The organism is Pedobacter sp., from assembly GCF_035317785.1.
GTDB lineage: Bacteria > Bacteroidota > Bacteroidia > Sphingobacteriales > Sphingobacteriaceae > Pedobacter.
In genome coordinates this window covers 1-48,834 of sequence record NZ_DATHGC010000287.1, presented here as the reverse complement: position 1 = coordinate 48,834, position 48,834 = coordinate 1, and the positions used below count along the sequence as shown (strand labels likewise).

Genomic DNA, 48,834 nt, shown 5'->3' with positions numbered 1-48,834 from the left:
GCGGGTCATTGCCAAAGCTGTAGTCTAAACTAGGGAGAGAAACTGTCATCACCAGGCTGGCTTCGGTGCTTCCGAAAACAGGATCTGTTTTTATGAATCCAAGGGGGTACGTGCTGAGTCTGGTGGTATTGGTTGCTTCCTCCTCAACCGTAGCTGAGCTTAGCGGAAGAACTTTTAGATCACCTGCTATTGCATAATCAGGATCCGGATCAATACCAACGGAGTTCGTGCTTTTACACGCGGAAAAAAGAAAAAGACCTATCAACAGGGTCAATAAGTCTTGTTTTATAAATTTCATATTTAAATACCTGAGTTTATGCTATTGTAACCAATTCTTCATTCGAAATCTCTTCATATAAAGCATAGAAATTGTCGAAATTTTCGGTTAAATTAAAAGCTAAAGTTGGCTTATTGGAATCTTTAACAAATTTTAACACATCAGCATCAATCTTTTCATCGGCCAAAACTACCGCATCCGAGTAGGTTATAGCTCCGATATGCAAAGCACTGCAGTTTGCTTTTTCAAACACTTTTGTGTCTTCCACGGTCATGGCATTCATCACTGCTTTTTTGTACAGATCAGGATTCAGGCTTTCGGAAAAACATTCCTCATATACTGAATAAACAACCTTTGAGTTTTTAAACGTAGGATCGTTCTTATAAGTCGTTTTGATATAGGCAGGAACAAGAGCAGTCATCCAGCCATGGCAATGCACGATATCAGGAGACCATCCTAATTTTTTAACGGTTTCAAGCGCTCCTTTACAAAAGAAAATCGTGCGCTCATCATTGTCCGCATAAAATTTGTTCTCTTTATCTCTGAATACATACTTGCGCTGGAAATAATCTTCATTGTCAAGGAAATAGACCTGCATGCGTGCAGCGGGGATAGAAGCAACTTTGATGATCAGCGGGTTGTCATTGTCATCTATAATGATGTTCATGCCCGAAAGGCGTATCACTTCATGCAATCTGTTCCTTCTTTCATTGATGTTCCCGAACCTCGGCATTAAGATGCGGATCTCAAATCCTTTATCCTGCATGGCCTGAGGTAACTGGCGGGTAATTTCAGAAATCTTTGTAAGTTCAAGGAAAGGCGACATCTCGTGTGTAACAATCAGTAGCTTCGTTTTTGCCATCTCCATATTCGTAAATAAAAATTTATGTTAAAGAAAAGATTATCAAGGGGCAAAGGTAAGCAAAATAATAACATTTATCAATATAATACGCAAGATGTTTTGTTGGGAATAGATAAATAACCAACTTTGCCCCCTAAAATTTTATAAGCTGGTTTGGAAGTTGTAAACACGATTGCGGCGTTAAGGTCGTTGCTTGGCCCAATTAAATTGGTCAAACAGAAAATTGCTTTAGTGCCGACAATGGGTGCCCTGCACAAGGGCCACCTGTCGCTCATTGACCTCGCAAAACAGCAGGCAGATTTTGTGGTCTGCAGTATTTTTGTCAACCCTACCCAGTTTACCGATCCTAAAGATCTCGAAAAATACCCCCGTCCGCTTGAACATGACCTGGATATGCTCAGGGTATCAGGATGCGACCTGGTCTTTATGCCCTCGGTGAAGGAAATGTATCCTGAGCCGGAAAACTGGCACATAGACCTGGGCCCGGCAGAATTCCTTCTGGAAGGAGAATTCCGTAAAGGACATTACCAGGGGGTAACCCAGATCGTAAAAAAGCTGTTTGATGCAGTAACACCCGATCTTGCCTTTTTTGGTCAGAAAGATTTTCAGCAGGTGCTGATGATCCAAAAAATGGTGAGCTATTTCAGCATGCCTGTCCGGATCATTACCTGTCCGATCATCAGAGAAGGGGACGGCCTGGCCATGAGTTCAAGAAATATCCATTTAAGCGCAGAAGACAGGCAGAATGCACTCGTTTTAAGTAAAGCACTCTGTTATGTAAGAGATAATTTTGCCAGGCTGAGCATACCCGAGCTGCTGCAGGGAGCGAGAGCAATGATACAATCCACGCCAGGTGTGGAGCTCGATTACTTTACGATTGCCGACGGAGCAACCCTGATACCGGCTCCTGATAAAGGACAGTCCAATATCGTTGCGCTGGCGGCCGCAAAGGTAGGACAGACCAGGCTTATTGACAATATGATCCTTAGCTGAAGATCAGAAGACCATTTCATTCACAAAATTAACTAACTTTGCAGCATGATTATCGAGATATTAAAATCGAAGATCCACCGTGTTAAAGTAACACAGGCAGAACTGAATTATGTTGGCAGCATCACCATAGATGAGGATCTGATGGATGCAGCCCAGATCATTGCAAACGAAAAGGTACAGATTGTGAACAACAATAACGGCGAACGCTTTGAAACCTATGTGATAAAAGGAGCCCGGGGTTCAGGTACCATTTGTTTAAACGGAGCTACGGCACGTAAAGTTCAGGTTGGCGACATTCTGATCATCATGTCCTATGGCTCATTGCCGGTTGAGGAAGCCAAAAAATACCACCCTGTACTCGTATTTCCTGACGACAACAACCATTTGCTGAAATAAAAATAATACCGTGCAGAAAAATACTATGGCAGCATAGTATTTCTGATTGGGAATTATATAAATTTGGCATAACTTATTATTTTATAATATTAATTATGCTATTTCAATTAAGTGAAGAACAATTGATGATCCGCCAGGCCGCCCGTGACTTTGCACAGAGCGAGCTGAAACCCGGTGTCATTGAAAGAGATGAGCACCAAAAATTTCCGGCCGAACAGGTAAAGAAACTAGGGGATCTCGGCTTTATGGGAATGATGGTGTCAGAAAAGTATAATGGCAGTGGTATGGATGCCATTTCCTATGTACTGGTCATGGAGGAGCTGTCCAAAATAGACGCATCAGCCTCAGTGGTGGTATCGGTAAACAACTCCCTGGTGTGCTTTGGCCTGGAGGCCTACGGCTCAGAATATCAAAAAGAGAAATACCTGAAACCCCTGGCCTCAGGTGAAAAGATCGGCGCATTCTGCCTCTCTGAACCAGAAGCCGGATCAGATGCAACCTCACAACAGACCACCGCTGAAGACAAAGGAGACCATTACCTGCTAAACGGCACTAAAAACTGGATCACCAACGGCGGTACCGCGTCCACTTATCTGGTCATAGCCCAGACAGACAAATCTTTGAAGCATAAAGGAATCAATGCCTTTATCGTGGAAAAGGGCACGGAAGGTTTTAGCATTGGCCCTAAGGAGAACAAGATGGGCATCAGGGGTTCGGATACACATTCACTGATGTTCAACGATGTTAAAGTTCCAAAAGAAAACAGGATTGGCGAAGAAGGCTTTGGATTTAAGTTTGCCATGAAAACGCTGGAAGGCGGCCGCATTGGCATCGCCGCCCAGGCACTGGGCATCGCCGCCGGCGCGTACGAGCTTGCGCTGGCCTATGCCAAAGAACGTAAATCTTTTGGCAAGCCAATAGCAGAGCATCAGGCGATAGCCTTTAAGCTGGCCGATATGGCGACACAGATTGAAGCCGCGCGCTTGCTGGTTTACAAGGCTGCATGGCTCAAAGACCAGGGGCTGTCTTATACGCTGGCCGGCTCAATGGCCAAGCTTTATGCCTCTAAAGTAGCAATGGACGTGACCATAGAGGCTGTTCAGGTCCATGGAGGCTATGGTTTTGTAAAAGAATACCACGTAGAACGTTTGATGCGAGATGCCAAGATCACCCAGATCTATGAAGGAACCTCAGAAATTCAAAAATTGGTGATTTCCAGGGAAATTATCAGGTAGCACATCATTAAATTATCAGGCAATATGCCATTACAGGAAAGCGATGTCCGGGAAACCGGGCGTCGTTTTCTATTTCAGCAACCGGGCTGATGTCTCTAGGCTTTGTCGTGCCTAATGCTTAATTTAGTGCGATGGTTAAACACAATGTGATCGTACTGTTTTTGTTTTTCATCCTGGCACTTTTGACGGAGTGTTCAGCGGATAAAGAACCACTCAAAATAAACTTTTCTCCTGACAGCACAGCCATTATCTTCAGCGGCATTGATCAGGCTGGTCTGACCCAGCTTAGAAATGCACAATATCCGGATTCCGTGCTTAGCGACCTGATCTCTGTTTTGCAAACCCCTTCCGAAAGAGCTACAAATTTAAAAGAAATGCCTGTTCAGGGCCATTTGGAACTGACCGACAGTACCATTGTTTTCTATCCTGATACCTCGTTTGTGAGCGGACGTGATTATTTAGTGATCACACATTTGAACACCAGTTTTGTTGATGCCAAACGTATCCTGACAAATGGCGTAAGTGTAAAATTAAGGCCGGTGCAAAAGGTGTTGTCAAGATAAGGGCAGGATTATACGAATCAGGGGTCTGGTTAAGGGCAAGGCCTCACATGAAACACACCTGATTCACACTTCCTTCACAAAAAGGTACCCTTTTGTGGTTTTGGTGTGAATCAGGTGTGAAGAAAGTGTGAACAGGCATGCCGGAATATAGCATGCTGACTCCTGCCTGTCTGGTCTTTATATTGATTGCGGTCTGAGCCTCAGCCAACCGTTAATGGTTTGTTCCTTCTGCATTTTTAATTTTTAAAAATAATTCTTATCTTTGCAAGATTAATGGATTAAGGAGGGGACAGGTGTCCCCTCTTTTCTATTATTGGCTAATTGGTTATGCAGGTAGAAAAAAGAGTAAAAGAACTGATTGAAGAGAAAATCGCGGACAGACCTGAATTGTTTTTGGTGGATATAAAAATGCTGCCAAACAACAAGCTCATCATCCATGTTGACGGCGATGAAGGGATCACTATCCAGGATTGTGCCGCCATCAGCAGACATGTAGGCTTTCACCTGGAAGAGGAGAATGTGCTGGAAAAGGCCTATAACCTGGAAGTTTCATCGCCAGGCATTGGGGAGCCGCTGAAGCTGAAAAGACAATATGATAAAAATATTGGACGGGAAGTAAGCATTAAGCTCGAAGGCGGGGATGTGAAAGAAGGTAAATTGCTGAATGTGGCCGAAAGCGGCATTACTATAGAAGCCAAAGTAAAAGAAAAAGGTAAAAAGGCGGAATTGGTGGAAACCAGTATCGACTTCAATAACATAACAGAAACAAAGGTGTTAATTTCATTTAAATAGAAAAATGAGCAATATTAATTTAATCGATTCATTTCAGGAGTTTAAAGACTTCAAGAACATCGACCGCCCTACAGTGATTAGTGTGCTGGAAGAGGTATTTCGCAGTATGCTGCGGAAAAAATATGGTACTGACGAGAATTGTGATGTGATCGTGAATCCGGATAACGGAGATTTGGAGATCTGGAGAACCAGAAAGGTGATGGAAGACGGATTTTCTGAGGATGATGATCTGGAAATTGAACTTGCAGAAGTTAAGGCGCTGGACGCTGATATGGAAGTCGGTGACGATTACATTGAGCAGATCACTTTGGAAAGTTTCGGAAGAAGGGCCATTTTAGCTGCCCGCCAAACACTGGTGTCTAAAGTACTGGAACTTGAAAAAGACGAGATCTTTAAAAAGTATAAAGACAGGGTTGGCGAGATCGTGACCGGTGAGGTTTATCAGGTTTGGAAAAAAGAAACTTTGGTGCTGGATGATGAAGGTAATGAGCTGATGATGCCCAAAACTGAACAGATCCCTGCTGATTATTTCAAAAAAGGCGATACTGTCCGTGCGGTTATTTTGAAAGTAGACATGGTAAATGCTACGCCGAAGATCATCATTTCAAGGATTGCCCCTGAGTTTTTACAGCGCTTGTTTGAAATCGAGGTTCCTGAAATTTTTGACGGGCTGATCACGATCAAGAAAATTGTTCGTGAACCCGGAGAAAGGGCTAAAGTTGCCGTTGAATCTTACGATGACAGGATTGATCCTGTAGGTGCCTGTGTAGGTATGAAAGGTTCACGTATCCATGGTATTGTGAGAGAGCTTAAAAATGAGAATATTGACGTAATTAACTTTACCAATAACATTTCATTATATATCACAAGGGCTTTGAGCCCTGCAAAGATCACTTCCATTAAACTGGACGATGAGACCAAGCATGCTTCAGTTTATTTAAAGCCGGATCAGGTTTCTCTGGCGATCGGACGTGGCGGTCATAACATCAAACTTGCAGGCAAGCTGACTGGCTATGAGATCGATGTATATCGTGAGGCAGGAGAGGAAGATGAGGATGTGGATATCGAGGAATTCTCAGATGAGATCGATAGCTGGATCATCGATGAACTGAAAGCCATCGGCTGTGATACCGCTAAGAGTGTGCTTGCACTTTCAGTAGATGAACTGGTAAAACGTACCGATCTGGAAGAAGAAACCATCAAAGAAGTGATGAGTATTTTAAAATCAGAATTTGAATAATACGTTGCCTGATTTATTTGAGCAAAATATGCAGTAATTAAAAACTAATGCCTGACGCATGAAATAAATAAGAATAAACGTTACTTTTGTATAAGAATTAAAGAAAAAAGAGGATATCAATGTCAGACGACAAACCAATAATTTTATTTAAAGCAGTTAAGGAACTTAACGTAGGGATTGCTACGGCCGTTGAGTTCCTGGAAAAGAAAGGCTTTTCTGTTGAGAATAAACCCACTACAAAGCTCTCGCGTGACATGTACAATGCACTGTTAAAAGAGTTTCAGGGCGATAAGATCGTAAAAGAAGAAGCCAATCAGATTGTTATTGGTAAAATCCGTCGTGATGAGCCGGAAGTGACTGAAAAAGTCGCTGAGGCACCTAGAAAAAATGTTGAATTTGAAAATGAGGGGATTTTAGTTAAAAACCTTCATTCCTATGCACCTCCGGTTGAAAAACCAAAAGAAGAAGTTCCCGCAAAACCGGCGGCTCCTGTTCAGGCCGAAAAACCTGAGGACAAAGCAGAAGAAGGTGCGTTGCCAGGTGTAAAGATAATAGGTAAGATCAACCTTGATGATCTGAATTCTAAAACAAGGCCAGTTAAAAAAGAGGAAGCTCCTGCGGCTCCGGCAGAACCTAAAGCTCCTGTTGCTGAAGAGGCACCAAAAGAAGTTAAGGAAGAAAAACCGGTAGCTGAACAACAGCCTGCGGCAGTTGCTGAGGTGAAGGCCGAAGCACCTAAACCTGCTGAAGAAGCGAAGCCTGCCGAAGCCGTTAAACCGGTTGAAGCTGCAAAACCAACTGAACCTGCTCCCGCTGCTAAAACAGAGCCCGTAACTGCACCCGAGCCTAAAGCGCCTGCGAAGGCTGATGATAACGAAGTGATCAAAGCACGTTCGGTAAAATTGTCAGGACCAAATATTATTGGCAAGATCACATTGCCTGTTACACCCGACCGTAAATCGCAGCCGGTGGCTTCGTCTGCCGATAGTGCAGATGCAAAAAGAAAACGTAAACGCAAAAAGACTCCGGGAGGACAGCCAGGTCAGGGCCAGCAAAGCCCGGGTGGTTTTCAACAAGGCGGACAGACCGGACAAGGCGCACAGCCTGGTCAGCAAAGACCTGCAGCTCCGGTTGGAAACAGACCAGATTTCAGGAACAATACAAACAATACAGCCAACAGGCCTAACTTCAGGAACAGCAAGCCGGGTGCACCGGCGGGCGGACCTAAGGAAGAACCTACGGAAAAAGAAATACAGGATCAGATCAAGGCAACACTTGCCCGTTTGAGCGGTGCCGGTAAATCCGGTAAATTTGCCCAGCGTGCAAAATTGCGCCGTCAGAAGCGTGATGATGTGGCCCTTTCTGCTGATGAAGCAGCAATGGAGCAGGAACTGCAATCCAAAGTTTTAAAGGTCACGGAATTTGTTACGGCAAATGAACTGGCATCCATGATGGATGAGCCGGTGACAAAGATCATCGCAACTTGTATGAGTTTAGGAATGTTTGTGTCGATCAACCAGCGTCTGGATGCAGAAACTTTAACAATTGTTGCTGATGAGTTTGGTTACGAAATTCAATTCGTTAAGCCGGACGATGAAAGCGATGTGATCATTGAAGAGGAAGATTCAGACGAAGACTTGTTGCCGAGAGCTCCGGTGGTAACCATTATGGGTCACGTCGATCATGGTAAGACCTCATTGCTGGATTACATCCGTAAAGCAAATGTGGTAGCTGGTGAGGCCGGTGGTATTACCCAGCACATTGGTGCCTATATGGTAACCACACCAACCGGTAAAAAAGTTACTTTCCTGGATACTCCGGGTCACGAGGCCTTTACGGCCATGCGTGCACGTGGTGCCAAGGTAGCGGATATTGCGATCATTGTGATCGCAGCGGATGATGCGGTGATGCCTCAAACGAAAGAGGCGATCAACCACGCACAGGCTGCGGGCGTGCCTTTGGTATTCGCATTTACAAAAATAGATAAACCGGGAGCAAATTCGGATAAGATCCGTGAACAGCTTTCCATAATGAATATCCTGGTAGAGGATTGGGGTGGTAAATTCCAGTCTCAGGAAATATCAGGTAAGAGCGGCTTGAACGTAGACCTGCTTTTGGAAAAAGTATTACTGGAAGCAGAATTGCTGGAACTAACCGCAAATCCTGATAAACGTGCTACAGGTAGTGTAATTGAAGCTACCCTGGATAAAGGACGTGGTATTGTAACTACAGTTCTTGTTCAGGCAGGAACACTGAAGATCGGTGATCCTATCTTAGCGGGAAGTTATAGCGGACGTGTAAAAGCGCTGTTTAACGAACGGGGACAAAAAGTTGATAAAGCAGGTCCTTCTGTACCGGTACAGGTACTGGGTATGCAGGGTGCACCTACTGCGGGCGATAAGTTTAATGCGATGGAAAGTGAGGTTGAAGCAAGAGAGATTGCGAACAAGCGTTTGCAATTGATGCGTGAGCAGGGTCTTCGTACTCAGAAACACATTACACTGGATGAGATCGGCCGCCGTTTGGCTATCGGTAACTTTAAAGAGCTCAACCTGATCATCAAAGGTGATGTGGATGGTTCTATTGAAGCGTTATCGGATTCATTGCTGAAACTTTCTACTGAAGAGATCCAGATCAATGTAATCAGTAAGGCTGTGGGACAGATCTCCGAATCGGATGTATTGCTGGCTTCAGCATCGGATGCGATCATTGTCGGTTTCCAGGTCCGTCCTTCGCCGGGAGCGCGTAAACTGGCTGAGGCTGAACAAATCGATATCCGTTTGTACTCGATCATCTACGATGCAATCAATGAGATCAAGGCGGCGATGGAAGGTATGCTTGCTCCTGAATTCGAAGAGAAGATCACTGCCAATGTGGAGATCAGGGACACATTCAAGATTACCAAAGTGGGTACTATTGCCGGCTGTATGGTGCTCGATGGAACGATCACCCGTAACAGTAAGATCCGTATCGTAAGAGATGGTGTGGTAATTTATACCGGTGAGCTGGCTTCACTGAAACGTTATAAAGATGATGTGAAAGAGGTAGCAAGAGGTTATGAATGCGGATTGAATATCCAAAACTTTAATAATATTGAAGTAGGGGATATCGTGGAAGCTTATGAACAAGTAGAGGTGAAACGTAAGTTATAATCAATATTATAATATTAAATGAAAGGCTGTCTATAATTGACAGCCTTTTTTGTTACACAATCCTATAGCTTTGTAAACCAGAAACAGCCACAACCGTAAAATTGAGAATCCAGTAGTTCCCGGTCAGGATTGACGATCAGTCCTCCATCTTTTTCATTTTCCGGAATAAGGGCAAATTCTTTTAATTCCAGACCGGCAAAAAGGTCTACGACCTGTCCTTTTGTGTATATCCGGTGTGCATTGAAACAGATGATGTCCCTTGCGCCCAGAGGAACTACAAACAGCAAATTTCCGTTTGGAGCCAGGACCCTTTTTAATTCATTTATAGCTCTGACGTCACCATTATAATCCATAGGATCACCATACCTGCCAAGGCCCACATGTTCGACGGTATGCATACAAGACAGGGACTCCACGGATCCGGATGGGAATGGTAAATTCATAAGGTCCCCGGCCAGGGAATTGAAATTGTCTAAATGTAGATTTGCTGGCCTGTAATCGTAAAAATCCACAGGAATGAATGCCGACAAAATGGAACAAAAATGCAGGGTGGAGGAGATGTCAATATGCCTGGCCGGATTGGTGGCTTTTAATATCCTCGCTGCCCAGGCAGGGTGGTACACATAGTGCCTGTCAAAGCCTGTTTCTGCGGTGTTGTCATCTAAACAGGGATAGAAATCACGCTCTTCGAGTGTAAAACGCTTTTTTGTTTCCTTTTCCAGTTCACGCAGCTGGATATACTGATCTTGAAACCGTGATTTTTTTTTTGAACTTCTCTTAAATATTTTCAGCATAATAACATATTTTTTTTGTTTGATACTTAATGAAGGAATCAGAAGCTGATCCAGTTTTGAGGAAATGACATACTGACATTCGGATCATTGTCATTTACCCATTTTTTAGGACCGATGACAATCTTGGTTGGGTTCGGGTTAAGCCAGGCTGCCCACCAGCTGAAGCTGCTGTTCGCAATAATGTTATGCTTGCAGGCGCTCATTAATTGCATGTCAATGTAGCTGGAGGGTCCTTTATTCCAGGAGATAAAGGTACAGTCATCAAGGTTTAAATTTTCTGTACACCAGAGGATATCATCAGAGAAAATAAAGAAACTGGGAGACGCTAAATTGGATTGGATGTGGCTGATCGCTTGTTTATAATACTCAGGGCCACATAATCCCCCAAGAAGCGGGTCTTTGAGGTAGTCTCCTCTTCTGATATGAAGGGAAACACTATTTTTGAGTTTAATCTGTTCCAAAATTTGCTGATTTTCCTTAGATAGAGGGGATTTAAACTGAAAATCGTTTTTTATTTCGTTGGCAATATCTTTAAAATAATCAAAATTTTGCCAATAGCCCCAATAGTATGCTGTTCTCTGGTTATTCAGAATAGCCGCGTCGAACGAAAAGAGGGTTTTTTCTTCGATGTAAGTATTCTTGAGACCAAACAGTCTCCGAAGTTTTCTGTAAATCCATTTTCTGCTGCAATATAAATTACTTGTAAATGAGGAGATCTTGTTTATTTTTAGATCAAAGATATTCTCCAGCTCAAACCCATTGTGTAACGGGTAGTCATTATAACCCTGCAAATCGGCCTTAACATTAGGGAATTTGTCTTGCAAAGCTTTATACAATGTATATTGAAACATTTGATTGCCTAAACCACCCAGAAATCTGATAATTTTCATTGAATCGATCGTACTATTTTAAATTATGTGCAGATATTGTTTAGCAACCATCTTTTATGTAGATAATTGACCTATCCCTCTGATTGAAAGCTTAAATGCTTTTCTAAACTGACGAAAATTTACGTAAGACCATTTAAAAATATTCTTATTCAATAGTAACGAAAGTGCATTCATTTTAGCTTTTTTTACGCAAATTATTTCAAACCAGCGGTTAAACAACATTATTTCAAATGGTATTTCAGGGTATTTATTCAAAGATTTGTTTGCCGCCTTTAATTTAGTGAATAAAGAAAGATAGTCTGTGAAATCAGACGCACTGTAGTCCCATTCTAATAAACTAAAAAATGTATCGGTTAATTTTTTGTCAGCGGTTATTTGAAGATTGGTCAGTTGTTTTTCTTTGATTGAATGAACTTTTGCCCGGCCGGTTTCAGATTGTACCAGGGAAGTATTGCTGCTATGGAGTCTGTATTTTACCAGAATGGAATCCAGATTGGCTACAGGGTATTTATCCGAAATACGTATAAACAGTTCATAATCCTCAGCCGGGGCATAGTCATTATAGCCGTTTAATTCTTTTAAGACCGCAGCTTTATACATTACCGTTGAATTGATAAATGTATTGTAAAAGAGCAGTGTCATTTTTATTTTGTCTGAGCCGACAGGAACAGTAAAGCGGTTGTCAGCGACAGGGTTACCCGCTTCGTCGATAACTGTGCCATGTCCGCCGCATAATGCGAAATCCGGGTGTTCCTGAAAGAAATTATATTGAAGTTCCAGGCGATTATGGATAGCGACATCATCACTGTCTAATATGGCAATGTACTCAGCCCTGGCCTCATTTACAACGATATTCCTGGTATAGGTTAAACCCCGGTTTTTATCATTGTGAAGCAGCCTGATCCTGGAATCTTTAAAATTATTTATGATGTCAACTGTTTCGTCTGTGGAACCGTCATTCACGATCAATAATTCAAAGTCTTCAAAAGTTTGATCTAAAATACTTTGAATTGACTCATTTATATAGTTTGCTGCATTGTAAGCAGCCATAAAAACTGTTATTTTCGGGTTCATGCTGATATTATTTAATCTCTACAGACAATTCCCTTCTGTAGGCGGCGTCAAAATCACACTCATTGGAGAGTTGCTTTATGGTATTAAAAGCATTGTTGCTAAATTTCGATAACAGCGGTCTATTTTTGATAAAAAATTCCAGCTTTTCAACAAATAACATTGCAAGATCCTCTGCGTTACTGAGATTTTCAACGAGAATTCCATTTTCTTTTTCGATGGAAATGTAATTTGAAAGCTCGCCGACATTGGTTGATATCGGTACAACGCCCATATTCATCCCTTCAAAAACAACGAGCCCCCAACTTTCCCTGTGTGAGGTGAGCAATAATAAATGTCCGTCTTTGTAATAGTTATTTAAAGTAGTCTTATCGTGAACCTCCCCAATAAGGACAGCGTTCGGTGGAATAGCCGTTTCTTCTGGTTTAAAATCTCCTATAATTTTAAATTCAACAGGGAGATTTAGCTGATGACAGATTTCAGCAATCCTGATCAGTACATCAGGCCTTTTTTCGGGACTATTCCGGGCGATGAAAAGGATTTGCAATATGCCATCATAATTCTTCACAGGAAAGTGATTGTCAAATGCAATTTTATTTTGAATGACCGTTAATCTGTTGAGGTATTCATTCGGGATGTGATTGATCTCATATAATTTTTGAAATTGTTGAACTAACCCTTTCCCAACCAAAATCCTTTTATCTAACCTGGGAATGTGCGGGATACTATACCATTCTATTCCCTTATCGTCGTCCATAAAATTATGAATGATATCAATTACTTTAACATGAGGTGCAAGGAGCGGAATTAAATCATACATGAACTTGCTGCACCACCCGGACACTATAGGGTGTTCTTGTGAGTTTATTGCTTCTGCCAGCTTTTTAAAAAGATGCCGCTTAAATTGTTTTTTTTCGGACCAGCGGCCCAGATTGATCGTGTCAGCCGCAGCTTCAAACTCTTTTTTGAATCCATTTGATATAGACCTGTCTGTAATAAAGCAAAGTGGTTTTGGGTCACTGAAGATATTCATAATATCTACATGAACTCTTTCTGCACCTCCAAACGACCATGATGGAAAGAAAAAATAAAGGTCTCTTTTTTTGGAGAGTTCCTTATGAATGGTGGGATACTTCAGCAGGTCCCTGATGTTTTCCGCAATTTTCTTAATCTTTTTAAGCATAGTGTTCTTTAAATTATTGAGACCGGGCTCAACAACTAATCGTTCATGATAAAGGTTCTGATTTTAGCGGTTATGGGGTCTGCTTTAAACATAGCGGGGAGCAGGTAGCTGAGTATGACCCTTTGTTTTGTCCGCTTTTCCTTCGAAGAAGCAAATGCAAATCTAAAAGGCGTGACCACAGTCAGTCTTATTTTGTCAGCAATGTTCAGTTTGTTGTTTCTGCCGAATTTTATGGAAAGATAGTACCGCTCCAGCAAGCTATGCGCATTGGCGAAATTTTTATAAAGACCATCCTTATAAGCTAAGGTCAGTCTTGCTTTCGGAATGAAATGCTTTAATGTGAGCCGCGAATCATAGTATAACTGATAACCCTTTAATACCAGACGCAAGCAGTATTCAGTATCCTCTGTTGATAGAATTTTTTGATCTTTACTGGTCAGCAATATGGAGGGAAGTTCATGATAGGCTTCAAGATACAATGATGTCCTGGAGGTTAGCCCTGCTCCCCAAAGGTGGCCCCTGGAACTGATATCGCCAGTTTTCGCTGCCTGCTCGCCTACTGCATAGCCCTCTTTAAATGTTTCAAACCAGTCAGGTAAAGGAATGTTGTCTTCTGTAACAGCGATGGTTTGCCCCCCAACAGCACCAATGTCAGGATTTTTTTCAAGAATTTCCGATGCAATGTTCAAATAATCCGGGTTTAGCCAGTTGTCGTCGTCGCAGATAATAAAATGTTCATATTTAGCGAGATTTATTCCTTTCTGAAAAGCAAACAGCTTGCCCGGAGTGCTTTCAGTAACTATTTTAAAACCAACGCCCTCTACCTTGTGTTTTTCCCATTCTGCAAAAGCTACAGCTGCGCTATTGTCTGAAGAAGCATTGTCGATGAAGATGACCTCCCATTTAACGCCGGGGCGCACAACCTGAGCGGCAAGGTGTGCAATGGTTTCAGGAAGTCTTTGTGCACCATTATAAGTACATAGTATTACAGAGACGCCTTTTTCTAATTCGTTATTCCTCATTGAAGGTTTGCATATCGATAAGACGTTTATATAACCCGTTATGTTTGATCAGCTGCGAATGACTTCCGGTTTCTTTGATCTCACCCTGATCAATCACCACGATTTGGTCAGCATGCTGAATGGTGCTCAGTCTGTGGGCAATGATGATCGAAGTCCGGTTTTTCATCAGGCTGTAAAGTGCTTCCTGCACCAGCTTTTCGGATTCGGTATCCAGTGCAGACGTTGCTTCGTCCAGCAGCATGATTGGCGGATTGGCAAGCACCGCCCTGGCAATGCAGATCCGCTGTTTTTGTCCGCCGGACAGCCTGTTGCCCCGATCCCCTATATTGGTATCATATCCATTTTCCGTGCTGATGATAAAGTCGTGGGCGTTTGCTATTTTGGCGGCCTCAATGACTTCTTCCTTAATAGCATCTGGTTTAGCAAACGAGATATTATTGTATATGGTATCGTTAAAAAGAATTGATTCCTGGTTGACGATTCCCATTTGTGCCCTTATGCTATCCGTTTTAAGGTCTTTGAAATTAATGTTATCAATAAAGATGTTTCCGGATTTAGGATCATAAAACCTGGGGATCAGGTCCATCATCGTGCTTTTTCCTCCACCTGAGGGGCCTACCAGCGCAACTGTCTGCCCTTTCCTTATGGTCAGGTTCACATTCTTCAAAACCTCTTTTTCACCGTAATTAAAGTAAACATTTTCAAAGCGGAGGGAATCGTTAAATTCCTGGATCCCGACGGCATCTTTGTTGTCGGCCAGATCTGGTTTTGTATCAATCAGCTCGAGAACACGTACACCGGCAGCAATACCGGAATGGATTCCGCTGAAGGAATCGGTAAGCGCTTTTATGGGTTGCATGACTTGGGAAAATGCCGCGATATAAACTACAAATGCTGCAGGACTAAGGGCTGATTTGTCTCCTTCGGTGAGAATCATTTTACCTGCATAAAGCACAATGAATACCATCACAAGTACGCCCAGTGTTTGAGAGACAGGTGATGCCAGCTGCTGCCTGCGTGCCATTTTTCTGTTTATGTTAGAATAAAAAACGTTTTCACTGTGGAATTTGTCTTTTATTCTCTGTGTGGAATTGAAGGCCTTGATGATCCTTATTCCTCCCAGGGCTTCATCCAGAAAGCCAATCATTTTTGCAAAGCTCTCGTGTGCTTCTCTGGCCTGGTGCTTAAGCCGTTTCACTATTTTGCTAATGATGTATCCGGAGATCGGGATGACTAAAAGTGAAAATAAGGTCAGTTTTACTGATATTCCAAGCAAGACGACGATATAAAATATAAGCTGAAGGGGTTCTTTAAATACCACCTGAAGCGTGTTAGTAACTGTGAATTGAACTACCTGTACATCAGACGCTACTTTGGAAATGATGTCTCCCTTACGTTCGTTGCTGAAATAACCCAGATGAAGGTTCATTACATTATTGAACACACTTTTGCGAAAATTCAACAGGGTGTGTACCCGGAGGTCTTCCATATAGCGTTGTGCGATGTACTTGAAGAGGTTGGATAATAATACTGAACAAAGAATAATTCCGCAGATCGCCTGAAGTGTGTACCAGTCACCATATTTGGCGATAGTGGTATGCACATATTCATCATATGTTGCCATCAGATCCCAGGAAGATGCGGCATCATTTGTTTGAGAAGGATCTTTTACAGGCTGGTCCTTTTGCAGGAAAATGGTGTTGAGCAGCGGTGAAAGCAATGTAAAATTAAAGGTATTGAAAAAGGTGGCAATGATGGTAGCTATTACATATGGGATAGCATATTTCTCTATTGGTTTAGCAAAAGAAAGTAATCTGAAGTATGTTTTCATCAAAAAAATTAAACCGCTAAGTTACGCATAGTTAATTTATTGACCTATTTTGCTTTAAAATAGAATTGTCGTAACAAAATGACACGGTATCAAAATTAAAAAAGTAGATTTGAATAGGGAGCTTGCCAGAACAGTACTGGCAATAATATAAATGTTAAACGAACCAAACCGACGCTGTTTGATCAGCATCATTATAGCGACAAACAATGCCGGAAAAGACATCGCAGGGTGTTTGAAGTCAATCGAACCACATATTTTCTTACCACTTGAAGTAATCGTGATAGACGGCGGGAGCCAGGATGAAACACTGTCTGTGTTGTCTGATTTTTCTGCCTGTAAGATCAAGTGGGTCAGCGAACCCGATAAGGGAATTTATGATGCTTTCAATAAGGGTGTGTCTATGGCTTCCGGAAAATGGCTCTATTTTTTAGGATCCGACGACAGACTGCTGCCCGGGTTTTCTGAACTGGGGTCTAAATTGGTCGAAGAGGATACGGTTTATTATGGCAACAGCAAGCCTTTTTTCGGGGACAGACCTCCCGATCCTTATGGGTTGTTGCAGGGAGAATTCAGCCCTTACAGACTGGCAAAGTATTGTATGAACCATCAGTCGATCTTGTATCCTGCGAAAACATTTGAAAACTACAGATATAAGCTGAAATATAAGGTCCTTGCTGATTATGCGCTTAATATCAGGTTGTGGGGAGACGCAGGCTACAAAAGAGAGTTTCACCCGATTGAGATTGTGAGTTACAATATGGGTGGGTTTTCATCCCTGCATGAGGACCTTGCCTTCGCCCGGGATAAATCCAGGCTGATCCGAAAGGGAATGGGATTGAAATTATTTGTACGCTATTTGTTCAGAAGATTTAAAGACAGGTTAAAAAACAGGGACTAACCGTCTAAGTTTCCTGGTATCCATTGCTGGCATAAGTACGCTTTTCTGCAAGTGTTTTCTGGTAGATCAGATCATTAGGAACTGTATTGGCCCTTGAATTTATTTTATGGTAGATGTGAAATGCCAAAGCAGCCATCTTTAACCGTCTTCTTTTTATACCCAGGTGCAGTAATCGGGCAGCAAATTCATAGTCTTCGCCCCCCCATCCTTCAAACCCATTAAAATAACCGTTTACCGAGATATAATCTTTTTTCCAGAAAGCAAGATTGCAGCCCTTCACATGAAAGGGATTGGATGGGTCTAAAATAAAAACAGGGGTCAGAATTGGTACTCTTAAAGCATTGAACCGGCTGTACAGACCGGAAGAGAAAACAGAAAAACTGATTTCTTTTGTATTCAGGATCTCTTTGCTTTTTTCTTCTGTGATCATTGCCCGGCTTCCCTGTACAAAATATCCTGGCTGCGCTGCTTTTATGTGGTCTTCAATAAATTTAGGATGAACAATGATATCACCATCGATCTCCACAATATAATCAGAGGCAATTTCTTTAACGGCTTTATTTAAGATCAGGCTTTTTCTAAAACCCTTGTCTTCGTGCCAGATGTGCTTGATGGGAAGCTTGTGTTCAGATCTGAACCTTTCAATAAGTTGTTTTGTCACGTCTTTTGAGCCATCATCTGCAATGATGATCTCATCCGGCATCTTTGTTTGTCGGGAAAGGCTAAGCAATACCAGTTCCAGGGCCTGAGGCCAGTTATACGTCGAAATTAATAAAGCAACAGTTAAACTTTTTTTTTGCATTATTGGGGGTATTGTCGAATAATCTGCAAATTTACATCATTTAATTTTTGTTAAGGAATATATATTCTGCTTCTTTGCAAGTAAAAATGCACAATGAAAAGGGCCGGACAACTCACAGCTGAAATCAGAAAAGGGGATTTTCTGTCGCTGGCCAGGGCACTGACTTTGGTAGAAAATGAGCTGGAAGGGGGTAAGGAAATCCTGATCAGTTTACCGGCAAACTCAAAGACTCCGATAATCGGTGTGACTGGTCCGCCCGGAGCAGGTAAAAGTACACTTGTCAATGCCCTGATTACAAAGCTTGCTGAGAAAGGAAAGCGGATTGCTATACTGGCTGTTGATCCTACCTCTCCGTTTAATTTAGGTTCATTGCTTGGAGACCGGATCAGGATGTCTGCTCACTTTAATAATTCCAATGTATTTATCCGTTCTGTTGCCACCAGGGGATCGGTAGGCGGCCTGTCGGCAAAGATCATTGAAATGACAGATGTTCTGAAAGCAGGGAGCTTTGATCACATCATTGTGGAAACAGTAGGAGTTGGACAATCTGAAATTGAGATTGCCGGTCTGGCTGATCTAACAATGGTCGTGCTCGTGCCTGAAGCAGGGGATGAAATACAGCACATCAAATCGGGATTAATGGAAATCGGAGACGCTTTTGTCGTAAATAAGGCAGACCGGGAGGGGGCATCAGCATTCGCTGGAAACCTCACGAAGATGCTTCATCAGCGCAAAGTGGCCATTCCGGTATTTAAAACAGTCGCAGACAAAAATGAAGGGATAGATGATCTGCTGAAATGGGTAGAAAGTTTTGTGCCCGCAAAGAACAATCTGAAACCGCATCTTTATGCTGAAAAAGCCTTCAGGTTAATCCAGAATTTCAGGATGAAAGATATGCGAAAGGAAGAATTGCAGCTGCTGATCTCTCGGGAAATGGCATCAGCTGATTTCAACCTGTATAAGTTTGTACAGGGGCTTGAAAAAAAGTAGCTATCTGACTATCCTGTAATTTTTATATTCACCGATCCTTATCCCTGTGAGCTGGTATATTTTTTCTAAAAGACGTCTTCTGAAATTTAATTTTCTGGCGGCCCTGGTAGGATCAAAGTCAAATTTCCAGTTGACCGACTTGATACGCTCCAGCATTACTGAAGGATGCGTGCCTTTGAAATGAATAAGAAGGTCGGCATTTCCGTAGTCAAAAGATGCAGTTTCGGGTATAGTTTCTGTAGTTGCATTTTCATCGTAAAATAAATTGAAGTTTTGTTTTTTTCTAAGTAGTCCATGCGGGGGTTTTACCCAGCCATAGTGATTGATGTATGCATCGATAAGTTTGACTTTTATCTTGCGGTCATCAATTCTGAATCCCTGCGCATCCTTGTAAGAATGGACATTTAGATTTCTTTTAACGACCCGGATCTCTCTTCTGTACCATCTCCTGGATTCCGCGATATAGTCGTAAGATCCGTAAAAATGATTGTATTTGAACAGTAAGCCTTCAATTTCAGGGTCATGAAGTGCTTCTTCCATTTCTTGGCGGATCAGGGGCAAATCATTTTCATGAACGCATTCATCGCCCTGGATATAAAATGCCCAGTCTGCATCTTCGGAAATATTTGAAAATGCTTTGTCTGTCTCCTCGGCAAATGCCGCGCCTCCCAGTCTCAGGGTTTCGTCCCACACCGTGTCAATGATCCTGATCTTGGGGGAATTTATGTTTTCAATGAGTGCCCTGGTGCCATCGTCAGAATTGCCAACGGCAACTACAAATTCATCACAGACCGGCAGGATGGAGTTGATGGCCTCGACGATAGAATAGTCGTTGATTACTGCGTTTCTGATAAATGTGAAGCCTGCAACTTTCATGTTTTTTAGATCGGGTTAGTTGAGTTTATGGATTGCCCTGTTTAAGCACAGGTCTGGTCAATTGCATTTTTTTCCAGTGCTCACCTCTTTGGTAGAGCAGCTTGCTGAAAAGATACTTAAATCTTAAGTGCCCGTTATAATCAATACCTAACCTGCGGTATGCAATGTCCGGATTGGCGGCGATACACTGGTTCACAGCTTCGGTATAAACACTTGGACCGGTCATTTTGTGCACGTCATGTGGATAGGCGTTTTGACGGATGTTTTCCAGTACAAGCTGGAGTGTTTTTTCTAAAAATGGATGATTGGGTTCAAATATAAGAGCCCACTGGACCAGCAAACCGGGGTTTTTTTCTGAAGAAATGATGGCAGAATCACCGGGAAGGATAAAATCATCGAGTTTTCCGTTTATTGTGCTGTCAATATCAATATACACCCCTCCCTTTTTCAGCAGTACTGCATACCTGAAGAAGTCGGCCTTGGCTGCACCGATGTTCAGTTTTTGGTAGAGATTTAAGGTATCCTGGTCAAATTCCTGTGAGATAAAACGCTCAATACGCTGATCATTGTAAAATTCATACTGATAATTTAAATTTTTTTTTCGCAATCTGGAGATCTGCCATCTGGTTAAAAAGGGTAAATTCGAAGACTTGAAAGTCTGATGTATGATCTTTGGTATGGGCATATCCTGATTCGTAGAATTGGTAAAAGTATTGTTTTTTAAGCTGTATAGCAATAATTGACAGGAATGTCTTAAAAAAAGGACTCCTGAAAAAAAGACTTCTTGTTACGCTGCGGGTTTAAAGCCGATTTTGGATAAAATTGATTAATTATCGGTGATTTGTAAGTTTGGAACGGAGTTTGCATAAGTGTTTTGAGAAATTAAAAATTTGTTTAATTTTGCTACACAAAAAAATTATACAATTTAAAATTTGTTTAACCTTAAAAAAGAAAATTATGAATTATTCTACTTTAAAAAAGGGTCTGGCAGTTTCTTTTGTTGCATTGATGGGAGCTACTTCCATCGCTAGCGCACAGGATTCTACTATGACTTCCTCTTCTGCCAAGGTATTTGGTGGTAGCGGGCAGTACAGAACATGGTCACTAGGTGTAAATGGTGGTGTTTTATCTCCATTTGTCATCGTAGGCGGATCGAATGACTTTACCAACTGGAAACCAGAATTGGGTTACGGTATCTCTTTGAGAAAACAATTAAGCCATGCATTTGGATTAGAAGGTAACTTATTCCGCGGAAAAGTTTCTGGAGATAACGAAGATGCTAACGCTTCTGGATCTGTAAACGGAATCAAAAATTTCGAAACTGAAATCGGTTATGCTGTTGACTTAAGAGGTGTTGTGAACATCGGTTCTGTTGATTTCTTACACCGTGAGAACGCAATGAACTTTTTCGTAACTGCGGGTTATGGTGCGGTTGTTTACAATCCTAAATTGGACGGCGTTGACAAAAAAGGAACTTGGGGTGATGATGGCGACAAAGATTACATCAAAGAGCAATACATTCCTGTAGGAGCTGGTGTTAAATTTAAAGTTTCTGATCGTGTATCATTTAACTTGGGTTATACCATGCACTTCGTTGATGCTGATAACTTTGATGGTCTTTATGCTAAAGGAACTTCTAAAGATAAATTCTCTTACGGCTACGCTGGTTTAGAATTCTCTTTAGGTTCTAGTTCTAAACCAAACCTGGATTGGGCTAACCCACTTGCTTTGATGTATGATGAATTGAAAGATCCTACATTGCGTCAGGAAGTTGAGGCTTTGAAAAACCGTGTTGCTAACGTTGAGAAATCAATTGAAGATCTGAAAAAAGATTCTGATGGTGACGGTGTTTCTGATCAGTTTGACAAATGCCCGGGTACTCCTGCAGGTACTGCTGTTGATGGTTCAGGATGTCCTCTACCTAAAGCTCCAGAGCCTACAACTGCCGTTAGTGGTGTAACTGGTTTTGAAACTATCCAATTTGAGTTTAACTCATCAGTTTTAAAAACTGAAGCTTATCCAACTCTAGATAAATTATCTTCAGTATTGCGTGAAAACGGTGGTAAGGTAGCTGTAAATGGTTACGCTTCAAGCGAAGGTACTGCTGCATACAATCTGAAATTGTCTAAAGACAGAGCTAATTCAGTTAAAACTTACTTAGTTAACACTGGTGTTAACGCTAGTCAGGTTGCTACTAAAGGTAATGGTGAAGCTAACCCAATTGCTTCTAACGATACTGAAGAAGGTCGTATCCAAAACCGTCGTGTTGAGACTGCTAGAAACTAAGCGTTTTTAATCGATAAAAAAAGGGGGCTTCAGATTTGAAGCCCCCTTTTTTTTATATAAGTTTGTGGTACATATGTATCTGTTTAGAAAAAGAGACCCCAACAGGCCGACCAATACCAATATTAAAATAATGCATTTTATTAATGCACTGGCGATAACTGTGTTTCTGGCGGGAGTAATATGGAAACTAATTGACATGATCCTGTTAAAATGAATGAAATAGTAAATACTACAAATGCACCCGCCCCCATTGGGCCTTATAGTCAGGCAGTGATCGCCAATGGCTTTTTATTTATGTCGGGACAGGTAGCCATTAACCCATCTAATGGCGAGGTAATCTCCTCTTCGATCCATGAAGAAACGCACCAGGTGATGAGAAATATCAAAGCCGTTTTGCTGGAGGCTTCGTATGGTTTTGAGGATGTAGTGAAGACCACTATTTTCTTGTCTGACATGAATCTTTTTGCTGAAGTCAACGAGATATACGGATCATACTTTGAAAGTAATTTTCCGGCAAGGGAAACTGTTGCTGTTAAGGGCTTGCCTAAAGGGGTAAATGTGGAGATTTCTATGACAGCTTATAAAGCGTAGGTTTTGCGGGGATCTAACCTCAGGTATTTTTTTGCAGGAATATTGTCGTTTGCCATCTGGGGTTTTTTTTCAATCCCGTTGCGAAATCTTAAAGCATTTCCCTCTGAGGAGATCCTGTATTACCGCATATTTACCTCTGTGGTATTTATCTGGATATCGATTCTGCTTTTTAGAAGGGAAGCGCTTAAGAAAGACCTGACCTACTTTAAAGGCATCTCAAAAAAAGACCGGCATGCTATCCTCATCCAAATTCTGGCTTCTACTGTTTTCCTGACATTAAACTGGTATACTTATATCTATGCAGTCAACAATGTGAGTTTGCAATCGGCCGCTTTTGCCTATATGGTATGTCCCCTGCTTACTGCTTTTGGGGGTTTTGTGCTATTAAAGGAAGAGCTGTCCAGGTTGAAGCTCATTTCATTGGGTATCGCATTGCTCAGTATCGTTCTTCTTGGATCGGGATCTTTTGTTGAAGTGACCTGGTCGGTAGTGATCGCGCTGTTGTATGCGCTTTATCTCATTCTTCAGCGGAGAATGAAGCATCTGGATAAGCTGAATGTATTGGCAGTCCAGATCGGCCTGGCAGTTTTAATCATGCTGCCCTTTTATTTAATCGGGCATGGGGCAGTTCCGTCGACGATGTGGTTTTGGGGAAATATTGTTGTGGTGGCGGTTGTTTTTACAATCATACCGCTATTCCTGAGTCTTTATGCATTAATCGGGATCCCTTCTTCGACGCTTGGCATCATAATTTACATCAATCCCATTATAGCCTTTACTGTTGCTATTTTTTATTTTAATGAGCATATTGATTCCTATAAACTGGTGGCATATGGCTTACTGCTGGCTTCAGTTCTCGTATTTAACTGGGGCATAATAAAAGATATCACTACATTTAAAAGATCATTGAAAAATAACTAAAGTTTTGTTTGCCTCCAGCTTAGATACTGCCATAGAATTTCTTAAAGGGGTCGGTCCTAAACGGGCTGAACTTCTTCAAAAGGAGCTCGGTATTTTTACCTGCGAAAATTTACTGAGTCACTTTCCATTCCGCTACATAGACAGAACCAGGTTTTACAAGATTAATGAACTGGATCCGGACCTTCCTTATGTCCAGATATTAGGAAGGATCACCAGCAAGGAATTGATCGGAGAGAAACATAAAAGACGAATAGTTGCCCGGCTGACAGATGATACCGGCAGCATTGAACTGGTTTGGTTTCAAAGTTTAAAATGGGTTGATGAAAACGTGATCAGGGGCAAGGTCTATATTGTCTTTGGTAAACCGGCGGTATTTAACGGTGCCTACAGCATTTCACATCCCGAACTCGAGAATTACCCGCGACCTGCTACTATCACAGGTAATTTAACGCTTCAGCCGGTTTACCATTCTACGGATAAACTGAAGAAATCCTTTCTGGATAGCAAGGGAATACAAAAGTTACAAGCCGCAGTGATCGAACAATTTCTTCGGGAAATAAGAGAAACCATTCCATCGCATGTTCTTGAAAAATATAAGATGCCGGTTAGGAATGAGGCGCTGCTGAACATACATTTTCCAAAGAATCTCAGCGCATTAAAACATGCAGAACGCAGGTTGAAATTTGAGGAGTTGTTTTTTATCCAGCTGCAGATGCTCCACAATAAACAGCAAAGGGAACTTCGGTTTAAAGGGCATTTGTTTAGTGTGGTGGGTGAAAGGATAATCACTTTTTATAAGGACATACTTCCATTTGAATTGACGAATGCACAAAAAAGGGTGATCAAAGAAATCAGGCTGGACACCCAGCGTGGAATTCAGATGAACAGACTGGTGCAGGGTGACGTAGGAAGCGGCAAAACAGCTGTCGCCTTAATGAGTATGCTCCTTGCTAATGATAATGGCTACCAGGCCTGCATGATGGCCCCTACGGAGATCCTTGCACGTCAGCACTACGAGTCTTTGACGTCTTTGCTGAAAGGTCGCCTGGTCAGCGTGGCAATACTCACCGGAAGTACGACAAAGAAACAGCGAACGCAACTCCACAAAGAGCTGGAGTCTGGCGAAATTGATATCCTGGTGGGTACTCATGCTTTGATAGAAGATAAAGTTATATTCAAAAATCTGGGTTTTGTGGTCATTGATGAGCAGCATCGTTTCGGTGTGGAGCAACGGGCCCGGCTATGGAGAAAAAATATAATTCCGCCGCATATTCTGGTCATGACTGCCACTCCGATACCACGTACGCTGGCCATGACTTTATATGGAGATCTGGATGTGTCTGTGATTGATGAACTGCCTGCCGGCAGGAAACCCATTGAAACAAAACATCTTTATGAGGGCCAGAGACTAAGGATGTTTGGCTTTATGAAGGAAGAGATCGCAAAAGGCCGGCAGATCTATGTTGTTTATCCGCTGATCAAAGAAAGCGAAAAACTGGATCTTCTGCATTTGGAGGCGGGAATAGAACAGATGAGCTACCAGTTTCCCAGGCCTCGATACCAGATCAGCATTGTGCATGGCAAAATGAGCAATACCGATAAACAATTTGAAATGCAGCAATTTATTGACGGTAAAAGTCAGATCATGGTGGCTACTACAGTAATAGAAGTTGGTGTAAATGTTCCAAACGCTTCCGTTATGGTCATAGAAAATGCGGAGCGGTTTGGTTTATCTCAATTGCATCAGCTTCGCGGGCGTGTAGGCAGGGGAGCTGAACAATCTTTTTGCATATTGATGTCGGGCAGCAAACTAAGTAAAGAAGGCAAATTAAGGTTGGAAACGATGGTAAGGACCAATAATGGTTTTGAGATCTCCGAAATTGACCTTCAATTGCGGGGACCGGGCGATATTGCGGGCACACAGCAAAGCGGCGTGCTGGAACTGAAGCTTGCAGACCTGGCAAAAGATCAGCTGATCTTGCAGGAAGCCCGGAATACGGTAATAGAGATATTGAGGGAAGATCCCCAACTGGAGCTCCCTAAAAACAGCCTGCTAAAAACCTACCTTTCAAAAAGGAGCAGAGGGATAGCCTTTGATAAAATATCTTAGTCTTCGTCGCTTCCTGGCAGTGATCCTGAACCCGAATAAGCGCCTTTGCGAATAATCGGCGTTTTAAGGTATTTATAGAGTTCGTCCAAATGCAGCAGGCTGCCATTTGTCAGATTTCCCAAAAATATAATTACAATATTTTTCTGCACATCGCGCACATAGATGTGTCTGAATCCATGCCACCATCCGGTATGATATACTACCTTACGGGCATTGTCTCCATCAAATATGCGCCAGCCATAGCCGTAGTTAAAATGACCGTTTATCGCTTTATTGTGACCAGTATAGGCGGAGTCCAGACTCTGTTTTTTTAATAACCTGCCATTTTTCAATGATTTGTCGAATAAGATAAGATCATGAAGGGTGCTGTAAATGCCTTTATCCCCGACAGGGCCATCCAGGAAATTTTGTGCCACAGAATACCTCCAGGTACGGTCATGGCCTACCACATCAACCGGGATCTTAGGGTAGACTGTTGTGGAATACACATGTGTATGCTTCATTCCTGCAGGCTTAAAAATATTTTCCATCATATAATCTGCATAAGATTTGCCGGTTACTTTTTCGATGATGGCAGCCAGTACCATATAGTTGGAGTTATTGTAGTGAAAACGGGTATCAGGCCGGGCGTAAGGATTCGGTTTTTTGTCTGCTATAACCTGCATGACATCCTGGTTGGATACCCCTTTTTTCATATCGCGTCTCTCTTTGCGCCAGATGTCATCGATAAAATACACATAATTCATCATGCCGCTGCGGTGCGTCAGAAGCAGCTTAACGTTAATCCCCTCGTAAGGAAAATTTGGGTAAAACTTTTTAACATCATCTGTCAGTGAGAGCTTTCCTTGCTCTATCAGCTGTAATATTGCCGTACCTGTAAATGTTTTGGTGACGGATGCCAGTTCAAATTCAGAATTGATCCTGAGACTGTCCCTGTGCAGATAGTCTGCCCAGCCAATTGCTTTTTCATAGAGGATCTTGCCGTCCCTGGCAACCAGCATATTTCCGTTAAAGCCATATTTTTTGTGCAGGTTGTAAACAAAGTCAGCAATCCATTTGTCGCCCTTGGCCGGATCATATCTTAAAAGCAGGCTGTCGGCCTTATCGTCATCAACTGTTCGCTCTTTGGACGGGGTTTTTAAAGTGTCTCCCTTTTTGGAATTTGAACAAGCTATAAATAAAAAAGTGGCCAATGCAGCCACGGCTAATGTATTGCGATAAGTCATGAATTATACAAACAGTTTGAAGCCGGAAAATTAAGGATTATAACCCTTTTAACGCAAAAGAGTTTTAAACATTGCCTGCTTTGTCACGATAAAAACTGATTTATGTAACGAATCCAAATATCTGATATAAATCCAGTGCTTTAAATCCAAAAAAACTAAATTTGTCAGTAAAGATAGCGTTCAGCTTTGGAATATTTCAGATGAGGCCGGGCAGGATTATATAAAATAAATTAGGTGCAAAAATTACAACAAAGAAATACTATGAGTTTTAGAATAGAACACGATACAATGGGTGAGGTACAAGTACCGGCAGACAAATATTGGGGTGCTCAAACTGAACGTTCAAGAAATAACTTTAAAATTGGTCCGGAGGCCTCGATGCCAAAAGAAATTATCCATGCTTTCGGTTATTTAAAAAAGGCAGCTGCACTTGCAAATAATGAGCTTGGTGTTTTATCAAAAGAAAAATCGGATTTGATCGCAAAGGCTTGTGATGAAGTAATTGCCGGAAGTCTTGATGACCAGTTCCCATTAGTGATCTGGCAGACAGGTTCAGGAACCCAAAGTAATATGAATGGAAATGAGGTAATTGCCAATCGTGCCCATGTATTAAACGGCGGCCAGCTCAGCGATGACAAAAAAATATTGCACCCGAATGATGATGTTAACAAATCACAGTCGTCAAATGACACCTATCCTACAGCGATGCATATTGCTGCATATAAACAGGCAGTAGAAGTCACTATTCCTGGTCTTGAAAAGTTACGTAACACGTTGCATAAAAAGGCAGTGGAATTTAACGATATCGTAAAGACGGGCCGCACTCATTTTATGGATGCTACTCCATTAACGCTGGGTCAGGAATTTTCGGGATATGTACAACAAATCGACAATGGTATCCGTGCAGTTAAAAACGCACTGGTGATGGTCTGTGAGCTCGCTTTGGGCGGTACTGCTGTTGGAACAGGACTAAATACTCCTAAAGGATATGACATTTTGGTTGCGCAAAAGATAGCAGAGCTGACAGGCCTTCCTTTTGTAACTGCCCCAAATAAATTTGAGGCTTTGGCCGCACATGATGCTATGGTCGAACTAAGTGCCGCATATAAACGTGCTGCAGTTTCACTGATGAAAATTGCTAACGATATAAGGATACTGAGTTCAGGCCCCCGTTGCGGAATAGGAGAGCTTATTATTCCGGATAATGAACCTGGATCATCAATTATGCCAGGTAAGGTAAATCCTACTCAGCCGGAAGCAATGACTATGGTTTGTGCCCAGGTAATGGGTAATGATGTTACCGTCGGCATAGGAGGCTGTAGCGGACATTTTGAATTGAATGTTTTTAAACCGGTTATTGCAGCTAATGTATTGCAGTCTGGAAGATTGATTGGAGATGCTTGCGTATCATTTAATGATAAATGCGCAGAAGGTATTTTGCCAAACCTGCCTGAGATTAAAAAACATCTGCAGAATTCCCTCATGCTTGTTACCGCCCTCAACCCGCATGTGGGTTATGAGAATGCAGCTAAAATTGCAAAAAAAGCCCATAAGGAAAATAAAACTTTAAAAGAGGCTGCTGTGGAACTTGGCCTGCTGACACCGGACCAGTTTGATGAATGGGTGCGTCCGGAAGATATGGTTGGAAGTTTGAAATAGGCAAAGCACGCTATGCGCATTCTATTCTTTTCCTTTTTAATTCTGTGCAGCCTGACTGCATGCACGAGGCTGCCGGATATACAGGGCAAAGGCACAGAATTTCTACAGGGTGTGTGGAATCAGGACAGTGTCGCGAACTCAGACAAATTATTGAATTATACACAGCATAAATTCAAATTTACCTGTGATTCATTCTATGTTGATCTTACTACCCGATCCAGTGTTAATTATTACGAGGATTCCTGTTACAATAAGGGTATTTGGAGGGAATATGCAAAAGGAACTTACCTGGTCAGGGCAGATACGCTTTTTTTAGCGGGAACTTATACCAAGGCTAACTATAAGCAAAAGATTTCAGGCTGCTATCAAATCGGGCAGTACATTAAAAGCTTTAAGATTGATCACAATGAGCAAGCGAAACTGATGCTTGAGAATACCGGGAACCAAAGAGAGATCAGCCTGAAGCTAGAACAAAAGATAATGTGTATACCACAGCCACTATAGGGTTAAATTAAATGATATGAAGAAAATTAACAGCATATTTAAAATTGTGATCATTGCCATTGTGTTCAGTTACGTTCCGGTGACAGCGGGCGCCTGGGGAATGCTCGGGCACCGGATAGTCGGACAAATAGCAGAGAATCATTTAAGTGCTAAAGCCCGGAAGGCGCTCAGGGCAATTTTGGGTGATGAAAGTACGGCAATGGCAAGTAACTGGGGAGATTTTATAAAGTCAGACCCTGCTTACAATTATCTCTATAACTGGCATTTTGTAAACCTGCCTGAAGGACTGGACAAACGGGGAGTTGATGCTTTTTTAGATGAAGAAAAGGCGGCTAACGTTTATAACAAGATACCGGAGATGATCGCCGTACTAAAAGACACTAAAAGTACTGCTGATCAAAAAAAACTGGCGCTTCGGTTATTGATCCATTTGGTCGGTGACCTGAACCAGCCAATGCATACTGCCAGAAAGGACGATCTTGGGGGAAATAAAGTATATGTAACCTGGTTTGGTGAAAAATCCAATTTACATAGAGTTTGGGATGAGTCGCTGATCGGGTACCAGGAACTTAGTTATACCGAGTATGCTGCCGCAATCGACCATCCGACAAAAGACCAGCTGAACGCCTGGAAAAGCGCTTCTCTTAAGGATTTTGTTTATGGTTCATATGTGGCCTGCAACAAAATCTACGCAAATACTAAGGCCGAAGATAAATTGAGCTATAAATACAATTTTGACTTTGTCGGGCTTTTAAATGAACAGTTGTTAAAAGGGGGGATTTGCCTGGCTAATATCCTAAACGACACTTATAAATAATGAAAAATGTTAATGATTGACCTAACATTAATGAGGTAAATTTTTATCTTTTCCGGCATTGATCAGGTAAATAAAGTTGAACATACAAAATGAGGCGACCGCGCCAAAGGTATGCCACAAGAAATGTGTTCCAAAATTAAACAGATGCCATTTATCTGCAATTCTAAAAGTCAGTGCAATCATAAAGGCGACGAGGGCCAGCCCAACCCACTTTCCATGTAGCCAGTCGGTACGGTTTAAATAGCCCGCTACCGGGAGTAATACTACGAGTGCCATAACCGCATAGTTAATATTGATGAAAAGGTGTGGATTGGCTTTCATGGTACTCCTAAAAAAAAATTGTATGACTATATAAACCAGTGCCAGCAATAATGCATATTTCCATTTTATCAACTTGGATAAAAAATATACGCCTGCAGATATGCATAATAACAGAATGGGCAGCCAATCCATTAGGATAAACAAGCTCCATTGGCGCAGTCCATGATACAGTGTGCCGCCTATTCCGCCGATGTACAAAAACCCAAGTGCTACGCTTAAAAATAGATGTGATTTGTACCTGCCCTTTAATTTTAGTGTCCAGAATACAGCGATTCCCAGAAAGAAAAAGGAGGTGATCGCATTTAACGGTTCAGGGAAAAACCGGCTAAGATTTGTTTCTGCATATAAGGAGCCGCCGTCGGAAGGAATTTGTATTAATGATAACATACTGCAATTCATTTTGATATTAACAAATCAGGTTTTTTAAATGTTTTGCTCTATTTTTACAAAGCGTTAAACATAAAGTAATCGTATGACAACATCTCCTAAATTATTTATGATCATGTTAGGCTGTACACCCAAGGACCGGCACACAGAGCAGCATGATATATACTTTAGCATAGGCACTTCAATCAATGATTTGAAACAGGAGATCATTGATTTTTGGCCGGAGGCAAATGGGAAGATCCACTTGGATGCCTGGCGTTGTGTAACAGCAGCTGACGGATATCAAATACAAGTCGTTGAGGTAAACGAGCAAGCTGAAGTGCAACCGTTTAAACTTTTCTTTTTCAATCTTGGCGGTTATAAACTGAATGAATTTGATGAGTTTCATTACAAAATGCTGGTAGTTGCCGAAAGTAAAGCCATTGCCATTCAGAAGGCAAAGGAATCCGCTTTTTACAAGCATACAGGATTCACCGGGGCTTCTTCGCATATTGACGACAAATTTGGTGTTGACATAGATGATTTCTTTGAGATACCGGACATGCTGCCGGCTGATTTGAAAAATAAATATAAACTGCAAATCAGTCCTGCGACTGGTTTAATTGAAGATCAAATACACCTGGGTTATATGAAGCTGGATCAGTCTTTTGTGTAACAGATAAGTTAGTTTTGAATAGATTGATGGTTATAACCCTATCTTGACTCATAAATTTAAACACCAAATATCATTGTATGGAAAAGCGCCGGGACTTTATTAAAAAAGTGGGCATCACAACTGCTGCATTGACAGTAGGGCAAAAGCTTTTTGGCAGCAGCTCAACGGGTTTTACTGCAAAAAGTTATAAACGCATCATCGGTGCAAATGACCGGATTCATGTTGCCGCCATAGGCCTGAACGGACGTGGAAACGGAATGGCAGGGGTTTTTGCAGGTCAGAAGAACACAGAAATCTCCTGTGTTTGTGATGTTGATTCCAGAACGATACCAAAAGCTATTAAAACTGTACTGGACGCCAAACAGGAAAGCACACCGCGTTCAGAAAAAGATTGCAGAAAAGTTTTGGCAGATAAATCCATAGATGCAATTTATATAGCTACACCGGATCACTGGCATGCCCCGCTTACGATTATGGGTTGCCAGGCAGGAAAACACGTTTATGTAGAGAAGCCCTTAAGTCATAATCCGAATGAAGGCGAAATTGCGGTTGCTGCTGCCCGTAAATACAACAGGGTTGTACAAATGGGTGCACAAAGGCGTTCAGCTCCGGTACTTACTCAGGGTATACAACAATTGCATAAAGGAATAATAGGCAGGGTATACATGGCCAAGACCTGGTATACCAATGCGAGAAAGCCAAACTTTCTGAAGGCAGCTGAAGTTCCTGACTGGCTGGATTATGACCTTTGGCAAGGCCCGGCACCCCGCATGGCTTATAAAGACGGATTAATACATTACAACTGGCATTGGTTTTGGCATTGGGGAACAGGCGAAGCCTTAAATAACGGGACACACGAGGTTGATGTGGCCAGGTGGGGACTGGGAGCAGATTTTCCGGTACGCGTTTCTTCAATGGGAGGCAGATACAACTATAAGGATGATTGGGAGACTCCGGATACACAGATCACCAATATAGAATATCCCGGAGGCGTTACACTGGTATGGGAAGGACGCAGTTCAAATGCAAGAAAGGTTGAAGAACAGGACCGGGGAATTATTTTTTATGGTGAGAAAGGCAGCCTGGATACTGGTGGAGACAGCTATAAAATCTATGATCTTAATGGCAAGCTCATCAATGAGGTAAAATCCTTAATGAAGGAAGATGCTATTGACGGGCGTAATACTGCAAGTCCAAGTGTTGGCCTGGACAATTACCATGTTATGGATTTTCTGGATGCGATACGAAATAACCGCAAACCAAACTGCGATGTAGAAATTGGTCACAAAAGTGTGGTTGCAATGCAATTGGGAAATATATCCCTTCGTGTTGGACGGGATCTGAAAATAGATCCGAAAAACGGGCACATTATAGGTGACTCTGGTGCTCAAAAGCTTTGGTCACGCAGTTATGAAAAAGGCTGGGAACCTAAAATATAATTTGGTAAATTGCTTGTTTGCAATAGAATAGTGTTTGTTTAACAGTTTTGTTATATCTTTACACTATGAATAAGAGTTTGTTAGCTATTATTTTTATTATCCTGGCGAGTACTGCAGTAGCGCAAACCAGTCACAGTCTTTCAGACGCTGATGTTGCCGGTGGTGGCGCTATAAATATCGTTGTGTCCAGTTTAGATGAAAATGCAGGCAATACCTATTTTTCAGAGGCTGAAAAAAATGAACGCAGCGGTGATTATAATGAGGCTTTAAATTTATTTGGAAAGGCTGCTTTTGAGTACAACAGCTCCAGGCAATTTTCAAGATACGGATCTGCTTTAATGCGGCTGAGCAATGTTCATTATTTGCTTACACATTATACAGAGGCTGAACAGGTGGTCCTGAATGTCGCATTGAAAAATTATTCTAAAATAGGGAGCAGGGCAGGACAAATGGATTCTTATGGCCAGCTCGGCAGAATATACCTTGCTTCAAATAAACTTACGCAGTCACTTTGGTTTTATACCCAACAGGGAATCCTGGCCAGACAAATAGGCAGTAGTGCTGCCAATATTGAATCTGTATTGGGCATAGCCAATGTAAAGATTAGAAAAAAAGAATATGTAATGGCTTCAAAGGATATTAATAAAGCGGAAACCATGGCCAAATCTGCTAACACCAATCAGTTTAAGGGCCAGATCAGGGAAGCCAGAGCCTTGATTCCGGTAAAAAAGAGTAAATCCTGATACAGTAGCTAATCGGTTGTAAATAAGGTTTTTTTGGCACATGTATTTGTTTAGGAATTTAATTAACTTTGGTAAGTTTACAGAAAAGAGACAGTATTATTACTGTCTCTTTTCTGTTTATTTGTGAAATTGGTATCATATTAGTGTGGATTATAAAAATGGATTTTAAAATAGTAAAAGAGATGTTGAAGAAAATATTATTGGTAACCTTTACCGCTGCTGTACTTGCCTGTCAAGCTTCTCCTAAGGTTCAGCCGCTGGTTAAAGGCGTAAACAATATTGTGCCGGATGAAAAGCAAGCCCTTGTTTGCAAGGAGATAGTGACACTAATCGAGAACTATAATTATAAGAAATCAAAGATCAATGATTCTATATCATCGCTGGTCCTGGACAAATATATCAAGGACCTTGACCCTTATAAGTATTATTTTCTGGCTTCTGATATAAAAGAGTTTGAGAAATTTAGGTTTGAACTGGATGATGATTTCAGAAATGGAGACCTGAGTGCCCCATTCTATATATTTAATGTGTATCTGAAACGCTATAATGAGTTTATCAATTTTGCGTTGACACAGGCAAAGTCCAAATTTAATTTCAATCAGGAAGACTCTTACACCTTTGATCGTGAAAAAATGCCATGGGCGAGTTCCACTGTATCCCTTAACAACATTTGGAAAAAAAGGGTAAAATATGAGCTGGTAAATTTGAAAATTGCTGGTACCCCGGAAGAAAAGAATGCGGAAACACTGACCAAGAGATACACTAATTTGAAATCTCAATCAGCAAAGGTTAATAACCAGGATGTATTTCAAACAGTGATGGATGCATTTACTGAAACTATTGATCCCCATACGAATTATTTTAATCCTGTTAATGCACAAGCGTTTAATGAAGATATGGCTCGTTCTTTTGAAGGAATAGGTGCAAGGTTACAGCTGGAGAACGAAGTGTTGAAGATTGGTGAGATCATACCCGGCGGACCTGCTTTCAAAAGTAAGCTGCTGAGTGCGGGTGACAGGATAATTGGTGTAGCCCAGGGAGACGCAGAGTTTGAAGATATCATTGGCTGGAGAATAGAGAGTTCCGTTGCTAAAATCAAGGGACCCAAAGGCACAAGGGTAAGATTGAAAATCATTCCCGCTGGTCAGGAGATGTCTGCCAAGCCAGTCATCATAGAACTGGTGAGGGAACGTATCGTGATGGAAGACCAGTCTGCTAAGAAAAAAGTTAAAACCATACAGTCCAACGGTAAACCGTATAAAATAGGTGTGATCACTGTCCCTGGCTTTTACGCTGACTTTAAAGCTGCGAGAGCAGGTGATCCCAATTATAAAAGTACCACAAGGGATGTGCGGTTATTGATTGATACTTTAAAGAACCGGGATAAGGTTGATGCGATTGTCATGGACCTTAGGGCGAATGGCGGGGGCTCCCTGGTGGAAGCCATAGATCTTACCGGTTTGTTCATTGATAAGGGGCCTGTAGTTCAGGTGAAAGACCTTAAAAGCAGTATAGACGTACAGGAAGACACAAATGCAGGAGTTGCATGGAGTGGCCCTTTTGGAGTTATGGTGGATAGATTGAGCGCCTCTGCATCTGAGATTTTTGCGGGAGCTATACAGGACTATGGTCGCGGGATTATTATGGGAACTCAAACTTATGGTAAAGGAACGGTCCAGTCTTCTATAGACATGACCCAGCTGGTAAGTCCTAATATTATGCAGAGATTGGCTGCTTTGGTGAATAAGAATGGTTCGGTTGCCCCTGGCAAAGATGCTGCGCCTCAATTGGGCCAGATCAATTTAACTATGGCTAAGTTTTATCGTGTTACAGGAAGTAGTACGCAGCATAAAGGGGTGATGCCTGATATCCAGTTCCCGTCACTTTACCCTTTAGATAAAATAGGTGAAGATACCGAGAAATCAGCTCTGCCATGGGATGAAGTTAAAAGATCCAACTTTACACCAGTTGCTAATCTTGGGAATGCCAGGAACGAATTGCTGAAACTTCACGAACAAAGGATGGCCAAGTCATTGGATTATAAAATGCTGCAGCAAGATATTGCGGAACTCAAAAAACGTGAGGTAGAAACGGCCGTAACACTGAATGAGATTAAACTGAAAGCAGAGCGAGATAGCTTGGAGGCAAAGAATTTGGCAAGAACCAATCAGCTTAGGGCCTCAAGAGGATTGCCTGCTGTTAAAAAGGGCGACAAGATCACCAAAGAAGAGAGCTTTGATTTTGTAGAAGACGAAAGCTTACAGGTCATGGGCGACTTTATGAATCTGGCAAATCCGAATAGCAAGAGTTTGGTTAAGACGAGCCCGCGCTTCACTAATTAATTACCTTACTAAAAAGGGCTTCCAATTCGGAGGCCCTTTTTAGTAAGGTAAATTTTATCGTTATTTTTTTACATTGTCTTTTTGTACCTGCATGGCCATCATCTCTTTTAAGGTACGGTTCATGCCCTCGGTAGATCCATCAAGGAAAATCACATTGCCGTCACTGGTCTCGGCAAACTGTTTAATGGATTCAGTCCACATCGTAAATAAAATAACGGAAATATCAAGATTTGCTTCTTCCATTTCCTGTGCCGCTTTAGTCATACCATGAGCCACTTCAGCGCGAAATAAGGCGATACCCTGACCTCTGAGCTGAGCGGCTTCGCGCTCCGCTGCAGCGGCGATCTTGATGGCATTACCATCAGCCTCTGCCCCTTTTGTTTTTGTGATCAATAGTGCTTGGCCTTCGTTTTCAGCTGCCGCTTTTAGGTTATTTGAAGCAACAACCCTGCTCATTGAGCGCATGATTTCTTCATCAAACGTGATGTCGTTCAACTGAAGATCCTGCAGGTGATACCCCCAGCTTTCAAGGACCTGGTCGATCTGATGCTTTACATGTTCAACAATTTCATTTCTTTGAGCGAGTACGTTAGCCTGTTTCTGTGTGGCTACGTATGCGCGGATCGAACCTTCAATAGTTCTGATCAGGGCCTGCATCAAATTGGTTGCATCAACAAATTTAAAGGCTACATTTTTAATGGTTTCTTCATCATGATTGATCACTGAATAGAGCAGCATGGCTTTAAAATAGACATTGGCCTGATCCTGGGTCACGGCTTGAAAAGAAAGTTCTACCGATCTGTTCTGTATTGAAATTCTGGAATGAATTCTTTCTATAAGAGGTATTTTCAAGCTAAGACCGGGGCTTAGCAATCTTCTGTACTTTCCAAAAACAGTGATTACAGCGATTGTGCCTTGTTTTACTGTGACGAATGAACTGATTAAAATAATGAAAGCAATGAATAAGAAAATGTAGAGAGGGTAATCCATAATGATTTGATTTTAATGTAGTTCAATATACAAACAAATAGAACGTATCTGCAAAACTAAATATACACGACAAGGCACAGATATTGTATTGGTTAGACGATTTAACTTTAAAATCTAAACTATGAATGTAAAGCGAACCTTTGGAACTATTCTTACAATTTTAGGAATAATCGGGCTTATTTATGCCGGCTACAGCTTTGTGAACCACTCCACAGGAACCCGGGGACTTATTGTTACTGCGGTGATAGGGGTTATATTCTTTTTCGCTGGTATAGGACTGGTGAGAAATACTAAAGATGAAGCTTAATTAGTTTTTAATTCAATACGGCCTTTCCCAGAGAATCGAAGCTGATGTTTTGGAAAGTCTGTATTGGTCAGAAACTGGATTTTTTTAAAGGCCCCATACTTCGTGTCTAGTGTCAACCCGTTTAACCTGGTTTGTTTGACTGAGATAACGTCTGCATACAGGAAATCTCCACTGCTGTTTATTTTGAGCTGCAGCAACGGAGCAATCCCGCTTGGACCACTTAGATTGAACATTCCGTAGGTGCAGAAGTTGCCCAAACTATATGCAATAAATTTATTTTTATATACTTCTACCGCTCTGGTTACGTGTGGTCCGTGACCGAGTACCACATCTGCTCCCGCATCGATTACACCATGAGCAAATTTGTAAACATTACCCCTGTTTTCTTTATAGAAGATCTCCGGCTTTCTGGGCACATGCTCAAATTTTGAACCCTCTGCTCCGCCGTGGAAAGAGACAATCACAATATTTACCCGGGACTTTAAACTTGAAATGAGCGCTTTTGCACTGTCCAGCTGATTGATCGAAACGGTATTTTCATTAGGTGCAAAGGCGCAGAAAGCATATCTGACACTATCTTTTTCAAAAATTACTGAGGGGCAGGTCTGCAAGCCGGCATACTTAATATTTAGAGAATCCAGCAGGGTAACAGTTCTGTTTCTTCCTTTAAATCCGAAATCTCCAACGTGATTGTTTGCAATGCTCATCAGGTTAAACCCGGCTTTTTTAATGATACCGGCATAGCGTTCCGGCATTCTAAATGCAAAGCAGCTATTGCCAGTTGTGTCTTTACATTTTGTTGATTTGCCACTGTCTAAAAAACACCCCTCCAGATTTCCAAAAATGATGTCGCCTTTTAAGAAGGTGTCAACGTTTTTGAAGCTTTTTATTCCATCATGTTTTGGCAAGGTATTCTTTGCTGGGTATGCAGACCCAATCATAACATCACCAACTGCGGTAATGGAAATGGTATCTGCCGGAAATGCAAGGGTGTCTTGTGCCATGACCTGCTGGAAGCTTACCATAACATTGTTTGCCGTGGACACACAGCTGATCAGGATCAAAAGTAAATAAGTGCTGAAGATGTTGATTCTAAAAAGGTTCATAGGAGGAGTTATTCCTCCATAAGATCGTTTTTAACGCCTTCCAGGATTCTTCCGCCCTTGTAAAAGTAACGGGAGTAGTAAGGTTCATTTAAATTGCTGATCACCACACCACGGGTTGAAGAGGCATGAGCAAAGCGGTTATCACCGAGATAGATTCCGATATGCGTGATGCTTCTGCTTTTAATCTTAAAGAAAACAAGGTCGCCTTCTTTAAGTTCATCCTTTGGCAAAGGATTGACCATGCTAAAAATATCACGCGAATTGCGGAGTATGGTAGTGTTGAAAACTTTGTCGTAAATGGCTTTTGTAAAGGCTGAACAATCAATACCTTTTTCAGTATTACCTCCAAACCTGTAAGGAGTACCTATCCACTCGTAGATGAATTTGTACAGTTTGATATTAGATGTCGCATCGACTGCAACTCCCATCACCTGGGAAAAATATTGTGAGGCTAAGTTATCAGGATCTTCCAGTTTACTCGTTTCTTTTGTTTTAGTTTGTGCGTTTAATGCCAACACAGCGAACAATACAATTGTAGAAGACAACAAAAACTTTTTTATCATGTTATACTGTTAAGTTTGGGTAAATAGCACTTACACTTAAACGTACGCCACTGTGGCTTATTGTTTGAGTAGCAAACTTATGCATTTTACAAATGTTATCCAAATGTCATGAAGTATTTACTGAAAGTTATCCACATTTTTCTGGCCTTAGTGTTGTTTTTACAATCAATTACTTCGATATGTTGCAATAAAAAAGTAGATTTGCTCTCGTAAAAAAAATCAACACCCCAAAATGAGTGCAGTAGAAATAAATAAAGATACCTATCTGAAGTGGTTTGAGTCGATGTTGCTGATGCGCAAGTTCGAAGAAAAAACCGGTCAACTTTACGGACAACAAAAAATTCGTGGTTTTTGCCATTTATATATTGGTCAGGAAGCTGTGGTAGCAGGAGCTATATCTGCTATGCAGCAAGGCGATTCCATGATTACTACCTACCGTGATCATGCGCATGCACTGGCCTTGGGGGTAAGTGCAGACAGCATTATGGCGGAGATGTACGGTAAAGCGACCGGTGTCTCTAAAGGTAAAGGGGGTTCTATGCACATGTTTAGCAAAGAACATCATTTTTATGGCGGACATGCAATTGTTGGCGGACAAATTCCATTGGGTGCAGGCATTGCATTTGCTGAAAAATATAAAGGAACCAGCAACGTTAACATTTGCTATATGGGTGACGGCGCAGTTCGTCAGGGTGCCTTAAATGAGACCTTCAATATGGCTATGCTTTGGAAACTCCCTGTAATATTTGTTTGTGAGAACAACTTTTACGCGATGGGAACTTCTGTGGAGCGTACCACAAATATGACTGATATTTACAAAATAGGTTTAGGATTTGATATGCCATGCGCTCCGGTTGACGGTATGGATCCGGTTGCAGTTCACAATGCAATGGATGAAGCCATTCAGCGTGCAAGAGCTGGTGAAGGTCCGGCTTTTCTGGAAATGAGGACATACAGATACCGTGGTCACTCGATGTCTGACCCTGCTAAATACCGTACCAAAGACGAATTAGAGGAATATAAAGCTAAGGATCCTATTGAGCAGGTGAGAGAGGTTATCCTGAAAGAAAAATATGCTGATGGAGCATGGATAGAAGAAATTGAAAATAAAGTAAAGCAGATCGTTGATGAATCTGTGAAGTTTGCTGAGGAGTCTCCATGGCCTGAAGCGTCAGAACTGTATACTGATGTCTATGTTCAGCAAGATTACCCATACGTAACAGATTAATTAAGAACGCATTTCAATAGAAATATAATGGCTGAAATAGTTAGAATGCCCAAAATGAGCGATACCATGACCGAAGGGGTCATGGCAAAGTGGCATAAAAAAGTTGGGGATAAAGTAAAAAGCGGCGATGTTATGGCCGAAGTGGAAACTGATAAGGCGACCATGGACCTGGAATCCTATTGGGATGGCACCGTATTGTACATTGGGGTAGAAGAAGGAAAGGCCGTTCCTGTTGATGCGGTTATCGCAGTGGTGGGCAAGGAGGGTGAAGATTATAAAGCTGCACTTGATGCAGAAGGAGACGCTGCTGCTCCTGCCGCGGCAGAAAAACCTGCCGAAGAAAATAAACCTGCTGAAGATAAAAAAGATGTTCCTGCTGAATCAGCGGCAGGTCTTTCAGAAGCTGAACTGGAGAAAAAAGGCGTTACGGTTATTCGTATGCCTTTGCTCAGTGATACCATGACTGAAGGCGTGATTGCTGAATGGCATAAAAAAGTTGGAGATAAAGTTAAAGATGATGATATCCTTGCTGATGTGGAAACCGATAAGGCAACTATGGAGGTGATGGGCTATGCGACAGGAACCTTATTACATATAGGTGTTGAAAAAGGTCAGGCAGCCAAAGTAAATGGCATTATTGCTATTGTTGGCCCTGAAGGGACTGATGTAAGCGGCATTCTAAGCCAGGGTAATGCTCCTGCTAAATCAGCAGCAGATAAAAAATCTGATGCGCCTGTTGCCGAAAAAGTTTCATCTGAGGTAAAAGAAGAAGCCCCGGCTTCGTCTGGAAGCGGCGACCGGGTAAAGGCATCCCCGCTGGCCAAAAGAATTGCAAAAGATAAAGGAATTGACCTTGCGCAGGTTTCCGGCAGTGCTGACGGTGGCCGTATCATTAAAAAAGATATAGAAAACTTTAAACCAGCGGCTGCTGGCGAAAGCAGTTCTGCTAAAGCAGCATCTGCGCCAGCGGAAAAAGCGGCCCCGGTACTTACACAGTATATAGGTGAAGAGAAATTTACAGAGAAACCGGTTTCTCAAATGCGTAAAGTGATCGCTAAGCGTTTAAGCGAAAGTTTGTTCACCGCACCGCATTTCTACCTGACTATGGTCATTGATATGGATGCTGCCATTGCTGCGCGTACCAAGATGAACGAGTTCTCCCCGGTTAAATTATCATTCAATGACCTGGTATTAAAAGCAGTTGCTGTTGCCTTAAAGCAGCATCCAAATGTGAACTCTTCATGGAGAGGCGATACGATCCGTTACAATGAGCATGTTAACATTGGTGTTGCGATCGCCGTAGAAGATGGATTATTGGTTCCTGTTGTGCGTTTCGCTGATGGAAAATCACTCTCCCGTATTTCTGCTGAGGTTAAAGATTTTGCACAGCGTGCAAAAGCTAAAAAGTTACAGCCTGCAGATTGGGAAGGTTCAACCTTTACCGTGTCTAACCTGGGTATGTTTGGTATAGATGAATTTACAGCTATTATTAACACGCCTGATTCTTGTATCCTGGCCATCGGCGGAATCTCACAAGTACCTGTGGTTAAAAATGGTGCTGTTGTTCCCGGAAATATTATGAAGGTTACTTTAAGCTGTGATCACCGTACGGTTGATGGCGCTACAGGGGCCGCGTTCCTGCAAACATTTAAAGCATTGATGGAAGAACCGGTTAGGTTATTGGTTTAACCTTTAATCCTTAAAAATATGAAAAGCTGGAAGCGTAAAAGCTTCCAGCTTTTTTTTATGCCTTTTAGTTTTTGTACTTTTGCGCACATGTCAAACATCAAACCTTCTTTAGCTAAAGGAACCAGGGATTTTTCACCGCTGGAAATGGTAAAACGTAATTATATTTTTGACACCATTAAAACGGTGTTTAAAAAGTATGGTTATGCAGAGATACAAACACCTTCTATGGAGAATCTGGCAACACTTACCGGCAAATACGGGGACGAAGGAGATAAACTAATATTTAAGATATTAAACAGCGGAGATTTTTTATCAAAAGTAAAGCCAGAGCTATTGGCCAATGCCGATTCAAATGCGCTGACTTCATCAATTAGTGAAAAAGCCCTGCGGTACGATCTTACAGTGCCATTTGCAAGGTATGTAGTCATGCACCAGAGTGAGATTTCACTTCCCTTCAAGCGGTTTCAGGTACAGCCGGTCTGGCGTGCGGACAGGCCGCAAAAAGGGCGTTACAGAGAGTTTTATCAGTGTGATGTAGATGTCGTGGGCTCTGACAGTTTATTGAATGAAGCAGAGTTTGTTTTGATCTATCAGGAGGCCCTAAGCAGCCTTGGGCTAAAAGATTTTACAATAAAGCTCAACAACCGTAAAATCCTGTCTGGCATTGCGGAAGTTGTGGGTAAGCCGGAGCTGATTGTTGATATGACGGTTGCTATTGACAAACTGGATAAAATAGGATTGGATGGTGTTGTTAAAGAGTTGATGGAAAGAGGGTTTACTTCAGCTGACATTGATAAATTAAAGCCCGTCATTCTGTTAGAGGGTTCAAATGAGGCAAAGCTCGAAAGTTTGAAGAAAGTGCTTACAGGTTCATCAGCCGGACTAAAGGGAATTAAAGAGATAGAACAGGTTTTTGATTACCTGAGGCTGCTGCTTGGCGGCGAGTCTTTAACAGCTAATGTTGAGCTTGACATTACCCTGGCGCGTGGACTGAATTACTATACGGGATGTATCTTCGAAGTGAAAACGAATGAGGTAGCAATGGGAAGCATAGGCGGTGGCGGAAGATATGATGACCTGACGGGGATGTTCGGATTGAAGGATTTAACGGGTGTCGGTATATCTTTCGGTGCAGACAGGATTTATGATGTGCTTCAGGAACTGAATCTCTTTCCTGAATCGGCTGCTGCCGGTACTAAAGTTCTGATCAGTAATTTTGATGATGCAGCAGAAAAATATGCCCTGCCTCTGTTGCAGGAGTTCCGCAAAGCAAATATCGCTGCTGAACTGTATCCTTCATCGGCAAAACTTAAAAAACAAATGAGCTATGCGGATGATAAACATATTCCATATGTGATATTGATTGGCAGTGAGGAAATGGAAAACGGTATCCTGACGCTAAAAGATATGCAAAGCGGTCATCAGCAGAAATTAACTGCCCGAGCAATAATTGAGTCCTTAAAAGGCTAATTAGCCATTGGATGCCATATAGCTTTCAAGGTTCTTTCTTGCCTTTGTCCTGATTTTGTTTTTGAGAAAACCTGTCCAGCCTAATAAAATGCCGGTAAGGCCAAGTGCCTGCCTGGCCCAGGTGTAAAAATTGAACTGGTCCTTGTGACCGGTGATCTTGTTGTTTTCAATGATAAATGAAGCTTTAATGCGGTTGATGACTTTATTGCCAGTGGCTGAAAAAGTATAGTATGCATCCCATTCTGCGGTACCGCCGGTCTCATTTCCGCAGATATTTTTGAATTCAATACGCAAATCTTTGCCATTTTTCAGTAGCATCGCCCACATAGCGCGCACTTGTTCTGTACTCAAATCAACAAAGACGGGGTCGCTAAAACTGGAATGTTCTGCATAGCATTCTTGCATGGCTTTGGCGTCCTTATTTTGAAAGCTGCTGTAGAAATGATGGAGGAGTTGTTCGTTGGAATTCATATTTAGCTGATTGTACACCTAATTTACGGAAAACAAAGCTATGCTCATGTTGTTGTTAATGAATAAATAGATTTATATGAAAGCAGTTTGGAAAGGGTCTATTGGCTTTGGACTGGTTAACATCCCGGTTAAACTATTTTCAGCTGTTCAGAACAGTCATCTTGACCTGGACATGCTGGATGAAAAGGATCACTCCAGGATCAGGTTTAAGCGTATTAATGAGAATAGTGGAAAAGAAGTTCCTTATGACAAGATTGTAAAAGGCTTCCTGGTCAATGAAAAGTACGTCATTCTCGATGATGAAGATTTTCAGGATGCAAGTCCCGAAAAGACCAAGATGATAGAGCTGGAGAATTTTGTAAGTATTGATGAGATCAATCCCATTTATTATGAAACGTCCTATTATGCTGAACCTGAAAAACAGGGTAAGAAAGCGTACTCCCTATTGCTAAAAGCACTGATCAAATCCAAAAAGGCGGGAGTTGCAAGATTCGTACTGCGCAGCACAGAAAATCTGTGTGTCATTCATCCTATGAATGAGGTGTTGGTAATTACTAAAATCCGTTTTCCCGAAGAGATCAGGTCTGCTAAGGATATAGATGCACCGTCTTCCGCTTCCATTAACAAAAAAGAACTTGATGTTGGATTGGCGCTTATTAAACAATACACCTCTGAGTTTAACATCGAAAGTTTTCATGATGAATACAGCATTGCACTGCTGAAGATCATTAAAGCAAAGGCTAAAGGAAAGAGAGCAACGGTTAAAAAACTCAAACCCAGAGAAGAGCTTAGCGATGATCTGTATGGTCAGCTGATGAAAAGCCTGAGTGGAAGGAAAGGAGCTTAATATTGTTTTCCGGATAAAATACCTTCAATTTTATCCAATAGTTCGTCAATATCAAAAGGCTTCGCAAGGAATCCATTAGGAATATATTCTCCATGCTCAATATTTTCAGAAGTATAACGGGCGGATATCATTAAAACAGCAATATGCTGAATTTTGGAATCTGATCTTATTTGCTTCAGCAATTCTCTGCCATCACCATCCAGCAGCATGATGTCCAGAATAATCAGGTCAGGCTTAAACTGTTCAATACTGCTCATCATGTCAGTACTATTGTTGATCCCGGACACCTTGTAGGCTTCACTTTGCAAAATCAGCGTAATGACGTCCAATATTGCATGATTGTCCTCGATAACAAGTATGTTTTTATAAACTGCGGAGCTTTTTGCCAATGTAGATTCAATTATTTGCCTGCAAATATATCTAAGAAATCCGTTTGTTTATATCTTTTTTAAAAAAAATAAACAAACGTTGCTAGTGCTGTCAGTTGCTTAAAAAAAACAATCACCATCTGCAAAAACAAAATATTTGCAAAGCCGATGAAACCTTTTCGGTTAAATACCGTCTTATTAGTAAGTTTTTAGTTTTAGGTTAGGAGAGGGTGCGGTTGTGGCGACTGCACCCTTGCTATTTGGGTCATATAAAGGCAATGTTACTCAACAATTCTAAGAATAAGCGGTATTTGATTACTTTTGTGAGGTATTGAAAAATAGAACTCTACATATCAATCGCATTTTAGCGTCAGTGTTGCTTTGGGTGTTTGCCATTGCGCTAACGCCCTGGAGCTCTTTTCATCATCATGAAAAGGAACAAATCTATTGCCACAAGGATGGTAAAACGTGTTCCCACAAGGTTCATGTTGGAAATGAAAGCCATAAATGCCTGGTTTGCTCAGCTCATTTTGAAAAAAATTACCATATCAATGAGATCGGTCATTCAGTAACGTTAAAAAGCAGATCCGCAGTAAAAGATCACCCGCTAATCAGCGCCTCATATGTGATCTTAATTGCCACATCCCTCCGCGGTCCCCCTGCGTGCTAACTCCAACGATTATTTGCAATTAATTAAAATTTTTTAACCGGGTACCCGTACCCTGAATACTTCATCATATGAAACGTATACAACTGTTTGTAGCTATACTATTGTCTTTTTTTATTTTTTCCGGCAGTTTTGCTGCCGATGTAGCCGAAATAACCGGCAAGGTTACCGATGCAAAATCTCAGTCAGGATTGGCTGGCGCTACCATTTCAATTCCTGATCTTCGTATATCTGCAATAACGAATTCAAGTGGAGAATTTACTTTGAAGAACCTGCCTGCCACCGGGCGATTTCTGGTGCAGGTAACCTATGTAGGTTACCGGTCGTTGACACAAGTAATTGATTTTGCCAGACCTGGTATACTTAGTTTTGCTTTACAAGTCAGTGTAATTGAAGGCCGGGAAGTAATTATTACAGGCTCTGCCTCAAGTTCTGATAAACGGAAAAACAGCACTTCTGTTTCTTCTTTAACTAAGGCCCAGCTTTTATACCACCCATCCACTAACCTGATTGACGCGATTTCCCGGGTACCGGGTGTTGGCCAGATCACGACCGGAGCGGGAATATCTAAACCCGTAATTCGCGGTCTGAGTTACAATCGTGTAGTGACTGTAAGTGATGGCGTGAAACAACAGGGACAGCAATGGGGAGATGAACATGGTATTGAAATTGATCAGTATAGTGCTGACCACGTTGAGGTGTTAAAAGGCCCCGCAAGTTTAATGTACGGGTCAGACGCCCTTGGCGGAGTCATTAATATCCTTGATGGCTTGCCGGCTCCGGACGGAACTTTAAGAGGGGAATTCTTAACCAATTACGCGACAAATAACGGCCTTACCGGCAGTTCATTAATGCTGCAGGGCAATGAAAACGGCCTAATCTATAAAGTTCGCGGCTCTTATAAAAATGCATATTCTTATCAGACGGCGACGGAATATGTTCCCAATTCAGGCTTCAATGAAACCAATTTTGAAGGGCAAATTGGTTTGAATAAGAAATGGGGATATGCACATTTGAACGCTTCAAGTTTCCGGACAAATATTGGTTTTTATGAACCCGCAAGAAATGAAACCGGCCAGCTCGTAGATGAAGCGGGTAACGTTTTTACCGAAGAACGGAATAAGGACCGCGCTTTAGCATTTCCAAAACAGGATGTCAGACATTATAAAATTGCATTAAACAGCAATATTCTTTTAGGGGATGGTAGTCTGAGAACAATCCTTGGCTACCAGCATAATCTGAGGAGAGAACTGGAGGCAGAAGGAACAGACGGCCTTGCTTTGTTTCTGAACAGCCACACTTACAGCTATGATTTAAAATACTCATTTAAAGAGATGAAGGGCTGGTCTCCTGTAGTTGGTCTTTCCGGCGAGTTCACCCATAGTTTAAATACTACAGGTGCAGAGCAGCTGATTCCTGATTATGACTCACAAGCTTTTGGCGGATTTGCATTCATCAAAAAAACCTGGAATAACGATACGTTTAATGCCGGAGCAAGGTTTGACTACCGGAAAATGACAGGTAAAGCCTTTAGCGGCGATGCTGAATTTAATGCTTTTACCAATGACTTCTCTCATATAACAGGGGCTTTAGGTTATACCCATGAATTTAGCGACGCGCTCAGTTTCAAAGCCAATGCCGGAAGCGCATTCAGAGCGCCCAATATCGCAGAGCTTTCGTCTAACGGAGTGCATGAAGGTGTGTTCCGCTATGAGATAGGGAATGCAGATCTTAAACCTGAACAAAGTTACCAGTTCGATGCCTCTTTTGATTATCAAAACCAATATTTAAGTGCGAGTATAGGCGGCTTTGCCAATATGATCGATAACTTTATTTATTACAGCACCGATGGTACTACTACTCCCATTGAAGATGAAGAAGGAAATGTAAAGGATTATCCGGTCTATAATTTTGTACAGGACAACGCTTTCTTGCGCGGCATAGAGGCTTCTTTAACTTTGCATCCTGTGAGCTTTATCCATTTTGAGAACGGTTTTTCCTATACGAGAGCAACTAACCGCACAACCAAAGAATCGCTGCCATTCATTCCAGCCGCAACTTTACGAAACGAGCTGCGTTTTGAACCGAAAATTACCGGTACATCAAATTCATATCTTTCAGTTGGTATTGATAATTTTTTCAAACAGACCAAAATAGACAGCTTTGAACAGGCAACAGGAGGTTATACTTTGCTTAATGCTGCAATCGGCACCACGTTAAGAATTGGCAAGACCCAGGACATAACCATATATGCTGCGGCTAAAAACTTACTGGACAAAGCTTATTATGACCATTTGAGCCGTTTTAAGCCGGGCAGATTGAGTGATGAAGATCCGGCACTTGGAATTTACAATCAGGGCCGTAACATTACATTTGGTGTAAATATACCATTCTCCTTAAAAAAATAACTCCGGTAAAAATGGAGGTACAAACCCGTATTCTTGTAACAAGAATACGGGTTTAGTTTTATATATTGGTTAGCTTTAGAACTTTCAGCAGGCAACTGCTGTTTGTTAATTAAATTAAAACAATATGCTTAGGAAAAATTTGTTCCCATACTTTTTAGCACTGTCCCTCTTTCTTTGCCTTTCCGTACCTGTACTTGCTCAGAAAGCCGATACCATATCTATTACGCTGGATAATGTCAGATATCCTTACCCTGTAAAGTACTTTCCTGTCACTACAGAAGGACAGGACCTGCGAATGGCTTATATGGATGTGTTACCTACCCAGCTGTCAAATGGCAGAACAGTAGTCTTGTTTCATGGTAAGAATTTTGGAGGATATTATTGGGGAGATGTGATCAGATCCCTGACAAGCAGAGGCTTTAGGGTAATCGTGCCAGATCAGATTGGATTTGGTAAATCTTCAAAAGCCTTTATTCATTATAGTTTTCATCAGATGGCCCGCTGGAATAAAGCACTGCTGGATACCCTTAAGATCCAAAGGGCAAGTATTCTCGGTCACTCTATGGGCGGTATGCTGGCCACGCGCTTTGCACTCCTCTACCCGGAAAGAACAGAAAAATTACTGTTAGAAAATCCAATTGGATTAGAAGATTACCGCAGGTTTATTCCTTACATCACTACCGAAGAACAATACAAAACGGAACTGAAAGCTACCCCTGAAAGTATCAGAAAATATTATCAGTCTTCTTATTTTACCTTATGGAAACCTAATTATGAAGAATTGGTAAGGATACCGGGAGGGGTGACAAACAGCACTGATTTTTCCAGGTGGGCCAGGGTTGCTGCAATGAC

Annotated in this window: 45 protein-coding genes and 1 pseudogene; 28 read left to right on the top strand and 18 right to left on the bottom strand. The window is 41.7% G+C overall.

Features of this window, described 5'->3' with window-relative positions; genetic code table 11:
- Positions 1-298 (bottom strand): annotated as a pseudogene (locus VK541_RS17790) (DUF4270 domain-containing protein); the annotation flags it as partial.
- Positions 299-314: 16 nt separating this feature from the next.
- Positions 315-1,139 (bottom strand): glycogen/starch synthase, encoded by an 825-nt coding sequence (locus VK541_RS17785; protein WP_324371705.1) that lies wholly within the window; start codon positions 1,137-1,139, stop codon positions 315-317.
- A 153-nt stretch (positions 1,140-1,292) separates the two neighbouring features.
- Between VK541_RS17785 and panC the strand changes: the two genes are divergently transcribed.
- The 7 genes from panC to infB all read left to right on the top strand — a co-directional run bounded on the left by panC (position 1,293) and on the right by infB (position 9,510).
- The gene (gene panC, locus VK541_RS17780) at positions 1,293-2,132 is read left to right on the top strand and encodes a pantoate--beta-alanine ligase (protein ID WP_324371701.1); all 840 of its coding nucleotides are present in this window, start codon (positions 1,293-1,295) and stop codon (positions 2,130-2,132) included.
- A 45-nt stretch (positions 2,133-2,177) separates the two neighbouring features.
- Complete coding sequence (panD, locus tag VK541_RS17775) at positions 2,178-2,528, top strand: aspartate 1-decarboxylase (RefSeq protein WP_324371700.1); 351 nt, start codon at positions 2,178-2,180, stop codon at positions 2,526-2,528.
- 95 nt (positions 2,529-2,623) lie between these two features.
- On the top strand, positions 2,624-3,763 hold the full coding sequence (locus VK541_RS17770; RefSeq protein WP_324371699.1) for an acyl-CoA dehydrogenase: 1,140 nt from the start codon (positions 2,624-2,626) through the stop codon (positions 3,761-3,763).
- A 131-nt stretch (positions 3,764-3,894) separates the two neighbouring features.
- The gene (locus VK541_RS17765; protein ID WP_324371698.1) at positions 3,895-4,326 is read left to right on the top strand and encodes a hypothetical protein; all 432 of its coding nucleotides are present in this window, start codon (positions 3,895-3,897) and stop codon (positions 4,324-4,326) included.
- 327 nt (positions 4,327-4,653) lie between these two features.
- Positions 4,654-5,118 (top strand): ribosome assembly cofactor RimP, encoded by a 465-nt coding sequence (rimP, locus tag VK541_RS17760; protein WP_324371697.1) that lies wholly within the window; start codon positions 4,654-4,656, stop codon positions 5,116-5,118.
- Between the two features lie 4 nt (positions 5,119-5,122).
- Positions 5,123-6,358, top strand: coding sequence for a transcription termination factor NusA (gene nusA, locus VK541_RS17755; RefSeq protein WP_324371696.1), 1,236 nt, complete (start codon positions 5,123-5,125; stop codon positions 6,356-6,358).
- 119 nt (positions 6,359-6,477) lie between these two features.
- Positions 6,478-9,510: a translation initiation factor IF-2 gene (infB, locus tag VK541_RS17750; RefSeq protein WP_324371695.1), complete on the top strand. Its 3,033-nt coding sequence runs from the start codon at positions 6,478-6,480 to the stop codon at positions 9,508-9,510.
- A gap of 62 nt (positions 9,511-9,572) precedes the next feature.
- On the opposite strand, the gene VK541_RS17745 is transcribed toward infB, so the two are convergent.
- Genes VK541_RS17745 through VK541_RS17720 form a run of 6 tightly spaced genes read right to left on the bottom strand, consistent with a single transcriptional unit; the run spans position 9,573 to position 16,301 of the window.
- Complete coding sequence (locus tag VK541_RS17745; RefSeq protein WP_324371693.1) at positions 9,573-10,304, bottom strand: DUF268 domain-containing protein; 732 nt, start codon at positions 10,302-10,304, stop codon at positions 9,573-9,575.
- Between the two features lie 38 nt (positions 10,305-10,342).
- Positions 10,343-11,194 carry an alpha-1,2-fucosyltransferase gene (locus VK541_RS17740; protein ID WP_324371691.1) on the bottom strand — a complete coding sequence of 284 codons (852 nt, stop codon included), beginning with the start codon at positions 11,192-11,194 and terminating at the stop codon, positions 10,343-10,345.
- Between the two features lie 54 nt (positions 11,195-11,248).
- On the bottom strand, positions 11,249-12,268 hold the full coding sequence (locus VK541_RS17735) for a glycosyltransferase family 2 protein (protein WP_324371690.1): 1,020 nt from the start codon (positions 12,266-12,268) through the stop codon (positions 11,249-11,251).
- 7 nt (positions 12,269-12,275) lie between these two features.
- Positions 12,276-13,448, bottom strand: coding sequence for a glycosyltransferase family 4 protein (locus VK541_RS17730; protein ID WP_324371689.1), 1,173 nt, complete (start codon positions 13,446-13,448; stop codon positions 12,276-12,278).
- 35 nt (positions 13,449-13,483) lie between these two features.
- On the bottom strand, positions 13,484-14,470 hold the full coding sequence (locus VK541_RS17725) for a glycosyltransferase (protein WP_324371688.1): 987 nt from the start codon (positions 14,468-14,470) through the stop codon (positions 13,484-13,486).
- The gene (locus VK541_RS17720; protein WP_324371687.1) at positions 14,460-16,301 is read right to left on the bottom strand and encodes an ABC transporter ATP-binding protein; all 1,842 of its coding nucleotides are present in this window, start codon (positions 16,299-16,301) and stop codon (positions 14,460-14,462) included. Before VK541_RS17720 ends, VK541_RS17725 begins: the two co-directional genes overlap by 11 nt.
- 178 nt (positions 16,302-16,479) lie before the next feature.
- Between VK541_RS17720 and VK541_RS17715 the strand changes: the two genes are divergently transcribed.
- Positions 16,480-17,199 (top strand): glycosyltransferase family 2 protein, encoded by a 720-nt coding sequence (locus VK541_RS17715; protein ID WP_324371686.1) that lies wholly within the window; start codon positions 16,480-16,482, stop codon positions 17,197-17,199.
- 4 nt (positions 17,200-17,203) lie between these two features.
- Here VK541_RS17715 and VK541_RS17710 read toward each other — a convergent pair whose 3' ends face one another.
- Entirely contained in the window at positions 17,204-18,001 is a 798-nt protein-coding gene (locus tag VK541_RS17710) for a glycosyltransferase family 2 protein (RefSeq protein WP_324371685.1), read from the bottom strand.
- 93 nt (positions 18,002-18,094) lie between these two features.
- Between VK541_RS17710 and meaB the strand changes: the two genes are divergently transcribed.
- On the top strand, positions 18,095-18,991 hold the full coding sequence (gene meaB / locus VK541_RS17705) for a methylmalonyl Co-A mutase-associated GTPase MeaB (RefSeq protein ID WP_324371684.1): 897 nt from the start codon (positions 18,095-18,097) through the stop codon (positions 18,989-18,991).
- Here the strand turns inward: meaB and VK541_RS17700 are convergent, their stop codons facing one another.
- Positions 18,992-19,867, bottom strand: a complete 876-nt coding sequence (locus VK541_RS17700) for a glycosyltransferase family 2 protein (RefSeq protein ID WP_324371682.1) — start codon at positions 19,865-19,867, stop codon at positions 18,992-18,994.
- Positions 19,868-19,892: 25 nt separating this feature from the next.
- The gene (locus VK541_RS17695; protein WP_324371681.1) at positions 19,893-20,603 is read right to left on the bottom strand and encodes a glycosyltransferase family 32 protein; all 711 of its coding nucleotides are present in this window, start codon (positions 20,601-20,603) and stop codon (positions 19,893-19,895) included.
- Between the two features lie 221 nt (positions 20,604-20,824).
- On the opposite strand from VK541_RS17695, the gene VK541_RS17690 reads away from it, so the two are divergent.
- From VK541_RS17690 to recG, 5 genes are all read left to right on the top strand, one after another.
- Complete coding sequence (locus VK541_RS17690; RefSeq protein ID WP_324371703.1) at positions 20,825-22,153, top strand: OmpA family protein; 1,329 nt, start codon at positions 20,825-20,827, stop codon at positions 22,151-22,153.
- A 73-nt stretch (positions 22,154-22,226) separates the two neighbouring features.
- On the top strand, positions 22,227-22,367 hold the full coding sequence (locus VK541_RS17685) for a DUF6728 family protein (protein WP_324371680.1): 141 nt from the start codon (positions 22,227-22,229) through the stop codon (positions 22,365-22,367).
- Complete coding sequence (locus VK541_RS17680; protein ID WP_324371679.1) at positions 22,364-22,744, top strand: RidA family protein; 381 nt, start codon at positions 22,364-22,366, stop codon at positions 22,742-22,744. The genes VK541_RS17685 and VK541_RS17680 overlap by 4 nt, the downstream gene beginning before the upstream one ends.
- Positions 22,745-22,747: 3 nt before the next feature.
- Entirely contained in the window at positions 22,748-23,665 is a 918-nt protein-coding gene (locus VK541_RS17675) for an EamA family transporter (protein ID WP_324371678.1), read from the top strand.
- A gap of 4 nt (positions 23,666-23,669) precedes the next feature.
- Positions 23,670-25,775: an ATP-dependent DNA helicase RecG gene (gene recG / locus VK541_RS17670; RefSeq protein ID WP_324371677.1), complete on the top strand. Its 2,106-nt coding sequence runs from the start codon at positions 23,670-23,672 to the stop codon at positions 25,773-25,775.
- On the opposite strand, the gene VK541_RS17665 is transcribed toward recG, so the two are convergent.
- Positions 25,772-27,001 (bottom strand): serine hydrolase domain-containing protein, encoded by a 1,230-nt coding sequence (locus tag VK541_RS17665; protein WP_324371675.1) that lies wholly within the window; start codon positions 26,999-27,001, stop codon positions 25,772-25,774. The two genes, recG and VK541_RS17665, sit on opposite strands and share 4 nt — an antisense overlap.
- Positions 27,002-27,262: 261 nt before the next feature.
- Here VK541_RS17665 and fumC point away from each other — a divergent pair, with 261 nt between their 5' ends.
- The 3 genes from fumC to VK541_RS17650 are packed head-to-tail and all read left to right on the top strand — an operon-like array spanning position 27,263 to position 29,981.
- Complete coding sequence (gene fumC / locus VK541_RS17660; RefSeq protein WP_324371674.1) at positions 27,263-28,660, top strand: class II fumarate hydratase; 1,398 nt, start codon at positions 27,263-27,265, stop codon at positions 28,658-28,660.
- Between the two features lie 12 nt (positions 28,661-28,672).
- Positions 28,673-29,164 (top strand): fumarate hydratase, encoded by a 492-nt coding sequence (locus tag VK541_RS17655; RefSeq protein WP_324371672.1) that lies wholly within the window; start codon positions 28,673-28,675, stop codon positions 29,162-29,164.
- 16 nt (positions 29,165-29,180) lie between these two features.
- On the top strand, positions 29,181-29,981 hold the full coding sequence (locus VK541_RS17650; protein ID WP_324371670.1) for a S1/P1 nuclease: 801 nt from the start codon (positions 29,181-29,183) through the stop codon (positions 29,979-29,981).
- 27 nt (positions 29,982-30,008) lie between these two features.
- Here the strand turns inward: VK541_RS17650 and VK541_RS17645 are convergent, their stop codons facing one another.
- Complete coding sequence (locus tag VK541_RS17645) at positions 30,009-30,689, bottom strand: hypothetical protein (RefSeq protein ID WP_324371669.1); 681 nt, start codon at positions 30,687-30,689, stop codon at positions 30,009-30,011.
- Between the two features lie 85 nt (positions 30,690-30,774).
- Between VK541_RS17645 and VK541_RS17640 the strand changes: the two genes are divergently transcribed.
- The 4 genes from VK541_RS17640 to VK541_RS17625 all read left to right on the top strand — a co-directional run bounded on the left by VK541_RS17640 (position 30,775) and on the right by VK541_RS17625 (position 35,868).
- Positions 30,775-31,344 carry a DUF1543 domain-containing protein gene (locus tag VK541_RS17640; protein WP_324371668.1) on the top strand — a complete coding sequence of 190 codons (570 nt, stop codon included), beginning with the start codon at positions 30,775-30,777 and terminating at the stop codon, positions 31,342-31,344.
- 77 nt (positions 31,345-31,421) lie between these two features.
- Positions 31,422-32,783, top strand: a complete 1,362-nt coding sequence (locus VK541_RS17635) for a Gfo/Idh/MocA family oxidoreductase (RefSeq protein ID WP_324371667.1) — start codon at positions 31,422-31,424, stop codon at positions 32,781-32,783.
- 65 nt (positions 32,784-32,848) lie between these two features.
- Positions 32,849-33,526 (top strand): hypothetical protein, encoded by a 678-nt coding sequence (locus VK541_RS17630; RefSeq protein WP_324371666.1) that lies wholly within the window; start codon positions 32,849-32,851, stop codon positions 33,524-33,526.
- Positions 33,527-33,708: 182 nt separating this feature from the next.
- The gene (locus VK541_RS17625; protein ID WP_324371665.1) at positions 33,709-35,868 is read left to right on the top strand and encodes a carboxy terminal-processing peptidase; all 2,160 of its coding nucleotides are present in this window, start codon (positions 33,709-33,711) and stop codon (positions 35,866-35,868) included.
- A 60-nt stretch (positions 35,869-35,928) separates the two neighbouring features.
- On the opposite strand, the gene VK541_RS17620 is transcribed toward VK541_RS17625, so the two are convergent.
- The gene (locus tag VK541_RS17620; RefSeq protein ID WP_324371664.1) at positions 35,929-36,858 is read right to left on the bottom strand and encodes an SPFH domain-containing protein; all 930 of its coding nucleotides are present in this window, start codon (positions 36,856-36,858) and stop codon (positions 35,929-35,931) included.
- Positions 36,859-36,979: 121 nt separating this feature from the next.
- On the opposite strand from VK541_RS17620, the gene VK541_RS17615 reads away from it, so the two are divergent.
- Entirely contained in the window at positions 36,980-37,165 is a 186-nt protein-coding gene (locus VK541_RS17615; RefSeq protein ID WP_324371662.1) for a hypothetical protein, read from the top strand.
- Here the strand turns inward: VK541_RS17615 and VK541_RS17610 are convergent.
- Together VK541_RS17610 and VK541_RS17605 are read right to left on the bottom strand one after the other, a co-directional pair.
- Entirely contained in the window at positions 37,162-38,271 is a 1,110-nt protein-coding gene (locus tag VK541_RS17610) for a CapA family protein (RefSeq protein WP_324371660.1), read from the bottom strand. The two genes, VK541_RS17615 and VK541_RS17610, sit on opposite strands and share 4 nt — an antisense overlap.
- An 8-nt stretch (positions 38,272-38,279) precedes the next feature.
- Positions 38,280-38,834 carry a C40 family peptidase gene (locus VK541_RS17605; RefSeq protein ID WP_324371659.1) on the bottom strand — a complete coding sequence of 185 codons (555 nt, stop codon included), beginning with the start codon at positions 38,832-38,834 and terminating at the stop codon, positions 38,280-38,282.
- 232 nt (positions 38,835-39,066) lie between these two features.
- On the opposite strand from VK541_RS17605, the gene pdhA reads away from it, so the two are divergent.
- The 3 genes from pdhA (at position 39,067) to hisS (ending at position 43,221) form a co-directional block, all read left to right on the top strand.
- Complete coding sequence (gene pdhA, locus VK541_RS17600) at positions 39,067-40,062, top strand: pyruvate dehydrogenase (acetyl-transferring) E1 component subunit alpha (RefSeq protein WP_324371658.1); 996 nt, start codon at positions 39,067-39,069, stop codon at positions 40,060-40,062.
- A 27-nt stretch (positions 40,063-40,089) separates the two neighbouring features.
- Positions 40,090-41,751 (top strand): 2-oxo acid dehydrogenase subunit E2, encoded by a 1,662-nt coding sequence (locus VK541_RS17595; protein WP_324371656.1) that lies wholly within the window; start codon positions 40,090-40,092, stop codon positions 41,749-41,751.
- 87 nt (positions 41,752-41,838) lie between these two features.
- Positions 41,839-43,221: a histidine--tRNA ligase gene (gene hisS, locus VK541_RS17590; RefSeq protein ID WP_324371702.1), complete on the top strand. Its 1,383-nt coding sequence runs from the start codon at positions 41,839-41,841 to the stop codon at positions 43,219-43,221.
- On the opposite strand, the gene VK541_RS17585 is transcribed toward hisS, so the two are convergent.
- Positions 43,222-43,692 (bottom strand): nuclear transport factor 2 family protein, encoded by a 471-nt coding sequence (locus tag VK541_RS17585; RefSeq protein WP_324371655.1) that lies wholly within the window; start codon positions 43,690-43,692, stop codon positions 43,222-43,224.
- A 76-nt stretch (positions 43,693-43,768) separates the two neighbouring features.
- Here VK541_RS17585 and VK541_RS17580 point away from each other — a divergent pair, with 76 nt between their 5' ends.
- Positions 43,769-44,539, top strand: a complete 771-nt coding sequence (locus tag VK541_RS17580; protein WP_324371654.1) for a Ku protein — start codon at positions 43,769-43,771, stop codon at positions 44,537-44,539.
- On the opposite strand, the gene VK541_RS17575 is transcribed toward VK541_RS17580, so the two are convergent.
- Positions 44,536-44,928, bottom strand: a complete 393-nt coding sequence (locus VK541_RS17575; RefSeq protein WP_324371653.1) for a response regulator transcription factor — start codon at positions 44,926-44,928, stop codon at positions 44,536-44,538. The genes VK541_RS17580 and VK541_RS17575 overlap by 4 nt on opposite strands.
- Before the next feature lie 717 nt (positions 44,929-45,645).
- Between VK541_RS17575 and VK541_RS17570 the strand changes: the two genes are divergently transcribed.
- Positions 45,646-47,982: a TonB-dependent receptor gene (locus VK541_RS17570; RefSeq protein ID WP_324371652.1), complete on the top strand. Its 2,337-nt coding sequence runs from the start codon at positions 45,646-45,648 to the stop codon at positions 47,980-47,982.
- Between the two features lie 124 nt (positions 47,983-48,106).
- Positions 48,107-48,834: alpha/beta fold hydrolase (locus VK541_RS17565; RefSeq protein ID WP_324371651.1), on the top strand; the 728-nt coding region annotated here is incomplete at its 3' end.

What these genes read in the sequence shown, in the direction of transcription:
- infB (WP_324371695.1), top strand. Translation starts at nt 6,478, where the DNA reads ATGTCAGACGACAAACCAATAATTTTATTTAAAGCAGTTAAGGAACTT.
- pdhA (WP_324371658.1), top strand. Translation starts at nt 39,067, where the DNA reads ATGAGTGCAGTAGAAATAAATAAAGATACCTATCTGAAGTGGTTTGAG.
- VK541_RS17710 (WP_324371685.1), bottom strand. Translation starts at nt 18,001, where the DNA reads ATGCAAAAAAAAAGTTTAACTGTTGCTTTATTAATTTCGACGTATAAC.
- VK541_RS17665 (WP_324371675.1), bottom strand. Translation starts at nt 27,001, where the DNA reads ATGACTTATCGCAATACATTAGCCGTGGCTGCATTGGCCACTTTTTTA.
- panD (WP_324371700.1), top strand. Translation starts at nt 2,178, where the DNA reads ATGATTATCGAGATATTAAAATCGAAGATCCACCGTGTTAAAGTAACA.
- VK541_RS17655 (WP_324371672.1), top strand. Translation starts at nt 28,673, where the DNA reads ATGCGCATTCTATTCTTTTCCTTTTTAATTCTGTGCAGCCTGACTGCA.
- VK541_RS17610 (WP_324371660.1), bottom strand. Translation starts at nt 38,271, where the DNA reads ATGAACCTTTTTAGAATCAACATCTTCAGCACTTATTTACTTTTGATC.
- VK541_RS17645 (WP_324371669.1), bottom strand. Translation starts at nt 30,689, where the DNA reads ATGTTATCATTAATACAAATTCCTTCCGACGGCGGCTCCTTATATGCA.
- VK541_RS17640 (WP_324371668.1), top strand. Translation starts at nt 30,775, where the DNA reads ATGACAACATCTCCTAAATTATTTATGATCATGTTAGGCTGTACACCC.
- VK541_RS17770 (WP_324371699.1), top strand. Translation starts at nt 2,624, where the DNA reads ATGCTATTTCAATTAAGTGAAGAACAATTGATGATCCGCCAGGCCGCC.
- VK541_RS17700 (WP_324371682.1), bottom strand. Translation starts at nt 19,867, where the DNA reads ATGAAAGTTGCAGGCTTCACATTTATCAGAAACGCAGTAATCAACGAC.
- VK541_RS17745 (WP_324371693.1), bottom strand. Translation starts at nt 10,304, where the DNA reads ATGCTGAAAATATTTAAGAGAAGTTCAAAAAAAAAATCACGGTTTCAA.
- VK541_RS17595 (WP_324371656.1), top strand. Translation starts at nt 40,090, where the DNA reads ATGGCTGAAATAGTTAGAATGCCCAAAATGAGCGATACCATGACCGAA.
- VK541_RS17585 (WP_324371655.1), bottom strand. Translation starts at nt 43,692, where the DNA reads ATGAATTCCAACGAACAACTCCTCCATCATTTCTACAGCAGCTTTCAA.
- VK541_RS17690 (WP_324371703.1), top strand. Translation starts at nt 20,825, where the DNA reads ATGAATTATTCTACTTTAAAAAAGGGTCTGGCAGTTTCTTTTGTTGCA.
- hisS (WP_324371702.1), top strand. Translation starts at nt 41,839, where the DNA reads ATGTCAAACATCAAACCTTCTTTAGCTAAAGGAACCAGGGATTTTTCA.
- VK541_RS17615 (WP_324371662.1), top strand. Translation starts at nt 36,980, where the DNA reads ATGAATGTAAAGCGAACCTTTGGAACTATTCTTACAATTTTAGGAATA.
- fumC (WP_324371674.1), top strand. Translation starts at nt 27,263, where the DNA reads ATGAGTTTTAGAATAGAACACGATACAATGGGTGAGGTACAAGTACCG.
- VK541_RS17735 (WP_324371690.1), bottom strand. Translation starts at nt 12,268, where the DNA reads ATGAACCCGAAAATAACAGTTTTTATGGCTGCTTACAATGCAGCAAAC.
- VK541_RS17725 (WP_324371688.1), bottom strand. Translation starts at nt 14,470, where the DNA reads ATGAGGAATAACGAATTAGAAAAAGGCGTCTCTGTAATACTATGTACT.
- VK541_RS17720 (WP_324371687.1), bottom strand. Translation starts at nt 16,301, where the DNA reads ATGAAAACATACTTCAGATTACTTTCTTTTGCTAAACCAATAGAGAAA.
- VK541_RS17570 (WP_324371652.1), top strand. Translation starts at nt 45,646, where the DNA reads ATGAAACGTATACAACTGTTTGTAGCTATACTATTGTCTTTTTTTATT.
- VK541_RS17740 (WP_324371691.1), bottom strand. Translation starts at nt 11,194, where the DNA reads ATGAAAATTATCAGATTTCTGGGTGGTTTAGGCAATCAAATGTTTCAA.
- VK541_RS17635 (WP_324371667.1), top strand. Translation starts at nt 31,422, where the DNA reads ATGGAAAAGCGCCGGGACTTTATTAAAAAAGTGGGCATCACAACTGCT.
- nusA (WP_324371696.1), top strand. Translation starts at nt 5,123, where the DNA reads ATGAGCAATATTAATTTAATCGATTCATTTCAGGAGTTTAAAGACTTC.
- VK541_RS17785 (WP_324371705.1), bottom strand. Translation starts at nt 1,139, where the DNA reads ATGGCAAAAACGAAGCTACTGATTGTTACACACGAGATGTCGCCTTTC.
- VK541_RS17685 (WP_324371680.1), top strand. Translation starts at nt 22,227, where the DNA reads ATGTATCTGTTTAGAAAAAGAGACCCCAACAGGCCGACCAATACCAAT.
- VK541_RS17765 (WP_324371698.1), top strand. Translation starts at nt 3,895, where the DNA reads ATGGTTAAACACAATGTGATCGTACTGTTTTTGTTTTTCATCCTGGCA.
- VK541_RS17680 (WP_324371679.1), top strand. Translation starts at nt 22,364, where the DNA reads ATGAATGAAATAGTAAATACTACAAATGCACCCGCCCCCATTGGGCCT.
- VK541_RS17620 (WP_324371664.1), bottom strand. Translation starts at nt 36,858, where the DNA reads ATGGATTACCCTCTCTACATTTTCTTATTCATTGCTTTCATTATTTTA.
- VK541_RS17625 (WP_324371665.1), top strand. Translation starts at nt 33,709, where the DNA reads ATGTTGAAGAAAATATTATTGGTAACCTTTACCGCTGCTGTACTTGCC.
- meaB (WP_324371684.1), top strand. Translation starts at nt 18,095, where the DNA reads ATGAAAAGGGCCGGACAACTCACAGCTGAAATCAGAAAAGGGGATTTT.
- rimP (WP_324371697.1), top strand. Translation starts at nt 4,654, where the DNA reads ATGCAGGTAGAAAAAAGAGTAAAAGAACTGATTGAAGAGAAAATCGCG.
- VK541_RS17650 (WP_324371670.1), top strand. Translation starts at nt 29,181, where the DNA reads ATGAAGAAAATTAACAGCATATTTAAAATTGTGATCATTGCCATTGTG.
- VK541_RS17580 (WP_324371654.1), top strand. Translation starts at nt 43,769, where the DNA reads ATGAAAGCAGTTTGGAAAGGGTCTATTGGCTTTGGACTGGTTAACATC.
- VK541_RS17630 (WP_324371666.1), top strand. Translation starts at nt 32,849, where the DNA reads ATGAATAAGAGTTTGTTAGCTATTATTTTTATTATCCTGGCGAGTACT.
- VK541_RS17730 (WP_324371689.1), bottom strand. Translation starts at nt 13,448, where the DNA reads ATGCTTAAAAAGATTAAGAAAATTGCGGAAAACATCAGGGACCTGCTG.
- VK541_RS17605 (WP_324371659.1), bottom strand. Translation starts at nt 38,834, where the DNA reads ATGATAAAAAAGTTTTTGTTGTCTTCTACAATTGTATTGTTCGCTGTG.